Annotated in this window: 50 protein-coding genes (1 of these 50 running past the window's edge); 40 read left to right on the forward strand and 10 right to left on the reverse strand. The window is 55.2% G+C overall.

Features of this window, described 5'->3' with window-relative positions:
- The 3 genes from B3M32_RS02800 to B3M32_RS02810 all read right to left on the reverse strand — a co-directional run.
- The coding region (locus tag B3M32_RS02800) for an anthranilate synthase component I family protein (protein ID WP_290743455.1) at positions 1-1193 on the reverse strand (1193 nt) is incomplete at its 3' end.
- A 286-nt stretch (positions 1194-1479) separates the two neighbouring features.
- Positions 1480-2898: an SO_0444 family Cu/Zn efflux transporter gene (locus B3M32_RS02805; protein WP_290743456.1), complete on the reverse strand. Its 1419-nt coding sequence runs from the start codon at positions 2896-2898 to the stop codon at positions 1480-1482.
- Position 2899: 1 nt separating this feature from the next.
- On the reverse strand, positions 2900-3229 hold the full coding sequence (locus tag B3M32_RS02810) for an ArsR/SmtB family transcription factor (protein ID WP_290743457.1): 330 nt from the start codon (positions 3227-3229) through the stop codon (positions 2900-2902).
- 201 nt (positions 3230-3430) lie between these two features.
- On the opposite strand from B3M32_RS02810, the gene B3M32_RS02815 reads away from it, so the two are divergent.
- From B3M32_RS02815 to B3M32_RS02875, 13 genes are read left to right on the forward strand one after another with little or no spacing between them, the layout of a single operon-like run.
- Positions 3431-4735 (forward strand): adenylosuccinate synthase, encoded by a 1305-nt coding sequence (locus tag B3M32_RS02815; RefSeq protein ID WP_290743458.1) that lies wholly within the window; start codon positions 3431-3433, stop codon positions 4733-4735.
- Positions 4736-4761: 26 nt separating this feature from the next.
- Positions 4762-5472 carry a Crp/Fnr family transcriptional regulator gene (locus B3M32_RS02820; protein WP_290743459.1) on the forward strand — a complete coding sequence of 237 codons (711 nt, stop codon included), beginning with the start codon at positions 4762-4764 and terminating at the stop codon, positions 5470-5472.
- A 17-nt stretch (positions 5473-5489) separates the two neighbouring features.
- Complete coding sequence (locus B3M32_RS02825; RefSeq protein WP_290743460.1) at positions 5490-6263, forward strand: PASTA domain-containing protein; 774 nt, start codon at positions 5490-5492, stop codon at positions 6261-6263.
- A gap of 7 nt (positions 6264-6270) precedes the next feature.
- A complete protein-coding gene (locus B3M32_RS02830) occupies positions 6271-8184 on the forward strand; it encodes a tetratricopeptide repeat protein (RefSeq protein WP_290743461.1) in 1914 nt (637 codons plus the stop codon).
- 6 nt (positions 8185-8190) lie between these two features.
- The gene (locus B3M32_RS02835; RefSeq protein ID WP_290743462.1) at positions 8191-8952 is read left to right on the forward strand and encodes a hypothetical protein; all 762 of its coding nucleotides are present in this window, start codon (positions 8191-8193) and stop codon (positions 8950-8952) included.
- Between the two features lie 38 nt (positions 8953-8990).
- A complete protein-coding gene (locus tag B3M32_RS02840; protein ID WP_290743463.1) occupies positions 8991-12374 on the forward strand; it encodes an FG-GAP repeat domain-containing protein in 3384 nt (1127 codons plus the stop codon).
- Positions 12375-12407: 33 nt separating this feature from the next.
- Positions 12408-13337: a formylglycine-generating enzyme family protein gene (locus tag B3M32_RS02845; RefSeq protein WP_290743464.1), complete on the forward strand. Its 930-nt coding sequence runs from the start codon at positions 12408-12410 to the stop codon at positions 13335-13337.
- Between the two features lie 45 nt (positions 13338-13382).
- Positions 13383-13850, forward strand: a complete 468-nt coding sequence (locus B3M32_RS02850) for a copper resistance protein NlpE N-terminal domain-containing protein (protein ID WP_290743466.1) — start codon at positions 13383-13385, stop codon at positions 13848-13850.
- The gene (locus tag B3M32_RS02855; RefSeq protein WP_290743467.1) at positions 13850-14620 is read left to right on the forward strand and encodes a LytR/AlgR family response regulator transcription factor; all 771 of its coding nucleotides are present in this window, start codon (positions 13850-13852) and stop codon (positions 14618-14620) included. Before B3M32_RS02850 ends, B3M32_RS02855 begins: the two co-directional genes overlap by 1 nt.
- Positions 14621-14632: 12 nt before the next feature.
- Positions 14633-16021, forward strand: coding sequence for a signal peptidase I (gene lepB / locus B3M32_RS02860; RefSeq protein ID WP_290743468.1), 1389 nt, complete (start codon positions 14633-14635; stop codon positions 16019-16021).
- Complete coding sequence (locus tag B3M32_RS02865; RefSeq protein WP_290743469.1) at positions 16021-17808, forward strand: Ig-like domain-containing domain; 1788 nt, start codon at positions 16021-16023, stop codon at positions 17806-17808. Before lepB ends, B3M32_RS02865 begins: the two co-directional genes overlap by 1 nt.
- Before the next feature lie 18 nt (positions 17809-17826).
- Entirely contained in the window at positions 17827-20553 is a 2727-nt protein-coding gene (locus tag B3M32_RS02870) for a helicase C-terminal domain-containing protein (RefSeq protein ID WP_290743470.1), read from the forward strand.
- 50 nt (positions 20554-20603) lie between these two features.
- On the forward strand, positions 20604-22499 hold the full coding sequence (locus tag B3M32_RS02875) for a hypothetical protein (RefSeq protein WP_290743471.1): 1896 nt from the start codon (positions 20604-20606) through the stop codon (positions 22497-22499).
- A gap of 3 nt (positions 22500-22502) precedes the next feature.
- On the opposite strand, the gene B3M32_RS02880 is transcribed toward B3M32_RS02875, so the two are convergent.
- Positions 22503-22970: a c-type cytochrome gene (locus B3M32_RS02880; RefSeq protein WP_290743472.1), complete on the reverse strand. Its 468-nt coding sequence runs from the start codon at positions 22968-22970 to the stop codon at positions 22503-22505.
- A gap of 26 nt (positions 22971-22996) precedes the next feature.
- Between B3M32_RS02880 and B3M32_RS02885 the strand changes: the two genes are divergently transcribed.
- The 10 genes from B3M32_RS02885 (at position 22997) to B3M32_RS02930 (ending at position 34299) form a co-directional block, all read left to right on the forward strand.
- Positions 22997-24067 (forward strand): GDSL-type esterase/lipase family protein, encoded by a 1071-nt coding sequence (locus tag B3M32_RS02885; RefSeq protein WP_290743473.1) that lies wholly within the window; start codon positions 22997-22999, stop codon positions 24065-24067.
- A 43-nt stretch (positions 24068-24110) separates the two neighbouring features.
- Positions 24111-25436, forward strand: a complete 1326-nt coding sequence (locus B3M32_RS02890; protein ID WP_290743474.1) for a GGDEF domain-containing protein — start codon at positions 24111-24113, stop codon at positions 25434-25436.
- A 23-nt stretch (positions 25437-25459) separates the two neighbouring features.
- Positions 25460-25843 (forward strand): hypothetical protein, encoded by a 384-nt coding sequence (locus B3M32_RS02895; RefSeq protein WP_290743475.1) that lies wholly within the window; start codon positions 25460-25462, stop codon positions 25841-25843.
- 91 nt (positions 25844-25934) lie between these two features.
- Positions 25935-26771: a TIGR02147 family protein gene (locus B3M32_RS02900; protein ID WP_290743476.1), complete on the forward strand. Its 837-nt coding sequence runs from the start codon at positions 25935-25937 to the stop codon at positions 26769-26771.
- Positions 26768-28408, forward strand: a complete 1641-nt coding sequence (locus B3M32_RS02905) for a carboxypeptidase-like regulatory domain-containing protein (protein ID WP_290743477.1) — start codon at positions 26768-26770, stop codon at positions 28406-28408. Before B3M32_RS02900 ends, B3M32_RS02905 begins: the two co-directional genes overlap by 4 nt.
- A gap of 150 nt (positions 28409-28558) precedes the next feature.
- The gene (locus tag B3M32_RS02910; RefSeq protein ID WP_290743478.1) at positions 28559-29446 is read left to right on the forward strand and encodes a polyprenyl synthetase family protein; all 888 of its coding nucleotides are present in this window, start codon (positions 28559-28561) and stop codon (positions 29444-29446) included.
- On the forward strand, positions 29446-31314 hold the full coding sequence (dxs, locus tag B3M32_RS02915; protein WP_290743479.1) for a 1-deoxy-D-xylulose-5-phosphate synthase: 1869 nt from the start codon (positions 29446-29448) through the stop codon (positions 31312-31314). Before B3M32_RS02910 ends, dxs begins: the two co-directional genes overlap by 1 nt.
- Positions 31311-32528 (forward strand): TrmH family RNA methyltransferase, encoded by a 1218-nt coding sequence (locus tag B3M32_RS02920; RefSeq protein WP_290743480.1) that lies wholly within the window; start codon positions 31311-31313, stop codon positions 32526-32528. Before dxs ends, B3M32_RS02920 begins: the two co-directional genes overlap by 4 nt.
- A complete protein-coding gene (gene pyrF / locus B3M32_RS02925; RefSeq protein ID WP_290743481.1) occupies positions 32528-33415 on the forward strand; it encodes an orotidine-5'-phosphate decarboxylase in 888 nt (295 codons plus the stop codon). Before B3M32_RS02920 ends, pyrF begins: the two co-directional genes overlap by 1 nt.
- Before the next feature lie 11 nt (positions 33416-33426).
- On the forward strand, positions 33427-34299 hold the full coding sequence (locus tag B3M32_RS02930; protein ID WP_290743483.1) for a hypothetical protein: 873 nt from the start codon (positions 33427-33429) through the stop codon (positions 34297-34299).
- 3 nt (positions 34300-34302) lie between these two features.
- On the opposite strand, the gene B3M32_RS02935 is transcribed toward B3M32_RS02930, so the two are convergent.
- Both B3M32_RS02935 and B3M32_RS02940 read right to left on the reverse strand, forming a co-directional pair.
- Positions 34303-35073, reverse strand: coding sequence for a hypothetical protein (locus B3M32_RS02935; protein ID WP_290743484.1), 771 nt, complete (start codon positions 35071-35073; stop codon positions 34303-34305).
- Entirely contained in the window at positions 35067-36074 is a 1008-nt protein-coding gene (locus tag B3M32_RS02940) for an MlaD family protein (RefSeq protein WP_290743485.1), read from the reverse strand. The genes B3M32_RS02935 and B3M32_RS02940 overlap by 7 nt, the downstream gene beginning before the upstream one ends.
- Before the next feature lie 82 nt (positions 36075-36156).
- Between B3M32_RS02940 and B3M32_RS02945 the strand changes: the two genes are divergently transcribed.
- The 17 genes from B3M32_RS02945 (at position 36157) to B3M32_RS03025 (ending at position 54145) form a co-directional block, all read left to right on the forward strand.
- Positions 36157-37359 (forward strand): M18 family aminopeptidase, encoded by a 1203-nt coding sequence (locus B3M32_RS02945; RefSeq protein WP_290743486.1) that lies wholly within the window; start codon positions 36157-36159, stop codon positions 37357-37359.
- A 12-nt stretch (positions 37360-37371) separates the two neighbouring features.
- The gene (locus B3M32_RS02950) at positions 37372-37818 is read left to right on the forward strand and encodes a GtrA family protein (protein ID WP_290743487.1); all 447 of its coding nucleotides are present in this window, start codon (positions 37372-37374) and stop codon (positions 37816-37818) included.
- A gap of 1 nt (position 37819) precedes the next feature.
- Entirely contained in the window at positions 37820-39469 is a 1650-nt protein-coding gene (locus B3M32_RS02955) for an NAD(P)/FAD-dependent oxidoreductase (protein ID WP_290743489.1), read from the forward strand.
- Entirely contained in the window at positions 39466-41205 is a 1740-nt protein-coding gene (locus tag B3M32_RS02960) for a hypothetical protein (protein WP_414655168.1), read from the forward strand. The genes B3M32_RS02955 and B3M32_RS02960 overlap by 4 nt, the downstream gene beginning before the upstream one ends.
- 28 nt (positions 41206-41233) lie before the next feature.
- Positions 41234-42949, forward strand: a complete 1716-nt coding sequence (locus B3M32_RS02965) for an NPCBM/NEW2 domain-containing protein (RefSeq protein ID WP_290743490.1) — start codon at positions 41234-41236, stop codon at positions 42947-42949.
- Positions 42950-43043: 94 nt separating this feature from the next.
- Positions 43044-43781 (forward strand): tetratricopeptide repeat protein, encoded by a 738-nt coding sequence (locus tag B3M32_RS02970; RefSeq protein WP_290743491.1) that lies wholly within the window; start codon positions 43044-43046, stop codon positions 43779-43781.
- A gap of 125 nt (positions 43782-43906) precedes the next feature.
- Positions 43907-44539, forward strand: a complete 633-nt coding sequence (locus tag B3M32_RS02975) for a hypothetical protein (protein WP_290743492.1) — start codon at positions 43907-43909, stop codon at positions 44537-44539.
- Positions 44540-44772: 233 nt separating this feature from the next.
- On the forward strand, positions 44773-45858 hold the full coding sequence (locus B3M32_RS02980; protein ID WP_290743493.1) for a hypothetical protein: 1086 nt from the start codon (positions 44773-44775) through the stop codon (positions 45856-45858).
- A 14-nt stretch (positions 45859-45872) separates the two neighbouring features.
- Entirely contained in the window at positions 45873-47261 is a 1389-nt protein-coding gene (locus tag B3M32_RS02985) for a DNA methylase (RefSeq protein ID WP_290743494.1), read from the forward strand.
- Between the two features lie 24 nt (positions 47262-47285).
- A complete protein-coding gene (locus B3M32_RS02990; RefSeq protein WP_290743496.1) occupies positions 47286-47507 on the forward strand; it encodes a hypothetical protein in 222 nt (73 codons plus the stop codon).
- A gap of 140 nt (positions 47508-47647) precedes the next feature.
- On the forward strand, positions 47648-48844 hold the full coding sequence (locus tag B3M32_RS02995) for a cytosine permease (RefSeq protein WP_290743497.1): 1197 nt from the start codon (positions 47648-47650) through the stop codon (positions 48842-48844).
- 69 nt (positions 48845-48913) lie between these two features.
- Positions 48914-49744 (forward strand): pyridoxamine kinase, encoded by an 831-nt coding sequence (locus B3M32_RS03000; protein WP_290743498.1) that lies wholly within the window; start codon positions 48914-48916, stop codon positions 49742-49744.
- A 9-nt stretch (positions 49745-49753) separates the two neighbouring features.
- Positions 49754-50413 carry a TatD family nuclease-associated radical SAM protein gene (locus B3M32_RS03005; RefSeq protein WP_290743499.1) on the forward strand — a complete coding sequence of 220 codons (660 nt, stop codon included), beginning with the start codon at positions 49754-49756 and terminating at the stop codon, positions 50411-50413.
- Positions 50414-50426: 13 nt separating this feature from the next.
- Complete coding sequence (locus B3M32_RS03010; protein WP_290743500.1) at positions 50427-51086, forward strand: fibrobacter succinogenes major paralogous domain-containing protein; 660 nt, start codon at positions 50427-50429, stop codon at positions 51084-51086.
- A 67-nt stretch (positions 51087-51153) separates the two neighbouring features.
- Positions 51154-51501: a hypothetical protein gene (locus B3M32_RS03015; protein WP_290743501.1), complete on the forward strand. Its 348-nt coding sequence runs from the start codon at positions 51154-51156 to the stop codon at positions 51499-51501.
- A 5-nt stretch (positions 51502-51506) separates the two neighbouring features.
- Positions 51507-53483 carry a GTP-binding protein gene (locus B3M32_RS03020; protein ID WP_290743503.1) on the forward strand — a complete coding sequence of 659 codons (1977 nt, stop codon included), beginning with the start codon at positions 51507-51509 and terminating at the stop codon, positions 53481-53483.
- A gap of 14 nt (positions 53484-53497) precedes the next feature.
- Positions 53498-54145: a CatB-related O-acetyltransferase gene (locus B3M32_RS03025; protein WP_290743504.1), complete on the forward strand. Its 648-nt coding sequence runs from the start codon at positions 53498-53500 to the stop codon at positions 54143-54145.
- Positions 54146-54177: 32 nt separating this feature from the next.
- On the opposite strand, the gene B3M32_RS03030 is transcribed toward B3M32_RS03025, so the two are convergent.
- The 4 genes from B3M32_RS03030 to B3M32_RS03045 form a co-directional block, all read right to left on the reverse strand.
- A complete protein-coding gene (locus B3M32_RS03030; RefSeq protein WP_290743505.1) occupies positions 54178-55068 on the reverse strand; it encodes a DUF58 domain-containing protein in 891 nt (296 codons plus the stop codon).
- A 192-nt stretch (positions 55069-55260) separates the two neighbouring features.
- Positions 55261-55641, reverse strand: coding sequence for an Hsp20/alpha crystallin family protein (locus tag B3M32_RS03035; RefSeq protein WP_072809417.1), 381 nt, complete (start codon positions 55639-55641; stop codon positions 55261-55263).
- Positions 55642-55916: 275 nt separating this feature from the next.
- Complete coding sequence (locus B3M32_RS03040) at positions 55917-57422, reverse strand: carboxypeptidase regulatory-like domain-containing protein (RefSeq protein WP_290743506.1); 1506 nt, start codon at positions 57420-57422, stop codon at positions 55917-55919.
- Positions 57423-57609: 187 nt separating this feature from the next.
- A protein-coding gene (locus tag B3M32_RS03045) for a TolC family protein (protein ID WP_290743507.1) crosses the window boundary here: on the reverse strand, positions 57610-57671 show its 3' end. The gene runs 1234 nt beyond the window's last position; only the last 62 of its 1296 coding nucleotides appear in the window; its start codon lies off the right edge, out of view; its stop codon occupies positions 57610-57612.

Below are 57671 nucleotides of genomic sequence, written 5' to 3' on the forward strand. Positions count from 1 at the left end.
GCCGGGAAGCTGGAGCGCAGCACTTCAATCGCCTTCTTGGTCTTGGAAACCTTACCCTGCACGTCAGAGACCAGGTGAATCACGTGGCTGAACTTTTCGCATTCCATGTACTTGGTCGTTTCCACCGTACCGGCTTCGCAGACGCGGCCCAGGTCGTTACGGGCCAGGTCCACGAGCATCAGGTGTTCGGCGCGTTCCTTCGGGTCGCCCTTCAGGTTCTTCATCAAGGCTTCATCTTCGGCATCATCCTTGCCGCGGCGGCGGGTACCAGCAATTGGGTGAATCGTCGCAATGCCTTCACGCACGCGTACCAAGCTCTCCGGCGAGGCGCCGATAAACTGGTGCGTACCGTAATCCAGGAAGAACATGTACGGAGACGGGTTCACTGTGCGGAGCCTGCGGTAAATGTCGAGCGCCGCGATGTCGCTTGCAAACTGGATGCGGCGAGAAGGTACCGCCTGCACAATGTTGCCAGCAATGATATGCTTCTGCAATGCTTCGACCTTTTCCACGTATTCCTTGCGGGACTGTTCCAGGTCGGTCATCGTAATGCCCTTGCCGTACTGCTGTTCGGGAGCGAGGTAACTGAAGTCGAGGTCGGCGAGGCGGGCCTTCACCTTTTCGATGGCGGCCTTCAAATCAATCTGGTGTTCTTCGTAGTTCAGGGCGAACAGGTGAAGTTTTTCGGTAAAGTGGTCGAACACGATGTAGATGTGGCCCACCAGGAATTCCGCTTCGGGAATGTTGAGTTCATCGACCTGCGGGGCGAGGCGGATGGTATCGCAGCGGGCACAGAATTCGTAGCCTAGGTAGCCCACGCCCGAAGAGGGAATAGGAATCTGGTTAGGCGGCACCGTGTTTTCGGCAGAAATCAGCGTGAGGGCGTCGAGAATGTCGCCTTCGCCTTCCTTGAGGAAGGTGCTTTCCTTGCCGTCGATGATGATACTCACGTCCTTCTCGTTCTGACGCAGACGGAAACCCTCGTCCACCATCAAGGTAGAGTAGCGGCTTCGGCCGTGCGAGAAACTCGCGGATTCAAAGATGGCCTTCGCACCGAGCTTCTTGCCGAGCGAAAACGGGGTGTAACGTTCGCCCGGGAGCGCCACGTAGATGCTGTCGGTACGCGGCTCGTAGCCAGGCTGTTGGGTGATGTGGTTGGCCGGTTTGTTCGGCGACTTTGATGTGTTGGTCATTTTATCCTCTGGTTTAAAATCCTTTTCCTAGTGTTTTTGTGGACAAAGGCTTTGGTCCCGGAGGATTTCAATGATTTTGGTAAAAGAGAAAGGCCTCCGTGAGTCCGGAAGCCTTTGCTTAAAATCTTGGGTGATTTGCGACAAATACCGGGCTCTATGTCAGAGTCCGCGCCACCAACGACGGTTGAGAGTTGCACTTGTTGCGTAAATCATCATGACCCAAAAATATCAATCAGATAATCGGTTGGCAAGAGGTCGTTCAAAAAAAATCGCTTTTTTTTGAAAACTATACCTTGTCCGCGCGGCCTCCAAATTCAAAGCCGGCCTCTTCAATTGCCTTTTTTAGAATAGAATCGTCAACTTCGCCCGTTATGACGACTCTCTTTTGGGCAACATCCGCCTCTGCGGCAATAACGCCGTCCAGGACCATGGCGGCCTTCTCGACGCAGGACTTGCAGTGGCTGCAGCTCATGCCATATATATTATATACAGTTCTCGGATGGGAGTCGTCATGGTCGTGGTCGTCTTCGTGGAGGCCGCAACCGCATTCGTCGCAGCCGCACTCACCGCAGCCGCATTCGCCACAGCCGCAGTGACCTCCCTTGTGCGAGATCCTTGCGTAAACCATCAGGAGGGCGAGCAACGCCGCGCAGGCATAGTCGAATATTCCGAGAGCGCCGTGCCCGTGGCATTCGGCGGAACCGTGCGGGAGCATGGTGCCGAGGAACGTGTCCATCATGAAGGCGTCGATGATGAATCCGAAAACGAGTGCCCCGAGCGCTATGGAGGAGAGGTAGGCGAACAGCGTTCTCTTGCCGAAGGCCTTGCCGACGACGAGCATGCTGGCGATACTTGTGGCAGGACCCGCCATCAGCAGGACGAGGGCCGCTCCCGGGGTAATTCCCTTTTCCACGAGGGCGAGCGCAAGCGGGATGGAGCCTGTCGCGCAGGTGTACATGGGCATGGCAAGTACAAGAACGACGATCATGCAGAGCAACGGGTATTCATGCAGGAAAAGGAAAAAGTCGTCGGGAACAAATGCCGCTATGAGCGCCCCGAGCAGGAGCCCGATGCAAAGCCACTTGCTGACATTGCCCACCATGTCGACAAAGCCGTAATCCAGGGTCTCGCGGACCTTTTGGCCGAAGGTCTCGGCTCCGTGCCCGTGCTCGTCGTGGTCGCAGTCGCAATGGTCGTGTCCGCAGTCTCCGTGATGTTCGTGTTTTTCGTGGTCGTGGCGGTCGTGTTTGACGGCGACGGCGATGCCCGTGTCCTTTTCCTTGCGGGTAACCAGGTTGGTAAGCACTCCTCCGAACAGGGCTGTCACGAAGGCCGCGATGGGACGCAGCAGCGCGAAAGGCCCGCCCAGCAGGGAATAGGTTGCCAAGATGGAATCGACTCCTGTCGCGGGCGTGGAAATCAGGAAGCTGACGCTGGCACCCTTGCTTGCACCTTCACGCCGGAGCGCGATGGACGTGGGGATCACTCCGCAGCTGCATATCGGGAGCGGAACTCCGAAGAGGGCTGCCCACAGGGTCGACTTGAAATTCGGCTTTGCAATCTTGGGGATGTACAGGTGGTTGGGAATCCACACGTGGAGAATTCCCGCAAGCAGGAATCCAAGGAGCAGGAACGGGGCCATTTCGGAAAACAGCGTGACGAACTGCAAGAGGAACTTTTCGAGAATTTCAAAAAAAGACTGCATTTTACTTGCCCTTCTTCTTGTGGAGGATGTGGGTGAGCCCCGTATTGAAAATCATCCCGATGTGGTCGTCGTCCAGCGAGTAGAACATCTTCCGTCCGTCGCGTCGCGGCTTCACCAGGTTCGCGGTCCTGAGGATGCGCAACTGGTGGCTGACGACGGACTGTTCCAGGCTCAGTTTCTCGGCAATCTCGTTGACCGAGTTTTCGCCCGAAAGCAGGATCTGGATGATGCGGATTCGCGTGGTGTCGCCGAAAAACTTGAAGAATTCCGACAGTTCGAACAGTGTCTCGGTGGAGACGTCTTGGTCTGCGATGTATGAACAAGTATTCATGTTTTCATATATAGCAAAAGGAGGAAATCTTGTCAAGAGGGGCTTTTTGCGGTCCTTTTTCCGGCTTTTTTCAATAACCACTACCCGCTATCTTACTATTTTTATGGCGAAAAAGGGCTCCGGGAAACTCCCTGGGCAGCTTGTTTTCGTGTTTAACTTGTAATCGGCCTGCGTAGTCGGGTCGCAAAAAATGAAGGAAATATGGCAAATCGTGTTGTAATCGGTTCCCAGTGGGGTGATGAAGGTAAGGCCAAGATTGTGGATTTCTTGACGCTCGATGCGGACATTATTGTCCGTTTCCAGGGCGGGGCGAATGCCGGCCATACCGTCGAGGTGGGCGACCAGAAGTTCGTTTTCCACCTGATTCCCTCGGGCATCATGCATCCGGACAAGATTTGCGTGATTGGTAATGGCGTGGTGCTGGACCCGATTCAGACTCTCGCCGAAATTGCCGACCTGCACACCAAGGGTATCAATCCGGAAGGCCGCCTGTTCATCGCAAACAACGCCCACGTGGTGCTCCCGTACCATTCTACGCTCGACAAGGCCAAGGAAAAGAAGGCGGGCAAGGCTGCCATCGGCACGACTGGCCGCGGTATCGGCCCCTGCTACAGCGACAAGGTGAACCGCATCGGCGTGCGCGTGGGCGACCTGATGGACGAACGTGAACTGCGCCCGCGTGTCGAGGCCATGGCGAAGGTCCACAACGAAGAATTCAAGGTCATGTACGATGTTCCCGAAATCGACCCCGAAGAGGTCATCAAGGATTACCTGGAACTTGGCCAGAAGATCAAGCCGTTCGTAATCGACGTGAGCGAGTTCCTCTACAAGTCCGTCAAGGCGGGCAAGCGTCTGGTGTTCGAAGGTGCCCAGGGCACTATCCTCGACGTGGACCAGGGAACCTACCCGTTCGTGACCTCCAGCAATACGGTTTCGGGTTACGCCAGCTGCGGTGCCGGTATCGGTCCCACCGCCTTGGACGAAGTTTGGGGCGTGGTCAAGGCTTATACGACCCGCGTGGGTAATGGCCCCTTCCCGACAGAACTTTTGGACGAAACGGGCGACACGCTTCGCAAGATCGGTAATGAATACGGTGCCACGACAGGCCGTAACCGCCGCTGTGGCTGGTTCGACGCCCCGGTGGTCCGCAAGGCTGCCGTCGTGAACGGCCTGACGCACCTCGCCATCACCAAGCTCGACGTGCTCGACACGTTCGACACGATCAAAATTTGCACGCACTACGAGTGCGATGGCGAGAAGCTAGACTTTATCCCGAACCAGCTTTCCAAGGTCGGACGTTGCACGCCGGTCTACGAAGAAATGCCTGGTTGGAAGCAAGATACTACCAAGTGCCGCAGCTATGACGAACTTCCGGAGAATGCAAAGAAGTATTTGCAGCGGATGGCCGAACTTGTTGACGTGAAAATTGGTATGATTTCTATTGGCGCCAAGCGAGACCAGAGCATCGTCATCGACGCGGGCCTCGCCAAAGGGTTGAAACTCTAAAAAAAATAAAAGGAAGGAATGAGAATATGGACGCTAACATCGTAGGACTGCTGAAGGGCGTTGAGCTCTTTTCGGAGCTGAACGAAGAACAGCTGGGGATGCTTGCCGACTTGGTGGTGGCCCAGAATTTCAATCGTGACGAAACCGTGGTGCTGGAAGGGGACGACTCGGTTCAGGCATTGTATCTTATTGCCTCCGGATCAGTCCAGGTCTACATGACGGGAGTCGATGGACGCGAAACTATTCTCAGTTTCCTGGAACGCGGGGACTTCTTCGGCGAAATGTCCCTGATCGATGGCGAACCGAGGTCTGCTTCGGTGCGTACCGTCACCGATGCCCAGCTCCTGATTATCCACCGTGAATCTTTCTTGCGCCTTATTCGCCAGTCCCCGGAAATCGCCATGGGACTCCTGAGCGAGATGAGCAAGCGTCTCCGCAAGGCCAACCGCCAAATCGGTTCCCTTTCGACCATGTCTGTAAGCGGCCGTGTGGCCGGTACCCTCCTCAATCTGATGGAAGAACGCGGTATCCGCATTCATACGGACGGCGGCAAGATGGTGACGGTCATCCACAATCGTCCCACGCAGCAGCAGTTGGCGGACATGTCGGGTACGACCCGCGAGACGGTCAGCCGTATCTGCTCACTCCTGGTCCGTACCGGGGCCATTGCGATGACCGGCAAGGATATCGTCATCTTTGACGAGGGCGCCTTGCAGGAACGCGCGACGAAGGGATAGGACTCAATAACTATATCATGAATAAACTGAAGAATCTTCTGAACAAGCTCCTGGCGTGGGGTAAGACTTCGCCGGTAGTTAAGGCAGCCTGCATTTGGCTGGTGGCGCTGGTTTTCTTTGTCTTTTTCGTAGACAAGCTTTTGATGCCGATTTTCGCCGGAGAGTTTTCCAGTACGGGGCCGGTCCCGAACCTGGAAGGCATGACCCAGGAAGCGGCGGAATCTGCATTGACCGAGGCTGGGTTCAAGTTTGAATGGGTCGAAGAAGGCCGTTACAGTTCCCAGGTTCCTGCCGGGATGGTGCTTGTCCAGATGCCGGCCGCAGGCCGGACCGCGAAACTGGGTAGGACCGTCAAGCTGACCAAGAGTCTTGGACTCCGCGAAGTGAAGATTCCCGACTTGCGTGGCAAGAGCCAGAAACAGGCCGAAATTTCTCTTTCCCGTGCGGGCCTTGTCCGTGGCGAAATCGTGAAGGGCGCGCACCAGAGCATTCCGCGTGGCGTGGTCATCCGCACCATTCCGCTGGCCGGAAAAATGGCGCGTATCGGCGACACGGTGAAGGTCGTCATCTCTGCGGGCGTTACGACAGGAAAGGTCCTGCTTCCCGATTTTTCGGGACAGGTCATAGACAATGTGTATCCGAGATTGGAAAAGCTCGGATTCAAGGTGGGTGACATTAAACGAGTCAAGGGTGAAAACGGCGAACCTCCCGGCACGGTGCTTGAAACGGCTCCCCGCTATGGCGACTACCTGCCGCAAGATACAGAAATTGATTTTGTCATAGCGGACTAGGATTGTTATGACGCGGTTTATGGGATTCCTCTACCTGGTGCTTGTACCGGTGCTGTGCCTTGTGGCTTGCAGCTCGGCTCCCCATAAACAGGAAAATGCATCTTCCGCCCAACTGACTGCGGTGGATTCTGCCGTTATCAAGGCCGTCATCGAAAAGCAGGATTCCCTGCACAACGTGGACGTTGCGCACGAATCGTTTATCCGCGCCCAGGAAATGGAACTCCGCGGGGAAAAGCAACTGGCCGAAGTCTTTTGGCAGCGAGCCTACGATGCCGATCCCGGAAGCCGTTATCTGGCCTTTGCCGTGGCGAGCCGCCTGTTTGCCCACGGGAACGATTCTGCGGCGCTTGCCATTGCCAGGAAGGCCGTCAACTATAAGGGCCGTGTGCTGTCGAACCAGCTGGAATTGCTGGCGAAACTCTACGTGAGGGAAGGTGTCGCGGATTCCGCCCGCAAGTATTTTAAGGCGGCGCTGGATTCTTCGCACAACCAGGACATGACCTTGCTGTACGATTACAGCCTTTTCCTGGAAGCCGTGCAGGACAAGAAGGAACTGGTGACCGTTTACGACGCCCTGCTCCCGCAGACCAATTACATCCAGTCGCTGTTTGCCAGGCAGCTGAACCTCCTCCTGGAACTGGGACGTGATTCGGCAATCGTGGATCTTTTTGCGAAGGCCTATGACGCTCTTGGCGACAAGGAACTTCTTTCGAAGATGGTGCAGGGGCTCGCCATGCAGAAACGCAACAAGGAAGTCCGCGCCATCGCCGATACGGTTACCGGTTCTACGGAACAGGACGAGACGATTGTCAATACGGCCTTGCTCACGTACAACGAAAAGGAACGCGAAGCCGCCTTGGCTTTTTTGAAGAAAAAAGTCCATGTAGACAATATGCGCACGCCGGTGATGCTCTATTACCTGGGCAGTTACGAATTCGCCATGGGAGAAAAGGATAGCGCGAAGGTCCACCTGGGCGAAGTCTACCTCAAACTCGAAAAGACTCCCGCTTATGCGGCGCAGGCCTGCCGTGCGCTTTCGGGGATTGCCTTTGCCGAAAACAAGAAGTCCGAGGGGCTGCGCTATGCTGAACTTGCCGATTCCCTGCAACTTGGCGGTGACAAGGATTTCTTGGCCATGGCCTATGGCTATGCGGGCGTCTACGAAAAGGCATACGAACTTCTGGATTCGATGATGGGTGTGTGGAGCCGCTGGAGCCCGATGGCGGGTGTCGCCGACTCGGCGACGGTGGCGATGATGCGCAAGAAGGCGGCGCGCGCCCACAGGCAGTTGCAACATTCCTATGCGCAAATCCTGGTGATGGAAGCGCGCGGCATTGAAGCAGATGGCAAGGCTGATTCCGTGAGGCTTCTCCGGGCGAAGGATGCCCGTACCCGAGCGGAGCTTTTCTGGGAAAGCATGCTGATTGCGGATTCTACCGACATGTTTGTCCGCTACATGATGGCGATGAACCTGGAACGTCTTGAGCGCTACGACGAATCTTTCCAGATGTTCGAACTGCTGTTGCGCAATGCTCCGCGGGCGATTCTCGACTGGTCCGAAGTCATGAACTACTATGGCTATTCGCTTATCGATTTGAACCGTTCTCCCGAAGATGTGGAGAAGGGCCTGATGCTTGTGACGAAGGCTCTCGAACTGGATGGCGGAGACCCGCCTAACGATGCCTACCTCGATTCCAAGGCCTGGGGACTCTATCGCAAGGGGCTCTACGAAGAAGCCCTCGCCACGCTCCGGCTTATCAAGGATAAGCATCTGGAAGGGGATTATGTTTATTGGGAACATCTCGCCGCAATCCAGGCTGCGCTAGGCAATAGGTCCGAAGCGCTCAAGGCCTACAAGAAGGTCTTGAGGTTGCGCCCCAACCATGCTGCCGCCAGGGAATTCCTGCGCAAGAAAAAGTAGGCGCCGATGATGGTCTCGTTTCGTCTTGTAAAGTTGCTGGCCTTGCTTGTTTTTGTCGGCATGCTGCTTTCCGGCTGTGCCGGCAAGAAAGCTCCGGTGGATGTCTCCGCCGCATCTCAAGATTCGCCGGCCGCCGTCCGCGACAGCCTCCGCGCAAAATTCGTGATGACGATTGTCGACAGCCTGGGCAAGGAACAGGAACTGGACGCGGTCCTTTTCTCGGTGCCTGGCCAGCGTTATCGCATGGAACTCACCGGACCCATGGGAATTGGGGTCGCTTCGCTTTTATGGACAACTGAAAAATGGGACGTGGTGTTCCCGACCGAAAAGATATATGTCGAGGGAGTCGGCTATATGGTCGGCCTGATTGGCGACAATACCATCCCGATGGTGCCGATCCACCAGGTGGCGGATTTGTTCGACGGGATCTTGATTCCGCAAAACGGGACGGTGATGTCCGAATCCGATTCTGCCGGGTTCCATGTCGTTCGCGAAAAGTCTTCGACGGGAATGGTCTATGCCTACGGCAAGAAAGACGGGAATGTCGAGTGGTTTATGCGCGGCGGTCGTGACGGCAAGCCCGAAGTGTTGCGGTTCTCCGGATTCAAGGAATTCGAAGGTGTCCGGACGCCCGAAACCATCGTGTTCGAGCGTGACGGGAAGATGTTCCTGAAGATTCGGATAAAAAAAGTGGCCCGCAACAAGACGTTCAGCCCCGGAACCTGGCACTTGAATATCCCCAAAAGCTATAAGCGCATCGGAGCCTAGTGCGTTCTCGGAGCCTTTTTTTGTAGATTGAGAAGAGTATGAAACGTTTTGAACTGGCTTTTCTGATTTTTGCGCTGGCCGCTTTTTTTGCCCCGTCCGCCTTCGCGGTCGATTCGCTAGAAGTGTTCGTGTTGCGCGTGCAGTTTGCCGAAGAAAAGACCGACAACTCCCTTACGACAGGAAAGGGTACTTTCGGTACGGTTCCCGACAAGAACTACGGCTTGGATCCGACAAAGCATGGCGGCTCGGTGTCCTACTGGGAAAAGCATTTGCAGTTTGCCGACGCCTACTATCGCGCCGCCAGTGGTGGAAAACTCGCTATCAAGGCCAGGGTGTTCCCGATATACACGCTCAAGAAGCAGATTATCGATTACAACAGGACGACCAAGATGGATGGCGAGAAGACCGCGGAGTTCGACGAAGCCCGTAGCCGCGATTACTTGACTTTCGTTTACGATGCCATTGCCGCCGCGGCCTCTGCCGATACGTCGAAGGACTCCCCGTTCCGTATTCCGCTTTCGAAAAATCCGAACGTGAAGCGCACCTATATGATTGTGCATGCCGGCGCGAGCCGCCTTGTAGACGGCGGCAGCATGGGTACGGATAACGCCGATACTCCGGGCGATTTTATGGATGTCTATATTTCACGGGACGCCTGGGAATACCTGATGCCCGATTCTGCCAAGAATAGCGCCGTGAAACCGGCTTTCGGCGTGAACGAAATGGGAAAATCCGTGGTGAACGGTCTCCTGATTCCGGGCTCCGTGTTGGATACGCTCCGCTCCGTGATGGTGGTGAGCGAGACGGCCTCGCAGGACGGCCTCAACTGGGGTGTGAACGGGATCGTGGTGAACCAGATTGGCCGTGAACTGGGACTCCCGAATACTTATGACGTAGTGAAGGGCATTTCTCGCCTCGGATACTTTGACGGCATGGACTTTGCCGGTTACAATGCGGGGAATGGATTCATGCCTTCGCTCCCTGCCGCCTGGGGACGTGCCTACATGGGCTGGTCGCAGGTAAAGGAAGTCCGTCCCGTGGCCGGTAAGCCGGTGACGGTGGATATTGCCGCGGCGGGTAGCGGTCTCGGTACAGAAATCGTGAAGGTTCCCCTGAGCGCGAGCGAGTACTTGCTGATTGAAAACCGCCAGCGTAGCTGGAACAAGGACGGCAAGGTAAGCGTCGTTCTCGGTTCGGCCGACGAGGATCCGGATACGACGATGCGGACGGTCCCGGTAGATAGCCTGAGCAAGGTTTTCGAGGACAGTACCTGTAACGCCAAGGGAAAGTGCGAGTTGAACAAGAAGAAGGCGAAGGGCCTGATTCTTGGGGCCGATTCGTACGATGCCGGGCTCCCCTCGAGCGGTATTGCCGTATGGCGCGTAAATGAATGGTATCTGCGCGAGACTCTCGAATACGGGATTGCGAATTTCTGGGGCGGCGATACTTTGCGCGACCACCAGTTCGGCATTGCGATGGTTGAGGCCGACGGAGTCCTTTCTATCGGAAAAACGTTCCAGAATGCCCTGGGCCAGGATACGTACGATTACGGCTCGGGAACGGACTTGCTGCCGCATGTGCGCGTTCCCGTTGATGGAACCAAGCAGAAGTTCGATACGGTGAAGACGATCGCCCCGACGGGATATGCCAACACCAGGACGACGCAGGGCGGCTATACGGGAATCAAGATTTCAGTGGCCGTGCCTAAGGATGCCCGCAAGGAAAAGACTTCGAACGCGTTCATGGGCGACAGCGTGGTGAATTTTGCGTCTACGGTTATCAGCGTCACGATAAGCGTCGATGACGGTAGTATTGAAGGGAGCAAGTTCCCGCGCAACGTGGGCCTTGCCTCTGCCGTGCGCGGCGCAGTGTTTGTCGACGATTCCGAAAACGCGGGAGAAAAGCTCCTGGTCGTGGGTGCTGCAGATGGAACGCTGCAGGCGTTCAGCGCCCTTGGCGATACGGTCTTTGCTGCCGATACGGTCGTGAAGCAGAAAGTGCTTACGGCGAAAGAATCGCTACAAGAAGTGCCGCTCTACCGCGTGGGGGCGAGCTTTGGCCCGCTCCTTGGCATGGCTAGCGACGGGAAGAACGTGTTCACGCTGCACAAGAAAAAGTTTGTACGGACTTCTTTTGCAGGAGGCGTCCCCGTGCAAGAAGATACCGACGTGGATTCCGCTGTTGTCGGGCCCATGGTTATCGGCGAAGAAGTCTGGTTTGCCGAAAAGGACAAGTTGCGCCACGGCAACCTCTGGCAAAAGATGCCGGAAGGTTTTGTCGCCCAGGATATGGCCTATTGTGCCGGCAAGGATGACGGAAGCTTTGTCGCCTTGGTGGGCAAGGAAGGCCGTCTTGTACTGGTGCAAAACAGCTCGATATATAGCTACAGGTTCGGTGGAGAAGATCCTTACTTTAGGGTTGCCTGCACGGACCTGGACCGCGATGGCGTCGATGACGTCGTGATGTTGGGAAGTCGCGGCACCGCGATGGCGGTCAAGACATCCATAGTAAAGGAAAAGGGGCAGAAGCCCGTGTGGACCAAGACGTACAAGCGCGGTGCCGCGGGTACGAGCGGACTCAAGGACGAAACTTCTGGTATCGCGATAGGCGATGTCAATGGCGACGGCTATCCTGAAATCGTATTCCTGGGCGACAACCTGGTGTATGCCCTTGACCGTTTCGGTTTGCCGCTTGGCGGATTCCCGGTGATGATTTCCCGTGGCACCCCGATTTACGGATTCTTTAGCGACCCGGTTCTTGTCGATGTGACGGGTGACGATACTCCGGAGATTCTCGTACCGAGCAACGACGGGCTCGTTTACGCCTATACCGGCAAGGGCAAGCCTGTTTCTGGCGGGTTCCCGCTGGCGGCCGGCAGTTTTGAATACGTCGATTCCACAAAGGCGCTGCAGCCCATGAGCATCTTTGTGACCGATGCGGTTTCGGGCAAGAAATCGGCAGGGCCGGAACTTTACGCATTGCATCGCCAGAGTGTCGCAGCCTTCCGCCTGAACAAGGCTAGCGGCAATGCGGCGGAATCGCCTGCGGCTTGGACGCTCCCGGCCGGCGGTAACGAACGTACCGGCTATTTCGATGCTTCCAAACTTAGCGAAGTCAAGAAATCCGCCGCCAAGGACGAAATCACGGAATTCTTCATGTTCCCGAATCCGGTGCGCGGCGGCAATGCGAAGGCGCGTTTCGAAATCGGTGCCCAGGCGCAATACGCCATGCTCGAGATATACGACATTACGGGTCTGTGCGTATTCCGTGCCAAGTTGGAAAAGCCTGTGGCCGGCCGCAACCAGTTTGAACATCTCGACCTGAAAAAGCTCGGTAGCGATGTCTACACGGCCCGTCTCAAGGTGAAGTTCGATAGCGGCAAGACAAAGCAGAAGATGTACCGCATTGGCGTGGTGAGATAAATACGGCGCTTGGAACTAGGAATTTGGAACGGTATGGATAGACTTGCGTACAAATTAGCCATCTTGACCATGGGATTAGCCCTCTTTTTTGCGTTTTCCGCCTGTACCGCTAGCGGGGAGCAAGAGGACATTTCGCCCACGGCTCCGGATTCGGCTTCTGGCGGCAGGGGAGGGAACTCCAGCGCTGTCGAAAATTCAAGCGCCAACGACGATCCGGGCAGTTCCAGCAGCCAAAAAGAAATGGACGCTGTAGACAGTGCCATTGCGGCTGTCATTTTTTATAACGTTCCTGCGACGACGATCAAGAAGGGCGGGGTTTCGTATTCCGTAGACAAATTCCTGGTGTCGACAACGGAAGTTACCCAGGGACTCTACTCGAAATTGATGGGGAATATGCCTACCCAGAGCAATAATGGCGACGATTTTCCGATTGAAAATGTCAACTGGTTCCAGGCGGCGCTTTTCTGCAATGAATTTTCCAAGAGAGCGGGCTATGACACGGCCTATGTCTATACGTCTGTTGGCGAAAATAGTTCCCTTGCGAATCTCACGATAGATTATTCTGTAGCGGCGATGAGACTCCCGACCGAAATGGAATGGGAAATTGCGGCACATGCCGGAACTTCGACAACGTATTATTGGGGAACTGCCGAAGCTTCTAAATACGCTTATTACGGACAAAGTAAAGGTCCTACCAGGGTGGCGCAGTTTGTTCCGAATGATTACAATCTCTACGATATGGCAGGCAATGTGGCCGAATGGGTCGACGACTGGTATGCGAACTATGCATCAACGTCCATGTCGAATCCGACCGGTCCGGAAAACGGCAGTTACCGTGTCGTTCGCGGTGGCGGCTGGAGCGACCCCATCAAGGATTGCGCTCCGGATACCCGGGATAAGAAGGACCCTAAGTACAAGTCCTCTACAGTAGGTTTCCGCATCGTCTATTCTGAAGGATTCTAGGAATCCTTTCCCCGTAAGCCCGTTTCGTTTTTTTACATTTGTAGCATGAAGAAGATTTTCTTGATTGCAGTGTCTTGCTGCGTTTTTTTTGTAGGTTGTTCCAAGGAAGAATCGAAGCCGCTTCCGCCTCTGGAGAAGGTGGCTCTTCCCGAAAGTGTCATTGGTATGTATTCCGGAAAACTCCCGTGCGATAATTGCAAGGCGCGAATGGTGCGCCTGGTGCTTGCCGAAGACAGCAGTGTTACGGCGGTACAGACCGTTGTCACGGATTCCATGAAGACGGATACGCTGCGGGGATCGTTCTCCATGAACGGGGATGTCCTTACCCTTTCGCTTTCGGAAGGCTCTGTGAACATGAAGTTCAAGCGGGATTCCCTGGGTAACATGGCCTTGCTGACTGGCGCCGGTACCGTGTACGAAGATGCCGACGGCATGAAGTTCGATATGATTCGCATCCTTGTTCCCATGAAAAAGCCGGCTCAGCCCGCAACCGATTCTGCAGAGGGAAAATAATGCCTTGCAAAGTCCTTGTCGTAGATGATGAACCGCTGGCCCGCATGCGCATCAAGTCGCTGCTGGAACCCTATGCTTCGGAGTTCGAGGTCGTGGGCGAGGCGGGCTCGGGTGCCCAGGCTCTGGAAAAAATCCGCGAGCTTGATCCGGATGTTGTTTTCCTCGATATCCAGATGCCGGACATGGATGCCTTCGAAGTGCTCAAGAATGTGGGCGAAGACGACATGCCCCTGATCGTGTTTACGACGGCCTACGAGAACTTTGCGCTGCGTGCCTACGAGGAGAATACGGTCGATTACCTGCTCAAGCCGGTCGACCCGGAGCGTCTGGAAAATACCATCGAGAAGCTTCGCCGCAACCTTTCGAACTTCTCGGCGCAGCAGCAGATTCCCGAGGACTTCTCGTGGGAACGTTTCCGCGAAATGATCAGTGCGCGCGGTTCGTACCTGCAGCGCATCCAGGTGAAAATCGGTGACCGCATCCTGCTGATAAATGTGGACGAAATCATCCGCTTCCAGAGCGAAGAGAAATATACGACTGTCTATACGCTGACCGGACAGCATCTTATCGATACCCCGCTTGTGGACCTGGAAAAGAAACTGGATCCGCGCCAGTTCGTGCGCATCCACCGGGCCCACCTGGTGGCCATTGACTATATCGCCGAAATACGCAAGTCCGACATGAGTCGCCTGATGGTGGTGCTTCGCGACAAGAATCGAACCCAGTTGCTGGTGAGCAGAAACTTTGTCAAGACGGTCCGCAGTCTTTAGTTACGGTTTTTTATGAATCAGTCTACGAAAACATTTTCGGTAAAGAAGTTTTTGAAATCCCTTGCCCGGGAAATCATCGTGCCTATCGCACTTGCCTTGGTGGTGATTCAGTACGTAATCCAGGCTTTCCAGATTCCCAGCGGTTCCATGGAAGATTCCCTCTTGACGGGAGACTTTTTGCTGGGCCTTAAGTTTACTTATGGTTCGCCGATTCCGTTCAGCAACCAGAAGTTCCCCGGCTACGCTTACCCCGTGCCGGGCGATGTCGTGATTTTCCGCTATCCCGGTGAACCCGAATATCCGGACAACAACCCGCAGCGCTATACGCACCTGTTCAATGCGTTGATGTTCGGTAATTTCTACTGGGACCATGAACCCGAAGACGGCCAGCCGCATCTGGTGCACTATCCGGACGGCCCGAAGGACTATATCAAGCGCTGTGTCGCCGCGAGCGGCGATACGATTGCTGTCCATGGTGGCCGCCTCTACGTGAACGGGACGCGCCTCGATACGGTTCCCGGACTGGGCAAGTGGACGGCCTCAATGCGCACGAATTCTCCGCGCGACGAACTCGAGACATTTGTCCTCCCGTCTGTCGGCGATACGCTGTATGTAGACTCCCTGTCGCTTTCTCGTCTCTGGTGGCTCCGTTCCATTGTCGCGCAAGAGAATCCGGATTCCCATGTGGAGCTGAACTTGAACCTCCTGCAGGATGGCGTCGAGAACAATGGGTACGATTTCGAAGATTTCCGCATGCCTGTCGAAAATGACCGCGGCATGGCCCTCAACGCACTTTTCACGAGAAACCGCATGGTAATCCAGAAGGCGCTTACGCAGGGCGATACCGTTTCGGGCGCGATGAATTTCGGATACTTCAAGCAGCTGTCGTCCATCGGATTCTTGCCGCTGATCGATCCTCACGAAAAAGGCGGCTTGACCCGCAAGGTGAGTTACGTGAGTTTCGAGGCGTCCCTGCTGCAGGATTTGGAAGGCAATGTCGCGCGCTTGAATGCCGAGGCTGCAGAACCTGTTGTTGCGGACAGCTCCTTAGAAAACGCTACGGATAGCACGGCGGTCTCTGTCGACAGCTCGAGCGTCGCGGAATCCCGGCCGAAGTTCGAAATCCGCCGGACACTGTTGCTCGATGGCAAGCCGATAGACTATTACGTGGTCAAGTCCCCGCAGTTCTTCATGATGGGCGACAACCGCGACAATTCCGCCGATAGCCGCTACTGGGGAACGGTGACATTGCGCAACATCCGTGCCAAGGCTTTCGTGATATATTTCTCCTTCGAAAACGAAGACCAAAAATTTTCTATGGGGAATCCCTTCACCTGGTGGAGAATTCCCTTCCGTATCCGTTGGACTCGCATAGGCAAGATTATTCCCTTGATTGATTGATGAAGAATCGTTCTTTGGCATTTTTGACGCTCGGTTGCCTGCTGCTTGCATGTGCGGTATTCTTTGCGTGTGCGACCCAGGTGGCGCCCGGTGGCGGTCCCGAAGACAAGTTGCCTCCGCGCGTGGCGGCGGTTTACCCGGCGCCCATGACCACGAACCATCCGAACGAACTGTTCGTGAAACTGGAATTCGACGAGTGGATTAACGCGAGCATCCCGCGCAGTGCCGTTTCGATTTCTCCTCCGATAGAGAAGAAGATGAAGTTCGAAGTCAGCGGCAGGACCCTGGAGCTGACGTCCCGTGCGGTACTCGACGAAAATACGACCTACACGATTACGTTTGCTGGCGGTATCAAGGACTTGCACGGAAACGCGCTGGCGACGCCCTTTACCATCGTGTTCTCCACGGGCGCAGAAATAGACTCCCTCACGCTGAACGGGCGCATCTTGGTAAACGACACCATGATCCGCAAGTCGCTTTTCCCGAGCATTGGCCTGTACCTGATGGGCGCAGAACGCGAAGGCAGGAAATATCTTGAAAAGTTCCGCGATTCGGTGACGAAAGCCCTGGATTCCCTGCCGATGCTCGCGAAGGAACCTCCGCTGTTCATTACGCGTGCCGACAGCGTTGGCAATTTCAAACTGACTGGACTTAAACCCGGCCGCTACCGCGTTGTCGCCTTTGTCGATGCGAACGGCAACCAGCGCCTGGAACCTTCGCTGGAACTGGCGGGCGTGTGGACGCAGGATCTTGTCCTGGATTCCACGACGAAGGATACCATCTGGGTGCCGCTGGCTGACCACGATACGAGCCACTTGGAACTGGAATCGGTTTCGCAGCCCTATGCGAACGTCCTGGAAGCCTCTTTCACGCGCCGCGTCTATTTTGATTCCGCCTTTGCCGATACCAGTAACTGCAGCCTCACTTCGCCGGAAGGCAAGGTCATGCATCCGCAATATGTCTACCTGGGTGCGACTACCGACAAGCCGCAGTTCTATTTCAAGACCGCTCCCAAGAAAGAGACACTTTACAAGTTCTCTTGCAAGTCGGCCAAGGATTCCCTGTTCCGTACCCTGGATACGCTTCGCAACGAGGTGGAATGGGAATGGGCAGAAAGAAAGGCCGATACGCTGGATCCCGAAATCGCGAGTACGAAAGTCGTTTCCCGTTCGAAGGCTGTTTTCCCGAACGATTCCGTCTTTATCGCCTACAACAAGCCGGCTCTCGATTCTCTCAAGGAAACGTTCTATGTGGTGACGAACAAGGATACGGCCAAGGTGCAGGTGGTTCGTGTGGACCCGATCCGCTTTGCCGTCCAGAACGAAACGCCTTGGCCGACCGATGCGAAAATCAAGGTGCTGATGGGATACATGGATACGACGCTTGCCCGTGCCGACAGCAACGGGGTGCGCGATACGGTGGTGGAACTGAAGTACAAGCAGCTGCTGCAATTCGAAACGGTGGCCAAGCTCAAGTTGGCTAGCCTGGCCGGAAAGATTCCCGGCGCGAACGAAAAGGCCTATGTGCGTCTGAAGTCCCTGGAAACGTCGTCTTATTACTACGCGACTTGCAAGAACGACGGCAGCTTTACTTTTGAAAACTTGGTAGAAGGCAACTACTTCGTGGATTACTACTATCCTGAAGAGGGCCGTAAAGAACCTGACGCAGGAAGCTTGGAACCGTTCCGGTTTGGCTCTTCCTGGCGTGCTCCGAACGATACGGTGAAGATTGCGAACGGGGCGAACGATCTTGAAAAATTGGTGCAGAATCTACCTGCGCTGAAATAGGAATGGGAGGATGATGCTATGGTGAAAGTCCCTGACTTCGTTGCGATTGACCTGGAAACGACTGGTCTTGATTTTGAAAAGGACGAAATTATTGAAGTGGCCCTGGTGCGTTTTGCCGGCGGCAAGGCTACGGAATCTGTCGACTTCTTGGTGAAGCCGGCCGCTGCGGAACTGCGCCCGTTTATCGAATCCCTTACCGGAATCAGCAAGGCGGATTTGGAAGGCTGCGAAGACTTCGCCTCCGTGGCCGGGAAGATTTGTTCCTTCATCGGGGATTCCCCGCTGGTGGCGCACAATGCGAATGTCGATTCCAAGTTCCTCAAGCAGTCGCTGGGCAAGGTGGGCATTGCCTATGACGATCATGTGTTCTGGGATTCGCTGACGCTGTCCCGAATCGCATACCAGGATGTTCCCAATCACCGCCTGGATACTCTTGTGCAGACTCTCGGTATTGAACGTAGCCGTGCGCACCGCGCCCTGCCCGATGCCGAAGCTTGTGGCAGCCTCTTCGTGATGGCGCTTGAAAAGATTGGGCAGATGGATTCTTGGCTTGCCGACGCCTTGGTTCGCGTTTCTGCCGGAACGGACATGGAATCCCTTTTCGGCCACGCCAATTCGGAAAAGCCTTTTGAATCGCCCAAGTATGCGCTTCCCGAAGTGAGTCCGGATGTCGGCCCGCTTTCTAGCATGGCCGTGCCGCGCGTGAGCGAGTTCTTCAAGGAAGGCGGGTTCCTTTCGATGTGCATGGAAGATTTCAAGCCACGCGAGGGCCAGACGGAATTCGCCTCGGTCGTGGAACGCAACATGCACAAGGGCGGGCTGTGCGTTATGGAAGCGCCGACAGGCTCCGGAAAGACTCTGGCCTACCTGGTTTCTGCGGCGAACAAGGCCGTTTCCGGTGAACGTGTCGTCATCAGTACGGCGACGCGCGCCCTCCAGGAACAGCTCTGGAACCGCGATATCCCGCTCCTTGCCAAGGTGTTCAACGGATTCCTGAAGCCGGCGGTTCTCAAGGGCCGCGACAACTATATCTGTCTCCGCAAGTTCGAACAGATTTTGCAGTCGCATTCCAATCTGCTTTTGCCCGAAGAAGTGGATTCGTTCATGGCTCTTGTTCCCTGGATTCTCCGTACAGAGACGGGCGATATCAATGAATGCAGTGCGTTCAACCATACCAGGAACAGGGTGCTTTGGTCCAAGCTTTCGAGCAATGCCTCCTCATGTCAGGGGGAATTCTGCCCGCACTATGCGAACTGCCCGGCACTGTGCGCCAAGCGCCGCGCGATGGCGTCGAATCTCGTCTTGGTGAACCATTCGCTTTTCCTTGCCGACCTTTCTTTGGACTTTGCGCTGCTCCCCGCTTACGAACACATCGTGTTCGACGAAGCGCACCGACTGCCCGAAATCAGCAGCCAGGCTTTCGGCCGTACGATTTCGTTCTTCAGTTTCCGCAACGTGGCGAAGACCTTGGTGCCGAGCAAGGGCAAGCGTGACGGCCTGATTGCCGAAATGCAGTCTCACTTGGCGGCAGACGATGCCGCCCACAGGGAAGAATGCGAACAGCTGATCTTTGACCTGGCCGAAACGGAAAAAGCCTTGCACCGCTTCTTCATGAAGATAGGGAAGAAGACGGTGAAGAACAAGAACGGCAAGAGCGGTCTTACGTATGTAAACGGAATTCTTGCGGAATACGACGTGGACCCGAAGGGCGTCTTCGAACAGTTCGAAATCATGAAGACCCGTGCCGAGAAGCTCTTTGGCGCCCTTGCCTGCTACGAGCAGATCCGCGGGCTGCTGAAGGACGCCTACGGCTGTATCGAGGAACTCAACCGCTTTATCCAGGACTTTGAATTCCTGGTCAAGGCGGGCCGCAAGGACTGGGTGTTCTTCCTGGAAGAACCCTTCAACCCGCATACCCTCAAGATGCACGCCTACCCGCTCCACTGCGGCAGCACCTGGAGGACCAAGTTCTATCCGTGGATTAAGTCTGCGACGTTTACATCGGCGACACTTGCCGTGCAGGGCGACTTGTCTTATTTCGTGAAGAAGATGAGCATGAACACCCTTGTCGGCGGCAAGCGTCCGTTCTTGCGCGTCTTCGCCGAAAGCGAAACGCAGGAGCCCCGCCGCAAGATCATGATTTCCCGTTATCTGCCGAAGCCGTCGGATCCCGAATACGGCTCGGCGCTGAACGACTGCCTCATGAAGGTGCTTCCCGAGGTGGAAGAAAATACGCTCGTGCTCTTTACGAGCATCGCGCAGATGATGAAGACGCAGCTTGCGCTTGCTCCGGTCTTTGCAGAAAAGGGAAAGCTGCTCCTGTGCCAGCATGTGGACGGCGCCCTGGACGGTCTCGTGTCCATGTTCCGCTCGTCGAGAGGCGCTTGCCTTCTCGGTTGCCAGAGCCTGTGGGAAGGAGTCGATTTCCCGGGAGATGCATTGAAGCTGCTCGTGATAACGAAGCTCCCGTTCCCGAATCCGTCCGATCCGCTTGTGGCTGGAGTTTCTGCGGAGATGAAGGAACGTGGCGAAAACACGTTCAAGGATTTCTTTGTGCCCGAAGCATACATGGAAATGCGTCAGGGTCTTGGCAGGCTCTTGCGTAGCGAAGAAGATTCCGGCAAGGTGTTGATTCTCGATAACCGCATCGTGAAGGAACCCTATGGCAAGTCGTTTGCGCGGATATGGAACTTCAAACACCGCCAGGCGAATTCCGTAGCGGACATCCTGGGCTTTGTAAAGTAGACGCCTGCGAAAATAATTACTAAATTTGCGCCTCTAATTGAGGGTGTCTGATGTTAGAATTGCGCGAATTTTTTGAAGGCATGTCCAAGTCGATGTTGCGCGACGTGCATGCCCACGCTTATGGTAAGAAAGGTTTGTTGAACAATGCCCTTATCCAGGCAGAAGTTCAGGAATATTTTAGTGACAGCAACCGCGTTCAGCTGATTTTTGCCCAGATGGAACCCTGGCAGCGCCGTTGCCTCAACTTGATTTATCGCAGTAGCGGCCGTGGTCTTTCGTTCAATGAACTTCGCTTGACGATTCCCGTCAGCAAGAGCAACGACCTCCAGACTTTTTTGCTTTCGATGTGCCGTGAATACGTGCTGTGGCGTTCCTATGTTTCCGGTACGGCCATCTATTTCGGTTTCAGGAATTTTGTGGGATGCTTCGAGATTCCTTCGGAAGAAATCGTCGATTTGACCAAGCCTTCCGACGGCTACGGGAACAGGCTGGACTTCCATGTGTGCATGATCCTGGCTCTTGCCAAGAAGGGCGATCTCAAGATCAATGCCAACGGCACCCTGCATCGTCGCAGTCGCCAGATTTGCATGGAAGCGATAGCCTCTTCGTCTAGCGTGTCCGAAAAGTCGATGGAAAACGAGATTGTCCTGATATTCAGCTTCCTTACGCAGAACGGCTGGCTGGAACAGGACGATTCCACCCTGATTCCTTCAGAGAAGGCTTTGGACTTCTTGCGCAAGAACGGTTTCCGCTTGCACCAGGACATTCTCAACTGGTGGATCAACGTGCGCTTCCACGGGGACTGCTCCCATTGCAAGCTGTTGCTCAAGACGCTGACAGATGGCCTTTCTGTTTCGGAGTCGGCGTTCCTTTTCTGGGTGATGGATCCTTCTTACCGCATCCTGGACCGCAACAAGCAACTCGCGTGGGAATACCTGCCGCGTCCGCTCCGTGAACTGTGGCTCCTGGGACTCGTGAATTTCCAGATGGTGGGCGAGAAAAAACAGGAGAAGGTGGGGGCCGTGGTCCTCTCCGACATGGGCAGGGAATGGCTTGCCACCGGAGTGGTCCCGCAAGTCGAGTCCAACGTCTCCGCGCTCCCGAACTTCGACCTGATCGCGACGACGGGAACCTCGCCGAGAGTCCTCTTTGTGCTGGCCTGCCTTGCCACCGTCAGGAACGACGACACGTATCTCTGCTTCAACCTGAGCAAGGAATCTTACCTGGCAGGTCTCAAGAGCGGTTTCCCGGAATCCGAGATAGAGAATTTCCGTTCGTGGATCAATCCTCCGCCGAACGTCTCCGCGACCCTGGAAGAATGGAACGCGACGTTCTACGGTGCCCGCGTGCGCACGGTACGCCTGCTCAAGATAACCGACAAGAAAATCTTGAAGGAGCTTTCCCAGTTCTCGTATTTCATGGATTGCACGGAAGAGTATATCCAGGATTACGGGTTCATCCTCAAGACGGAATGCGAAAAGAGGGCGTTCGAAATCCTGGAAAGCTTCGGCTACAATCCTTACGTGTCGGAATCGTCCGAACTGCATGACCCGGCGCCTGTCGACGAATGGCGCAAGGAATTCTGCATTGCCTGGCAGAACGCCGGCTCCGTGGACTACGACCTCAAGGAAGAAGTCGACGAGACCTCTATCCAGAAGACCCTGAACGCGACCAAGTACGGCAGCATGTACCAGAAGCTCGATACGTTCGACCTGGTGAAGGTGCTGCGTTATGTCAAGACTACCGGCACGCTCCTCTCGGCGCAGATCAAGAATCCGCTCAAGCGTGCCGAGAAGGTCCGCGAGATAACGTTCTTCGTGCATTCGCTGCACTTGAGCAGGACTCCGTTCAATGTCGAGATCCAGGAGTTCGGTTCAGAAGAAAAGTATCCGCTTTCGCTGAATTTTATTCAGGAAGTCAAACTGCTGCACAAGAAGAGCCTCTAGGGCTCAGGGAAGCGTCTGCGCATAGGCGGCGATGTCCCGCATTTCGTCGACGGCGATTTCGTCGATGTACGCTTCCATGTTGCGGTCTTCGTCACCGAAGTTCATTTGGTACCAGAACGTGGGCAGGTCGTCGCGCGCCTTGTTGCCGATGAATTCGGGACCCCGTCCCTGATTGAAGATGATGCGCCTTCCGTCTTCGCCGTGACAGGGTCTGCAGTTCTGGTAGAACAGCTTGGCGCCGCGCTTGATGTCGGCTCCGATAATCTTCCCGTCCTTGTCTAACAACTTGTATACCAGGTATGCCATGCGTGCGTCTTCGCGCGTGAGCGTGTCGCCGGGGGATCCCGGGGCAGGCTTTTCCTGAACGTCCTTGGATGGCGCGGCCGAAGGCCCCGCGGTGCAAATCGAGGCACCCAGGGCGAGCCCGTATAGCGTTAGGGCGATTATTGTCTTGCTGGAAGAAATCCGCATGGTTCAGAATATATATATTGTGAGGCATGAAGTTGGATGTGCTTGTTGCGACTGCGCTTGCTTTCGCGGTCGGTTCTTTTGCTGGAGATACTATGAATCCTTCGGTTATGGAAAATTTGAAGTTTCTGGGACGCTGGGATCATAGGACTTCGGGGTCTTGTGCCAGTGCACCTAATGCCCTGGTCAGTTTTAATGCGGTGACAAAGTCGGTGACTTTCGATTTGGAAGGATATTCCCGTTGGCGATTCGATGCCGACGGCAAACCGCTGATGTATTTCCAGACGTCTGGCCGCACGACGAAGAAACTGGGTGCCGCAGGTGACGGCAAGGTGCATTCCTACAGGTTGATCAAGATCAGTGAAAGCAACCCCGGCGAAGTCTGTGTCCGCAATATCGCTCTGGACCCCTCGGGCAAGTTCGCCCCGAAACCCGCCCCTTCGAACCGCCGCATTGAATTTATCGGGGATTCCTTCACGGTCGGTTTCGGCGACGAAGGCACGAACATGGATCCACCGGAAATGGAATTTGACAAGACGGACGCTTCCAAGAGCTACGCGTTCTTGGTTGCCGATGGGTACAAGGCGGATTTCCAGGTCAACGCCGTGAGCGGCCGCGGCCTTGTCCGCAACTATGCGAATATCGCTCCGGGCTGGAATCTTTCAAAACTGTACGATTATACGGTTGCCGGCTCTGCCTCTATCGAAGCGAACCCGGCCGTGTGGGATTTGAACAAATTCCATCCACAGGTCATAGTCTTGTTTATGGGGATAAACGATTTCCAGGGAGATCCCCCCTATGCGGACAGACGAATTTTCAAGATGGCCTATGCCAAGTTTATGAATAAACTTCGTGAAGCGCATCCTGGAGTGAAATTCCTCCTGCTTTCGACCAAAATATGGCCTAATGACGATTTGACCCCGACAATTCAGGAAATTTACGACGAAGAAATTGCCCAGGGACACAGGGATCTGGAATTTAAGGTTCTCCAGACTGAAAATGTGGGCCTTCTTGGGCACCCCGATGTGAGGGCTCAGCAAGAAATGGCCAACATAATTAGGCCCATTGTAGGCCGTCTCGCAGGGTGGCTCTCACGATAAAGTTCCTTTTTTGTATATTTTTCTGCAAAGCTAGGATATCACCATGTCTCAGATAATGGAAAAAATCTACGCCCTGTTCAGGATGAACATCCTAATCTTTGTGTTGCTGGCCGCAACGGTTATAGCCCTTTTTGCGTACCAGAACGGTCTAGACGATATCGAGTTCCTGAACCTTTCCGATTACCCGTACGTGATAGCCGAGTCCGATTCTGTTGACGGGGGTACTTCCGCCATTGCTCTGGAACGTACGGATTCTTCGATTATCGTGGATTACGAATTGCGCGAAGGCTATGCTTACCCGTATGCCGGCGTCAAGATTTTCTTGGGAGATGGCAAGGTCCGCGGCAAGGACCTTTCCCATTACGACAGTATTTTTGTGTGGGTGAAGCCGAGAGGCGAGGGAACCGTCCGCCTGTACATGCGCGGTTATGATTCCTCTTTCTACCGCCAGGACGACGAAACTTCGCTGAAGTTTAACGAAGTGGAATTCTTCCCGCTCGAAGAAACCTATCCGGCAGTGTTTGTTCCGCAGGAATTCCGCGTGGCTTCCTGGTGGGTCGCCCAGAACGAGATCAACGTGCACAAGGCGCGTGTCGATCTTTCCAACATCCCGCTTATCGAAATCCAGACGGGTACGAACGCCCCGTTGGGCTATGGCACCTTGGAAATTAGGGGACTCTGCTTCAAGGGCAAGAAAATCGCGAAGGTGGACCTCGTTACGATTCTCGTCTCGGTCTGGTTCGTGACATTCCTTATCATCCTGGTCATCCGCTTCTTTGACTACAGCCGCGAACGCGTGGCCAACAAGCGCAAGCAGGAAGAACTCGAGAAGAACCTCGCCGCCCTGCAGATCGAGAAGAGCGAATACGAGAAGTCCAGCAAGGAAGACCCGCTTACCGGCTGCCTCAACCGCGCCGGCTTCAGCAGCATCCTGCTGCGCGAACAGGAAAACTTGAGCAAGAACGGTTGCCCGGTTTCGTTCGTGATGCTCGATATCGACCATTTCAAGGAAGTGAACGACACGTACGGACACAGCGTCGGCGACGAAGTCCTCGTGAACCTCACCAGGCTTATTCGTGACAAGATTCGTAACACCGATGCGCTCGTGCGCTGGGGTGGCGAAGAGTTCGTGATTCTCTGCGGCGACACGCCGATTCAGAATGCGCAGTTCCTCGCCGAAAAGCTCCGCGTGGCGATCGAGGGTGCAACGCTTATCAAGCAGCAGCAGGTGACCTGCTCCTTCGGTATAGCCGAAATGATTCCGGGCGAAGACCCGAAGAAACTGTTCGAACGCGCAGACAAGGCCCTCTACTCCGCCAAGGAAGGTGGACGTAACCGCGTGGTCAGCGCGATGTTTAAGCGCCGTTAAGTCCTATGAATATTCGTGGCTGTGTGAAATTCCTTTGCGCGGCATTGGCTTGCTTGGCCCTTGTCTCTTGCGCGAACAAGCCCGAACCTGAACCGGAAGAATCCCTGGAACTCGATTTCCGGCCGCTCGTTTTCCGCTGGAAGGCGATGACCCCGGAAGCCGAAGAAATCCCGTTCAAGGACGCCTGTGTGATTCGAATCACGTCCCAGCTCATGCGCGAGCCGGTCCTGGTGAAGTCGAAGGGCGGCGAACTGGAATACGTGGTCAGCTACGACATAAATGGCGAAATTTTGAAATTTGACGGGTTTGCGACGGATTCTGTACTGTCCAAGAAGCCCGAATTCCGCTGGACCGCCACCTGCGGTAGGGACGAAAAAGTCGTTGTAAATTTCCACAACGGACAGTAATCAAAAAGTTACTTTTTCGGACCGTAAGGTTCTATCTTTATAGAGGATAAGGAGATGGGCAAAACTATCTTTTGTTTTTGAGGTCTTTAAAGTGGAACCGATATACGAATACACCGACTACAGAGAATGGCTTAGGGATGCGTTTGACGATTTCAAGAAACGCAAGTCCGTCATCTCGTGGCGCTATATGGCGATGAAGCTCGGGGCTGACCCGGGCAACTTGCTGCGTGTATCCCAGGGCAAGATCCACTTGACCCTTTCGCTTGTCGGCCCCATGGCCGAGTTCTTCGAGCTGAACGAGAAGGAAACCGCCTACTGGACGGAACTCGTCTATTTTGGCCGTGCCAAGACCGATGCCGAGGCGCTGAACCACTACGAGAAGATGCAGATGCTCAAGGGAATCCCCCTGAAGCGCCTGGCCAAGAAGGAACTGGAATTCTACCGGCACTGGTATTGCAATGCCATCCGCTCCATAATCGGCATTTGCAAGTTCAAGGACGACTATGAAGGTCTTGCGGAGAGCTGTACGCCCCCTATTTCTGTAGAAGAGGCGAAGAGTGCCGTAAAACTTTTGTATGATTTAAACATGATCTCGCGGGATAGGGAAGGATTTTGGAAGGTCAATGACACCTTCGTGAGTACCGGTGGAAACTGGCGTTCCGAAGCCGTGCGCACCTTCCAGAAAGAAACTGTACGCTTGGCCGGGGAATCCCTGGAACGCCATGCTCCGCCCCTCCGCGACATCAGCACTGTGACCATGACTTTCAACATGGACGATATCGCCTTGATTAGAGAGAAAATCAAGGAATTCCGTAGCGAACTCTTGCGCATGTCGCAGGAAGGCTCCGGTGACGATACCGTGTTCCAGTTGAACGTGCAGCTGTTCCCGATCGGCTTTGCCAAGAAATTACAAGGAGGGGCGAAATGAAGAAGCTTTCCCTCCTGCTTGGTTCGCTTGTCCTCTGGAGCTGCTCCACGGGCACGAACAACGAAGTTGCCGGCGGCCCCGGTAGCGAGACGACCAACGGCATTGTCGCCATGGTCAATGGCAGTCCGGCGTCCTTCGCCGGTGTCGCCATGCGCAAGGTGGACTTCGTTGTCGACGAGTTCTCTCCCGAAAACGCCTTGGTGCAGCCGGACGCCTATGCGAATGAAAACGGCAACTTTGTTATCGACTCCGAAACAAAGGATCCGTTCCGCCTGACTGTGGTCCATGGCGGGTCTGCCTATACGAAGGTCATTTCTCCCGAAGAAATTGCCGATATGGATACCGTGGTCCTGCAGCCGACAGGCGCCGTTAACGGCGTCATCGATGTCGAGAAGGGCTCGGAATTTGTATGGGTCGGCGTTGTCGGAATGGACGTGATGGTGCGCTCCGATGCAAACGGCGAATTCTCCTTGCCGCAACTCCCGTCTACCGATTCTTTGGAGCTTTATTTTGTTCAAAATGCCGAATCGAAGATTTCCAGCACGGCCGAAGTGATGCCTGTCGCCTTCCAGTCGCAGTTCATTAACCTGACGAATCCGGATACGGCCGAGGATGTCAGGGGCTTCGTGGCCACCATAGACGGCAAGCCTGCCGTGTATGCCATGGCGGCTCTCCGCCCGGTTGATTTCCAGGTGACAACGGCCGAAGTGGAAAATTCGGCAATTGTTCCGGATTACTATTCGGATTCGTCCGGAAGGTTCTCCTTTGACTTGCCCGATTCCGGAAAGTACCGCCTTACGGTTGTGAAAGACGGCTTCTCTTTCTCCAAGGAGTATAGCGCCCAGGAACTTGCGGATATTGATACGCTCCGCTTGAATGCTACGGCATCGGTTTCGAGTAAAGTAACGCTCCGCTCTAGTGATTCGCTTATGTGGGTAGGCGTCTACGGACTTGACTTGTTGGTGAAAACAAATGATGTGGGAGCCTATGTACTTCCGAATGTTCCTGCGAACGATACGCTAGGCATTTATTTCGTGACGGCGGATAGCTCTCATAAGCTCTATACCGAATGGAATGCTTCCGCTACATCCAGCAGTACGGAATTTCTAAGTCCGGTGAAGGTGTTGCAGAATTTTGAAGGCAAACTTGACGGCTGGTATGTGAATACGGATGCACTTTACAAGGGCACGACGCTTACGCCGGCAAAGAATGTGGCAGATGGCGTTGAATACGATTCCACCCGTAAATCCAAGGTATTCCACGGCAAGTACAAGCTCGCCGATGACGATTACGCCTGGGTGCTTGTCGGGACGATGTTTGAACACGAGATGAATTTCTCCGCCATCGATTCCGTGGTGTTCTACGCCAAGGGCGACGGAAATATTCGCCTTTCGCTTGAAAACTACATTAACGATACCCAGAGCCTAAAGGCAGCTACGGAATGGTTGCCTCTCTCTAAGAACTGGAAACGCATCAGCGTGAATCCGGCGGAACTCTGTGTAGGAAATGCCAAGACGGAAACCTGCTTTACCTCTTGGAGCGGAGTGAAGAAAGTGGTCAAACAGCTCCACATTTTCTCGCAAGACGGCTCCGAATTCTACATAGACGATATTACGCTTTACGGCGCGCTGTTCTAGGCCGCCACAATCCGTTGAATGTGAAAAAAAACAGGCGACCATGACTGTCGCCTGTTTTTCTTCTATCCGAGGAATAAAGCGGCTGTTCCGGCTCTTTTTCGGGATGTATCGGCTTGTTAACATAGGCGAAATTAAGTATCTTTGGTGTGTATGCAGTCTATTAAAGAAGAATCAGCTTTTGCCCGGGATTATCTAGCCCAGGTCGCTAAAGAAGCGGAAGCTAAATTTGATGAACATCTTCCTCCTGTGACGGACCGTCCGTGCCGCCTGCACGAGGCCATGCGTTATTCCATGTTTGCGGGCGGAAAGCGCCTGCGCCCCGCTCTGGTCAAGGCGACCTTTGACATGTTCGGTGGCAAGGGCGACAAGGTGTGGCTCGCGACATCTGCACTCGAGATGCTCCACACGTTCAGTCTTATCCACGACGACCTCCCTTGCATTGATAACGACGACTACCGCCGTGGCAAGCTTACGAACCACAAGAAGTTTGGCGAGGCGACTGCGGTGATGGCGGGTGACGCCCTCTGCGTTTTGGCTTTTGAACTGATGGGCAAGACGGGTAATGCGAAGGCTATCGAAGCGCTTGCGCACCTGCTCAGTACTTACGGCCTTATCGGTGGCGAGATGACCGATATCGAGTGCGAAGGCAAGAAGGTGGACCTTGATACGGTGGATTACATCCATTACCACAAGACTGCGGCCCTGATCGAGGCCGCGCTCCAGGTGGGTGCGATGCTTGCCGGTGCCGATGACAAGTCCATCGAGGCTATCCGCAACTACGGGCGCTCCATCGGGCTTGCGTTCCAGATTGTCGACGACATCCTGGACATTGTCTCCACGACCGAGGAACTGGGCAAGGACGCCGGTTCCGACATCGAGAAGGGCAAGGCGACTTACCCCTCTATCGTCGGGCTCGAAAATTCACGCGCGAAGGCGAAGGAACTCTACGACGAATCCCTGAAGGCTTTGGACAGCCTCAAGTGCGATACGTCTATCCTGCGCTCCATTGCCGCCTTTATCATTACCCGGGTTAATTAATGAACTTAAAAGACGTAAAGTCTCCCAAGGACATCAAGCACTGTTCTGTGCAGGAACTGAACCAGCTTGCCTCGCAGGTGCGCGAGACAATCATTGGCCAGGTTTCCAAGCACGGTGGGCACTTGGCGTCTAGCCTCGGTGTCGTGGAACTCACGCTCGCGCTCCATTACGTGTTCAACGCTCCCGAAGACAAGATCGTGTGGGACGTTGGGCACCAGGCTTATGTGCACAAGCTTTTGACCGGACGTTACGACCGGTTTGAGACGCTCCGCCAGCAGGGCGGTATTTCCGGGTTCCTCAAGAGGAACGAAAGCGAATATGACTGCTTTGGCGCAGGCCATGCGACTACATCCATATCTGCGGCTCTCGGCTTTGCCGTGGCGCGCAACCACTTTAACCGCAAGAACAACGTGGTGGCCGTCATCGGTGACGGTTCCATGACCGGCGGTATGGCATTCGAGGCCCTGAACAACGCGGGCATCTCGAAGCAGAACATGACCATCATCCTGAACGACAACAGGATGAGTATCGCCCCGAACGTGGGCGGGTTCAGCAAGTACCTGAACCGCGTGATTTCGGACCCGGTCTACAACAAGATGCGTTCTGACCTGGACCGCCTGATGAAACGTGTGCCCGGTATTCTCGGTCGCCGTTTCCGTGACCTCTTCTTGCAGGTGGAATCTGCCGCGAAGAACGCGGTGAAGCCCGGCGCCTTCTTCGAGGACCTGGGTATACGCTATTTTGGCCCCATCGACGGTCACGACATCAACGAGCTTATCATGATTCTCGAACGCGTGAAGTCGCAGCCCGGCCCGTGCATTGTGCACGTGCTTACCGAGAAGGGCCGCGGTCTCGATGCCGCCGAGAAGAACCCGACCAAGTTCCACGGTACGGGACCGTTCGACCCCGAGAGCGGGCTCCCGCTTGCTCCGGGCAAGCCGAACCCCTCGCTCACGAGCGTGTTTGGGAAGACCCTGCTGGAACTGGCGAAAAAAGACGACCGTATTATGGGAATCACGGCCGCCATGCCCACGGGCTGCGGTCTCGATATTGTCGCGAAGGAACTGCCCGACCGCGTGATAGACGTGGGCATCGCGGAAGAACACGCGGTGACGTTTGCCGCGGGCCTTGCCTGCGATGGCGTGGTGCCCGTGGTCGCTATTTACTCGAGCTTTATGCAGCGCGCCTACGACCAGATTATGCACGATATCGCACTCCAGAACCTGCATGTGGTGCTGGTGCTCGACCGTGCTGGCCTCGTGGGCGCCGACGGCCCTACGCACCACGGCGCGTACGACCTTTCGTTCCTGCGTACGGTGCCGGGGCTTACGCTCATGGCGCCCAGCAACGAGAACGAACTCAGGGATATGATAACCGCCTCCATCGACATGGAAGGCCCTGTCGCTATCCGCTATCCCCGCGGGACGGCTCTTGCCGAAACGCTCCTCCCGCCTGCTGGCCCCTTCGATGCGAAATTGCCGAAGGTGCTCGAACAGGGCAAGGATATCCTGCTCCTCGGGGCAGGCTTCATGACAAACGAACTCAAGAAGACTGCGAAGGTCCTTAAAGAAAACGGCTACAATCCCACGCTTGTGGACGCGCGAATCATCAAGCCGCTCGATACGGAAGCCTACCGCAGCCTGTTCGAAACCCACAAGGTCATTGTCACTCTGGAAGACAATACCCTTATCGGCGGATATGGTTCCGCCGTCATGGAACTCATGGCCGATCTCGGAATTACGGACAAGAAGTTGTTCCGCTTCGGGTTGCCTGACCGTTTTGTGGAACAGGGCGAAATTCCGAATTTGTATAAACTCTTGAAAATAGACGGTGAATCCGTCGCCAGACAGTTGATGGAAAAACTATGAGCGAAGAAAACAAACGCACAGTGAAAATGACTTTGAACCGCAAGTTCGGAGTGAGCGAAAGAAAGGATGAACGCCGCCCCCGTCGTGATGATGGCGCTCGCGAAGAAAGGAACGCGACGGAACGTCCGTTCCGTGGGGAACGTCCCCGCGGTGCCCGTGGCCTCCGTGAAGACGGTAGCCGCCGCGAAGGCGAAGGCCGCTTTGACAGGGAACGCCGTCCGCGTCGTTTTGGCGACAAGCCTTTTGGAAGCCGTGGTGGCCGTTTTGGCCGTGACCGCCGTGACGGTGAGCGCATGTTCCGCGGTGACCGCCAGGAACAGGTCCCCGTATACCGTCAGCGCCCCGAACAGAAGGCGGAGATTGTCGACGAGAATCTCGACGAGACGACGCTCGAAGCGCGCGCCGCCCAGGTGGAACAGAGTGCCGACTCTGTAGCCAATCCGCCTTGGTTCCGCAAGCTTCTCGCCCTCACTACCGAGAAGGGCCGTGAACGCGAAGGCAAGTTCCTTGGCGAAGGCGTGCACGTTGTCGACGAACTCGTGTCGAACCATCGTGAAATCGTGATTTCTGTCTACATGGTGGAAGGCTTCGAAAACGAGACCCTCGTCGAGAAGATTAACGATGCCGAAATTACGATCCATGTCTTGACCATGGAACAGATGAAGCAGCTTTCTTCTACGGTCACGACGCAGGGCATTATCGCCTATTGCCGTATTGCAAATACCAAGCCGGTCTACGAAACCAGCCGCAGCGTCCTCACCCTTGTGGACGCCGTGCAGGACCCGGGTAATCTCGGGACGCTTTTCCGTACGAGCCTGGGATTCGGTTCCGACGGCATGGTGCTTGGTCGCGGTACGGTGAGCCCGTTCAACCCGAAGGTCGTCCGCGGTTCTTCGGGAACGTTCTTGCGTGTGCCTTTCGAATTCGACATTGACCTGGTGGACCATATCAACTTCTTGCGCAGCAAGGGCTATACCATCATCGCCACGGATTTGCATGCCAGGCAGAGCCTGAAGGAAATCCCGAAGCACAAACTTCGCAAGATGGCTTTCCTCGTGGGTAACGAAGGTGCCGGCACGAATCAGTACCTGATTGAGCTTGCCGACGAGACGGTGAAGATCCCGATGAGCAGCGAACTGGAATCGCTCAACGTTTCCGTGGCGCACGGCATCCTCAGCTACGAGGCCGCCCAAATCCAGGAGGAACTGAAGTAATGGCGAATTTCCACGAACGTCTCGAACAGAGAATTGCCAAGTGCGGAAACCCGGTATGCCTCGGCATGGATCCGGTCTTGAAACTCATTCCGCTCGAAGGCAGCGCCGAAGAAAAGATCAAGCGCTTCTACCTCGATATTCTGGAATGCGCGCTCAAGCGCAACGTGACGCCCGCCGTGGTAAAACCGAATAGCGCCTATTACGAATGCGTGAGCGTCCAGGCGATGCTCGTGTTGCAGGAACTCATTGCCGCCTACAGGAGCGCGGGCATTCCCGTGGTTCTCGATGCCAAGCGTGGCGATATCGGCAAGTCGAGTGCCGCCTATGCGACAGCCGCCTACGACGTCTACAAGGCCGATGCGGTAACGGTCAGCCCGTGGATGGGTTCCGATTCCGTCGGCCCGTTCATCCGTGAAAATTCCGAAAATGGCGCCTACGTGCTGCTCCGTACGAGCAACAAGGGCGCCCATGATTTCCAGGACATGCAGGTGGTTCGCGGAGAAGATCCGCGTGATATCGCGAGCGCCTTCTACTCCGTGGCGGACAAAATTTTTGAATGGGACGGAACTCTTGGTTATTTGGGCGCTGTTGTCGGTGCGACGCACCCCGAAGAACTCGAACAGATTACCGCCTACACGGTGGCGAAAAAGCACGAAATCCCGTTCCTGATTCCTGGCGTTTCCATTCCGGGCGTGCCCGGCGGCCAGGGTGGCGATGCGAAGACGGTCCTTACCGCAATTGCGAACGGTGGCGGCAAGCGCAAGTTCCACGTGCTCAACAGCAGCAGCGGCCTGAATTTTGCCTGGCAGCGCAACAACACTCCGGCGAATTTTGCGAACGACTGTATCGATGCCCTAGAACGTCTGGCCGAGGCTTGCGCGGGGTAGGGTAGGGCGCCATGCGGTTCATTGCCTGCATAGTCCTTTCTGTCGCGGTGATTGCGCTCGCGTTCCATTTCGCGAAGCCGCTTCCCGGTACCAATTTCGACGAATCCTTCTTGCCGAAGGCTTCGTCGGTAAAGTACGTTGCCGCCGGCCACGATGCGACCGTTGCAGGCTTGTTCTGGATAAAGGGCCTTACCGAGTTGGGCGAAAGCTACCTGACCGGCAAGGAATATGCCTACCTGAGCCATGTGGCGAACCTGTGTACCGAACTCGATTCGCTGTTCTTCACTCCGTATTATTTTGTAGGCAGCATTACCCCGACAGATACGCAGGATACTACGGATTTCGTGGTGATGCGCCGGGCGGTCCGCCTGTTCCCCGAAGAGTGGAGGCTTGCAGTCGGCTTTGCCCTCCGCCTTTCGAAGGGGCCTTATCCTGACAAGCGTGCCGCAGCCGATGTCATGCGCCCGTATTTCGATTATCCCGATACGACAATCCCCGAACACATCCGCCTGATGTACCGTTCGTTTGAACTGGATGCGGAACAGACGGAAATGGCGCTCGAGATGGTTTTGAACGACGTAATCCAGCCCAAGTTCAAGAAGTTCCGCGGCAGTTTCTACAACAAGGCTTTCCGCGTTCTCGGCTACAGGGGCGTGGGCGTGACTACGGGCAAGGATTCTACGACCTATAAAGAGGTCAAGAAGACTATCGACGCTTTTGCCGAAGGAAAGATTCCTCCGCAATATGCATACACGCATCTGCTTTCGCTGAAGAAGGTGGAAGAAAAGAAGCCGGAAGAGCCGCCCGCCGAAGCGGTCGATGCCGCCGAGACACCGGCAGACAGCACTGCTAGTGCCGCGAATAAGGATAACGCTGTAAATTAAGGCTTATTGCCCGCAACGCTTGGAGTTGTTCGGGAGTCCCATCAGTTCGAACGCGTTCTTGCAACGGAGTTTCAAGTCTTCCGCTTCGTCCTTGGGCGTATTCTTTAGCTGGGATCGCATGTAGAGAATTGTCGCCGTCATGTACGGCTTGTTCCCTTCGATAGACTTGGCTTCGGCAACGCGGTAAAGGGAGTCGGCTTCGCTGGCGTTGCCGGTGAGGTCGGCGATACGGGCTGCCGTATAGGCGTAGAAGCCCCCCTTCTTGCTGGAAAACTTGCCTACCATCTTGAGGGATTCTTCCGCATTGTCGCTACGGTGCGCTCCGGCATAGCTGATGGCGCATTCCGCATGGAATGTCGCTGCCGTGCTCTTGTCGGATTTCTTCACGGAGTCCGCGTCGGCCTTGCCGCAAAGCTTGGCTCCGTCGCTAAAGTTTTCGCGGGCGTTGGCCAGGGCGACTTTCGTGAGGGTCAGGCTGGTCGTGGTTGTCCTGTCCAGGACTTCGGGACGCACGACGGAAATGAGGGAATCGGCGAAGTCGAAATCGAGGCTCTGCGTGCGGATTTGGGCCATGGCGAGCAGGACGCGCCCTTCCGACAGGAGGTCGGACTCCTTGCGGCTAGCAAGGAGAGCACGTTCGAGCTGGTTGTAGGCCTTGGCGTATTTTCCGGCGTTGATCGAACGTGCGGCGCGTGATGCGAGCACTCCGGATTCCGAAGCGCTGGAGTAGGCGAAGGCCCCGAGCAGGGCTAGCATGGCGAACTTTTTTACCATAGCGTCTCCACCATGAAGGGCACGGAATCCTTGCTAGGCATGTTCCTGCGGACAATCCAGATGTTCGAGATGCCTTCCATCAGGTCGTCGGCGTTCTGCAACGTGCCTTCCGTCGTTTCCATGAAGTCCGAAATGTTCGAGGTCATGAGCCCCATTTTCTCGACAATGCCGTCTACGCGGCCCATAGTCGTATCTACGGACTTCACGAGGCCGCCCACGCTACCCATGAGTTCGTCCACCTTGCCCGGGAAGGGTTTCATGTCGTTGACGATTCCGGAGAGGTCCGTGGTCATGTTGTCGATCTTGTTGACCATCGGCGGGATGTTTTCGCTAAGCGTGTCGAGCAGCTTGCTCGTCTTGACAAGCGCGTTCTTGCCGGCGTAGGTAATGTCGTCGAGGCGGTTCAGCTGGCGGTTCAGGTTGTCGTAGAGGATTCGGGAACCGAACAGGGCGCCGATGGTGGTGCCGGTATCCATGGCCATACCGACCAGGGTGTCGGCGGCGTCAATGAGCTCGTTCACGCGTCCCAGCAGTTCGTTTGTCGTCTCGAGGACTGTTTCGATATCCTGAGCCTTGCCCGCCCGTATGAAGTCGCCTTCGTGCAGTACGTTGCCTTTGCCGCGGCGGACGTCGATATTGATGACTCGGGCCGAAATCAGGTTCTGGTCGCGGATGGCGAATACTTCGGCGCTGTCGGTAATCCAGTTCTGGAATTCCTTGCGGATGGTGAATTCCATGTACACGCCGTCATTCTGGATTTTCATCTCTGAAATCTGGCCGACATCCACGCCGCTAATCTGTACGCGGGTTCCCGGACGGAGTCCCATCGCCTTCTCGAAGATACTATGGATTTTGTACTCTTCGACGCCAATCATGCCGCTGGTAAAAAGTTTGGTATAGAGAACCAGGCCGAAGAGGGTCACGGCAACGGTGAAGAAAATTCCGACCAGAAGGCCGGATAATTCCATCCAGTTTACCTGTTTCATTGGCTTGAATCTCATATTCCGAAATATATAAATATTTGTTTTCAATGTGAAAAATTGATTCTATCTTTTTTATTTTGCAGGGAAAAGAGAGGATTTTATGGAATTCCTGGAATTTTTGAATGCGTCGGTGACTCCTTACCACACTGTCGAGGGGGTGAAATCCCTCTTGGCGCAGTCCAAGATTGAAAATTTGAAGGTTTGGGAACGCGGCGGGGCTCTCGTTGCGGTTCGCATGCCGAAAAATCCATGTACGGACCCCAAGTTCAGGATTTCGCTTGCCCATACCGATTTCCCGGCGCTCAAGATTTCGCCGAACCCGGATGGCCGATCGGCGGGCGTTCAGACGCTCCATCCCGAAATCTACGGCAGCCCGATATATACGAGCTGGCTCGATCGCGACCTGGGATACGCCGGAATCCTGGCTTACGAGGTTAACGAAAAAATCGGGACTAAACTGTTCCGTTCGGACAAGTTTGTCCGGATTCCTCAACTGGCGGTCCACCTGAATCGCGGCGTGAACCAGGACGGTTTGAAGGTGAATCCGCAGACGGACCTGAACGCATTGTGGACCTCGAGCGAGGGCGCGAGGTTTGCAGACTCCCTGCAGAAGGAATTGCCCGAAGGGGCGAAGTTGCTCGATTTTGACGTGCAGCTTTTCGATGCGCAGCCGGCGCAGCTGGGAGGCCTTGACTGCGAATGGATTTATTCCGGGCGTCTCGACAACCTTTCGAGTTGCCATGCGGTCGCGACGGCGATGGTGAACGCTCCCGTGCCCGAGAACGACATCCTGGTCGCCGCCTTTTTCAACAACGAGGAGGTGGGCTCCGAGACCCGCGAAGGGGCCGCCGGGAACTTCCTCAGGAGCGTCCTGGAAGAAATCGCGCAGGAATGCGGCATACCGTCTCTGGCTTCTAGCCTTTCGTCCAGCCTTGCGCTTTCTATCGACATGGCGCATGCCTGCCATCCGAACTTCGTGCAGAAACACGACCAGAATCACGCCCCTGTCTTGGGTGAAGGAATCGTATTGAAGACAAATTCACAAAAGCGCTACGCGAGCGACGTTCTTTCGAATGCCCGGTTCAAGATGCTCTGCAAGCAGGTGGATGTTCCGTACCAGACGTTCGTGACGCGAAACGACATGCCGTGCGGCTCTACCGTGGGCCCGACCGTCTCGGCGATGCTCGGGATTCCTACCGTCGACATTGGCGAACCCATCCTGAGCATGCACAGCATACGCGAAATGATGGCGATTAAGGACCACGAAAGCATGATCCGCCTCGTTTCCGCATTCTTTTGTTAAATTTATCGAAGAATGTTTGCTGGCATCGTAAAGAAACTGCGCAGCCGGTTTCCCCGCAAGTCGCTGATGGGGCAGTTCCTCCGTTACATGGTGACGGGGGGTGTTGCCTTCGTGGCCGATTTCGGGCTGTTCGCGCTGTGCCTTTACGGTTTCGGTTGGCACTACCTGCTGGCGAACCTCGTGGGCCTGGTAGCAGGCCTCGTCCTCAATTACCTGATGAGCATCCTGTGGGTGTTTACCGCCTGCAAGCGCATCCTCGAGAAACGGAAACTTGCCGAGTTCACGCTCTTTGCCCTGGTGGGCATCGCGGGCGTCGGCATAAACCAGGTGCTCATGTACCTGATGGTCGATGGCCTTGGTCTCAACGAGATGCTGTCGAAGATGGTCGCCGCGGTGCTCGTGCTGATGTGGAATTTTGGGGCGCGGAAGCTGATCCTTTTTAAGAAGAGAGAAAAATAAGATGGCTGCAGAAAAAGAATTCAAGAAGGTTGCCGTAATCGCGGGCGCAGGCCCTGCAGGATTGACGGCGGCGCTGGAACTGTTGCGCACTACCGACGTGAAGCCGGTTATTTACGAAGCCGAGGACGTTGTCGGCGGTATTTCCCGCACCGCGCGCTACAAGGGCAACCGCATGGACATCGGCGGCCACCGCTTCTTTAGCAAGAGCGATACCGTGATGGACTGGTGGCAGGGAATTCTCCCGCTCCAGGGTGCCGCCAGCAAGGACGACATCGCCATTGGCCGCAGCGTTCCGCTGACGGAAGGCGGCCCCGACCCGGAGAAGACGGACTACGTGATGCTCTGTCGCAGCCGCCTCTCGCGCATCCTCTTCTTGCGCAAGCTTTTTGATTATCCGGTGAGCCTGAATGGCGACACCATCCGCAATCTCGGTCTCTGGCGCATGTTCAAGATTGGCATGAGCTACCTCAAGGTGCAGCTGTTGCCCGCCCGCAAGGAGAAGAGCCTCGAAGATTTCATGATCAACCGCTTTGGCGTGGAACTCTACCGCACGTTCTTCCGCGACTACACCGAGAAGGTGTGGGGCGTGCCGTGCAGCAAGATTAGCCCCGACTGGGGTGGCCAGCGCATCAAGGGCCTTTCCATCACCAAGACGGTAATCCATGCGCTCAAGCAGATTTTTGCAGGCAAGAAGAAGGCCGAGGCCGGTGCCGCAAGCGGTGCGGACATCCGCCAGAAAGATACCGAGACGAGCCTCATCGGCCAGTTCCTGTACCCGAAATTCGGCCCCGGCCAGCTCTGGGAAACGGTCGCCGAGAAAGTGAAGGAAATGGGCGGCGAAATAAACATGTACACGAAGGTCGTGGGCGTGAACCGCGACGCGAGCGGCAAGCGCGTCGAGAGCGTCGTCGTCGAGAGCATGGACAATACGGGCGTCTTTATGCACGAAACTATTCCGTGCGATTACTTCCTCAGCACCATGCCGGTCAAGGAACTCGTTGCCGCGATGGACGGCGAGAAGAATCCCGTGCCCGCCGAAGTCAAGCGTATCGCCGATGGCCTCGTGTACCGCGACTTCATTACCGTGGGGCTCTTGCTCGACAAACTGCTCATCAAGAATCCGGCAAAGCCGGGAACGCCCGAAAGCAAGCTCAAGTTCGTTGCCGACAACTGGATTTACGTACAGGAATCCGACGTGAAGCTCGGCCGCATCCAGATATTCAACAACTGGAGCCCCTACCTGGTAGCCGACCCCGAGAAGGTGTGGATAGGCCTCGAATACTTTGCGACCGAGGGCGACGAGATGTGGCGCATGCCCGACAAGGACTTTATCCAGTTCGCCATCGACGAACTCGACAAGATTGACGTGGCAAGGCCCGAAGACGTGCGCGACTCCGTGGTGTTCCACATCAAGAAGGCGTACCCCGCCTACTTCGGTACCTACGGCGAGTTCGACAAGATCCGCGAATACGTGGACCCGGTGGAGAACCTCTTCCTCATGGGCCGTAACGGCATGCACAGGTACAACAACATGGACCACAGCATGCTCGCCGCCATGGAAGTCGTGAAGTGCATCCGCGAGAATTCTACCGACAAGACTGCTCTCTGGAACGTGAACAGCGAAGAAGAATACCACGAAGGCAAAAAGTGATGCGCAGCATTCTGAAACGGGAAGTGCCTTTGCTCGTCGGGATGCTCCTGACGGCAATCCTTTCTTACGTGATGACGCCCAAGATAGACAATGTCCTGTTGACGCGACAGGGGATGGAATCAAGGGCGGACATGCCGCTCAGCGTTCCCATGGGGGAAGGCGAGAACTTCTCGGTGACGATGGACGTGTTCACGGGCGGCGCCGGGGATTTCTTCTTGGATATCCATCCCGACGATTGCGTTACGGATTTAAAAGTGAACGGGGTCGAACTCCCGTTCAGGAGGTATCCGGGTTTTTGTAGCTGGAATACCGGGTTCATTTTGGGCAAGAAGGAAATCCAGAAATATGTCGGTTCGGACCTTTCGAGGATGCGTATCGACATGTCCCTGCGCAACAATGGCGGCCTGGGTGGCATCACGGCAGTGGTGAAGGGAAGCGGCTTCTTGCTGAGTGCCGTTTCCGTGCTGTTTTTCCTGTTGCTCGGCGGCCTGATTTTCTCTGTCGGATCCCGTTTCAAAATTGACTATCGTTTGTTGCTGGTGTTCTTTGTCGGTCTCCTGTTGCGCGTGGGCTACACGCAGGCTACGTTCTACGACGAACGCGGGCACGATACGGGCGGCCATGTCCACTACATCCAGATTATAGCGAAAGACCACCATATCCCCGCATCGAACGAATGCTGGACTTGTTACCACCCGCCCGTGTACTACGTCGCCAGCGCCGGTATCTGGAATCTTTTCGACTGGTTCGGCTGTTCGCCCCAGAACGCGGTCAAGTGGTTCGATTTCTTCATTTCGCTGTTGGCGCTGGCCTTTGGCCTGGCATGTATCGGCAATGTCCTCTGGGGGCAGCCGCGCTACATTGCCGCGTTGCTGTGGAGCGTGTGGCCAAGCTTTATACTGGCTTCGCCGCGGCTCGGTAACGACATCCTGTTCTATGCGATGCACGCCGTGGCGCTGTGGGGCTGTCTCCGCTACATCAAGACGAGCGCGGGCAAGTATTTCTTGACGGCCGTTTTGTCGGCTGCCGTTGCCTACTGGACAAAGTCTACCGCCGTCGTGACGTTCGGCATAGTCGGCGTTACCGTGCTTGTCCATACGCTCCCGAGAGTGTTGCGTGGCCTTGGCCGCATGGAATGGGCTTCCGTGGCTGTGCTTGTCGTGGTGGGCGCGATTGTCGTGATTCGCGTTCTCGGCGGAGACGTTGTCGCCAATGCCGGCGGTAACGACAACACTGTCCTGATCCAGAACCATCCGGGCAATTTCCTCTTCTTCGATATCCGTGCGTTCCTCGTGAATCCGTATATCGACCCGTGGCACGATGAGCTGGGCCGCCAGTTCTTCTGGAATTACCTAGCCAAGACATCCCTGTTCGGCGAATTCAAGCTCCTGGAAACGCTTGCGGGGCGCTGGCTGGCCTCTATCGTCAGCGCATGCTTCCTTGTCTTGCTTGCCTTCGGCATCCGTGGCTTCTGGAAGTCCCGTTGGACAAAGCTGAAGGTAATCCTTGCGGCACAGGCGCTGTTCTTCTTCTCTGCCATGATTGCGCTCCGCCTCAACTATCCGTTCTCCTGCAGCAACGATTTTCGCTATATCGTCCCCGTGCTGTTGAGCTGCCTGCCTTGGGTGGCCGAAGGTATTGCCGGTGACGGATCCACGAAGGGGCTCAAGGCGATCGGATTTTCGGTGACGGCCGTTTTCGTGGTGTGTTCGTCTATTCTAATGTTGAGCCTCTAAAATGTTGATATTCCGGTACGAAAAAAATTTGAAGCTGTTCCTTTTCTGGGCGTTCGCCTGCATCCTGGTCAATTTCTTTTGCACTTTCGGTGAATCTTACGATGGTGACCAGAGCTTTTGGGTGGGGTGGGTGCAGCAGCTGATAGATGGCGGCTTCGGCAACTTCAAGGGCAATTACCCGCCGCTGTACGTGTTCTGGCTTTGGGTTGTCGCACAAATCCATTCCATATTCGGCATTGCCGTCGGCAAGACGTTCTTCTTGAAGTTCATCTGCCTTTGGCCGGTCTACTTTGCGCACCTGTTCCTTGTGGATTGGCTTTGCCGTATCGTCGGGAAGTTCGGGGCCCCGCGCTGGAAACAGCATTTGATGATTGGCTTTGTGGCGCTGAATCCGGCGATACTCTTGAACGGCCCTATATGGGGCCAGGTGGACTTGGTCCCGGTAGTCTTGGCGATGCTTTCGATTTACTGCATCTCTCGCCAGGGGCTCATCAAGTGGGCGTCCATGTTCTTTGTCCTGTCGGTGTTGACCAAGTTCCAGATGATTATGTTCTTGCCCGTGTTTGGCGGGCTGTTCCTCCGTCACTGGCGCGTTTCGTGGAAAGGGCTTCCCTTTGCCGCCCTGTCCGTCGTGATTGTCCTGCTTCCGTTCTTTATCGGCGGCAATCTTGTCGAGATGCTTGGCAGGGCGTATGTGCAGACTTCTAGCCAGTATCCCTATGCCACGTTCAATGCGGCGAACTTGTGGATGCTGCTTGCCGGGAACGTGGCTCCGGACAACGTCCCCATCTGGGGAATCAAGGAGGCCGGCCTGGGATTCCTGCTGAAACCGAGTGTCCTTGGCCGCGTACTGTTTGTCGCCGTCTCGATTTTTGTTCTGGTCAAGAGCCTGCTATGCAAGAATATCCGTACGGCATATGCCCTATGCACCTTGAACGCGGTCGCGTTTTTTGTCGTGTTGCCCGGCATGCATGAACGTTACCTGATGTATGCGATTCCGGCAGCGCTATGCTGGAGCATCTGGGATATGAAACGTGGCGGTGTCGCATGCGTTTTTGTTTCCCTGGTGGCGTCGCTGAACGTGAATATCATCAATACCTACAAGGGGTACGATGTCTGGATGATAACCTCGGCGCTGGGCGCCGTCGTGCTGGTTGCGATCCTGTTGGTTGTCGCGTTCCCCGGGTTGCCGAAAAAAACAGTCGGCGTTGTATCCAGGTTGTCCTTGCCATCGTTTGTCCCGTATGTCGTCTTGTCGGTAATCTTGCTGGTGGAATGCTCGGTACTCATGTTCCAGTTGCGCCCGGTAGTTGTCCCTGCGAACGAAAAGAACGTGCTGGTGACGGACTTGCCGGTATTGCGCGCGGATCAGAGTTACAAGAAACCCATGGTGAACGAATCCGTGGAAGGACGTTTCTTGACATCGGGTGATCGCCTGTACAAGAACGGTCTCGGCACGCATGCGCCTTCGCACATGACATATGAACTTCCCGAAAATGCCGATTCGCTGTTTATCGGTGCGGGTATTGACGACGAGGTCTATGACCACGGCAGTGCCGTCTTCATGATCCACCTGGACGGCGTAAATGTGTGGACAAGCCGAGTCCTGCAAGGCCGTGACAGGCCGACCTTTGTGGCGATTCCTGTAAACGGGGCGAGAAAACTGGAACTCATTACCGACCCGGATGGCGACAACAATAGCGACCATACGGACTGGCTGAATGCCTATGTAAGGGTGCGTTAGGGGCATTAGTTTTTCCGTTTCGTTTTTTGTATATTCTTGCCATGTAAGGATTGAAAGGAGTGCCCGAAATCCTGTTCAGAGGTTAGTGATTAAAATGCGATTGTTTGTTTTACTTGTATGCTTGCTGTCGGTGGCGCTTTTTGCGCGGCCCATAAACGACGGCAACAAGCTGTTCAAGAACGGCGACTATGCCGGAGCCTTGGAAAAGTACATGAAGGCCCGCGAGACCGAACCCGCGAACCCGCTCCTGTTCTACAACATCGGTACGTGCCAGTACAGGCTTGGCAACTACGAAGAGGCCAAGAAGGAACTCGAGAGTGCCGTGCGCATGCCGGACAAGAAGATGGCTGCGAAGGCGGCGTACAACCTCGCGAACACGCATTTCCGCATGGGTGAGAAGGCCGCCGAGGGCAGCGAACGCATTGCCGCCTGGCGCGAATCCGTTGCTTACCTCAAGAAGGCGATTGACCTCGATAACAATTTCGAGAACGCGAAGAAGAACGTGGAAATTGTCCAGCGCAAGCTGAAGGAAGAACTCGACAAGCAGAAAGAGAACAAGGACCAGAATCAGGACCAGAACAACGACCAGAAACAGCCGCCGCTTTCCGACAAGGCGAAGGAAGTCCTGGCGCGCGCACTCCAGCTCTGCAAAGACGGCAAGTACGCCGAGGCGAAGGAAATGCTCGAGAACCTGATTGCCGAGGACGAGACTGCGGGCCAGCTGAGCGGCCACGTGCAGCGCATCGACGATGTCATCGAAATCAAGGCGGGCCGCAAGCCCAAGGCGAAGATTGACGCGAGCAACACCGACAACGACCTGGAGGTGATCTGATGCGTTTGAGAGTTAATAGTTCTGAGTTACTAGTTACTAGAGATAACACTGGTTGTCATTGCGAGGCGACGCCGAAGCAATCTCTTTCGTCTTTCGTCTTTCGTCTTTCGTCTATAGTTTTGCTGTTGTCCGCAGCGGCCTTTGCCGCCCCGAAGTCGGCGAGCGCCTACTACAGCGATGCGGCCTTCCAGTACATCGAAAACCGCCTGCCTTCTGCCGAAATCACCTGCAACGAGGGCCTGCAATACTATCCGAACGACCAGAAGTTGCAAATGCTCCTTGACCGCATCAAGGAAGCCAAGGACGAGCAGAAGAACGAGAACAAGAAGAACGACAAGAACCAGGATAACAACCAGGACCAGAATCAGGATCAGAACCAAGATCAGAATCAGGACCAGAATAAGGACCAGCAGAACCAGGACCAGAACGGCGATGGCAATTCCAGCGGGTCCGAGAGTTCTTCGAGCCAGGGCGATGACCAAAACCAGAATCAGAATGGCGGTGGCCAGTCCAGCAGCAGCCAGGGCAGTGAAAGTTCCGACAGCAATGGCGGGCAGCAGCCCGAGCCGCAACCCGAACAACCGCAGGAAAATTCCAGCGACAGCCAGGGCGAGGATCCCCAGGAACAGCCCGCGCAAATGGGCGAGATGACTCCTGAGGAAGCCGCGCAGCTCCTGAAGGATTTCGACGAGCAGAACGGCGAACGCAAGCCCTGGAAACCTATCCGCGGGCAGGCTAGGCCGGCCAAAGACTGGTAAGGCGAGCGCCGCAGAAAAATGCTTGCATTTTTCTATGGCTGAGCCGCTAAGTCTTGCGCGAAGCGCAACGACTGGTAAGGGTATCAAGCGGGAGTCCACTGGTGGGCTCACATTTGATGCCCGCAAGGTCTTGCGCTCGAAGAGCGCAATGATTGGTAAGCCGAGCGTCGCGCGAAATCGACCTCAGTATGTCATCCCCGACCTGGTCGGGGATCTTTTTTATATTGTATTACATGAGACTTCATGTACTTGTTTTTTTATGTGCGCTTTTGACTGCTGCTCTCGTCGCCTGCGGTGGCGATTCCAGTTCCGGTACGGATGCCTCAGTTACGGAAAGTTCTTCGGAGCAGGCTCTGTCGAGTTCCGCGCAGTCGCCTGAACGTTCGTCTTCGAGTGTCGCGCCGGTATCGAGTTCAGCCGAAGAAAAATTGAGTTCGAGTTCCGCCGAGGTCGAGTCGTCGAGTTCGGAGACGCCGGCTTCTTCGGCAACCCCCGGCTCGTCCGAAAACATCGTAAGCTCTTCCAGCAGCGAAACGGTGCCCGCCTCCAGCAGTAGTGAATCCGTTCCGGCATCCTCCGACGACGGCGATGATGGCAAGTGCACCGACTGCGATAGCTATACGGCAGCCGACCCGGAACTCACCGAGAAGGGCGGCAAGGGTTCCGTGACTACCTACGGGAGCATCACCGCTAAAGAGACTAGCTTGGGTGGCGCCTGCAACTATGGACAAACTAACATCCAGTATTACGCGGCGATTCACGTGAATGTTTCTCCGGGTGATGACAAAGGCCCGTGGGATGGCGGCGCGGCCTGCGGCGGCTGCGTGCATGTGAGGGCAAGGACGCCCGAAGGCTGGAAAGAGGTGACGGTTCGCATTACCGACCGCTGCCCCGACGCCAACTGTGGTGTGGACCTGGGCGGTGCGCCTGCGGCCGACATCATGGGCAATCGTGTGGGCCGTTATTCGGGCGAATGGGAATTCGTGAGCTGCGAGGGCGTAGACGGCGTGTGGGGCGATTCCACGTCGATCTGGGTCAAAGAAGGCGCGAGTACTTTCTGGAGTATTATCCAGGTGCGTAACCCGAAGGACATGGTCAAGACCATCACGATTCTTGGCGAGGGTGACGAGTCCCATGAGCTCGAGATGGTCGTGGGCACCGAGAACTTCTGGACGGTCCCGCCCGAAATATTGCAGAGCGATAACCGTTACCGCGTCGTGGTAAAATACCGCACCGGCACCGATGACGTGTGGAAAATAAAGGGCTCGGACCTTGCCGTGCCCGAGGCGAACCTGTACCTGCACGAACATAGGGAATAGTTATATTTTCGTTTGTGTCCTCTCGCACCTACGCTGCCATAGATCTCAAGTCGTTCTTCGCTTCGGTGGAATGTATCCTCCGGGGTATTGACCCGCTCAAGGCTAAGCTCGTGGTGGCCGACGAGAGCCGCACCGAGAAGACGATTTGCCTTGCGGTGACGCCTGCGCTCAAGGCCTACGGAATTCCGGGGCGTGCCCGCCTTTTCGAGGTGAACCAGAAGGTGCGCGAGGTGAAACAGAGGACGGGTGAGACCATCGAGTTCATTATCGCGAAACCGCAGATGGCCAAATACGTGGAGTATTCCACGAAGGTCTACAATGTTTACCTCAAATACGTGAGCGCCGAAGATATTCACGCCTATTCCATCGACGAATGCTTCTTGGATTTGACACGTTACCTTAAGTTGTACAAAAAAACGGCAAAGGAACTGGTGAAGACGATTATCCAGGACGTTTTCACGACAACAGGGATTACGGCCACGGGCGGCATCGGCACGAACCTGTACCTTTGCAAGATTGCGATGGATATCATGGCGAAGCACGTGGATGCTGATGCAGATGGCGTGCGCATCGCGGAACTTGACGAGATGAGCTACCGCAGGCAACTGTGGTCGCACCAGCCGATAACGAGCTTTTGGCAGGTGGGGCGCGGGATTGCGGCGCGCCTGGAAAAGTGCTACCTGAATGCTGGTCGAGGAATCCGCACGATGGGAGACCTTGCGCGCGCAAGCGTCAAGAATCCCGATGCGCTGTACAAGATGTTCGGCGTGAATGCGGAAATCCTGATTGACCATGCCTGGGGTTACGAGCCCTGCACGATTGCCGACATCAAGAAGGCGAAACCGCGAAGCCGCAGTACCGGCGAGGGCCAGGTGTTGCAGGATCCGTACAGTTTCGAGAAGGCGCGGCTCGTGGTACGCGAGATGGTCGATACTGTCTCGATGTCGCTGGTCGAGCATAATTTGGTCGCGAAGGGCATGGTGCTTACGGTGGGTTACGACCGCGAGAACGTGGACAAGGGCATTTACCATGGCGAAACCGTTGTGGATTTTTACGGGCGCACGATTCCGAAGCCTGCCCACGGTACGGCTACCCTCGGGCATTATTCCAGTTCGCAGTCTGCATTTGCCGATGTGGTGATGAAGCTCTTTGACCGCATCGTGAACCCGGAACTGACGGTGCGCCGTTTGAACCTGGTGGCAATCGACGTGGTAGACGAAGGCAACGAAGGTTTTGACCTGTTCACCGACGTGAAGAAGCAGGAACGCGAGAAAAAGCGCCTGAAGGCGGAACTCATGATAAAGAAGCGGTTCGGCAAGAACGCCATCGTGAAGGGCATGGACTTGCAGGAAGGCGCTACGACCGTGGAACGCAATGGCCAAATCGGCGGGCACAGAGCCTAATTGATAATTGATAATGGATAATGGATGATTGACGACTATAAAGACATAATCGATTTGCCGTACCCGCGGAACGACTGGAACTTCCTCATGAAGCACCCGCGCATGAGCGTGACGGACCGTGCGAAGATTTTCCACCCGTTCGCGGCTCTCCGCGGGCATTCCGAGGCGCTGGACGCTACGGCGGAACGCAAGCAGGATGCGGTGGAAAATGAATTTACGCTGGACGACCAGGACTTTGGAGCATGATTTTATGAATAGTGGAAATGTTTCTTGTTATAGCCTAAATCTATAACTTAGTATAAGAAAGTAGTATTGTTGCGGACCTTGTAATGCGGGGGCCGCATTTCTATTTTTGCGCCGTCTTTTGAGCCTTGCGGAGGTGTATCATGGAAAAACGTACAGGTCTGTTTTCGAATGGAATTATCTGGTTCGGTGTCGCCATCTCGGTTTCCGAAATCGAGGCGGGTATCGAAATCGGCGCTGCGTCGGCGCCAGGTTCTCTTTGGCTCCCGCTAATCCTCGGGCATGTGCTGGGCGGCATCCTGCTCTTTTTCGTGGGCCTTATCGGTGCCCGCGTGCGCCTGAACGCGATGGAGACTACGGCTTCTTCGTTTGGCAAGTACGGCTCCAAGTTCTTTGCCGCCTTGAACGTTTTCCAGTTGCTCGCCTGGGTGGCGGTGCTGAATGCGCAGGGCGCGTCTGCCTTGGCGGGCCTCAACTTGCCCATTTCTTTCCCGCTCACTTGCGTTATCCTTGCGGTGCTTATTGCCATCTGGGTTTTCGTGGGCCTCAAGCGTTCTGCGAACGTGACGACGGTCGTGATGGCGGCGCTTGCCATTCTGCTCGCTGTGCTGACGGTTAAGTTGTTCGGTGTCGGTGCATCTGGCGCGCTTACTGCAGGGGCTGCAACTTCTGCCGCATTGCTCGGCTTCTGGAACATCTTCGAGATTTCGATTGCGATGCCTATCTCCTGGCTCCCTGTGATTTCGGACTACACGAAGGACGTTGAATATCCGGTGAAGGCGACTGCGGTTTCTGCGGCGGCCTACACGTTCGCGAGCCTCTGGATGTACATTCTCGGTATCGAGATTGCTGGCATCGGCGCCGGCAACAACATCGCGCAGGCCATCCTCCTTGCAGGCCTCGGGATTCCGGGCATTATCATCGTGGTGCTCTCTACGGTCACGACGAATTTCCTTGCGGCAAATTCTGCAGGCGAATCCTCGAAGGCGATTTACGGCAAAATCAACCCGAAGGTTGCTGGCGTCGTCGTAGCCCTTTTGAGTGCGGCGCTTGCCATTTCGGGAATTATGGAACACTACATCAGTTTCCTGTACTTGATTGCCTCGGTGTTCGCGCCCATGGCTGCCGTACTGCTCGTCTCGTTCTACTTCGGGAAGGGTGATGCGGATACACGCGGCGGATCTCTCGGATTCTGGCTCTGGAACCTTTTCGCATGGCTTGCAGGTTTCATTGTCTACCAGGTCGCCGCGCACCAGGAATCCGTTTTCTTCGGGCCCACGCTCCTTGCCGTTATCGTTTCGGCTGCTCTTGCTTACGCCCGCGTACTTGTGAAGCGGTAGATTCTATCCCCCGGCTCGTAGGCCGGGGCTAAAGGCTACATCATTTAAATTTCTAAATTATAACTCGCTATGCCACAGAAGAAGATTGCGCTTATCAACGACATTACCGGATTCGGCCGCTGCTCGGTCGCCGTCATGGCGCCCGTCATTTCGGCCATGAAAATCCAGGCGGTCGCGGTACCTACGGCAATACTTTCTACGCATACGCAGTTCCCCAAGTATTTCTTTGACGATTATACCTCCAAGATGCGCGACTACATCCAGACGTACAAGGATCTGGATATGAGCTTCGACGCCATCGCGACGGGGTTCCTCGGCTCCGAGGAACAGGTGGATATCGTCATCGACTTCATCAGGACTTTCAAGAAAAATGGCGTGTTCACGCTGGTCGACCCGGTGATGGGCGACTACGGCCGGCTTTATACCACCTATACGCCGGAACTTTGCGAAAAGATGCGCGCGCTCGTGCATTACGCTGACCTCTTGACGCCGAACCTCACCGAACTCTGCTCGCTCACAGGTTGCGACTACCGCGACGGGAACCTCACCCTCTCCGAAATCGAGAACATGTGCAAGACGCTTGCCGAACAGGGGCCCAAGCACATTGTGGTTACGGGAATCCATTACAGCAGCAAGCAGATTATGAACTACGTGTACAGCAAGGGCGAAGAGGCTAAAATCGTGATGGCCGACCGTATCGGCGGCGACCGCAGCGGAACGGGCGACGTGATAAGCGCGGTAATCGCCGGCATGTACCTGAACGGCCACGACTTCTACGAGTCGGTAAAGAAGGCCGCCGAATTCGCATCCAAGTGCATCCGCTACTGCGAAGACAACAACGTTCCCGATCACTGGGGCCTGAGCGTCGAAATGTACCTTCGCGACCTCATCGAAGACTAAGGGGGCCTAATGATAGTTTATACTGTAACTGGGACCGTCGGGCAGGCGGGCTATTTGGATATCGCCAACAGTGGCGACATTACCGGCAAGAACATCTACGTGAACATGACGAACCGTTGCCCGTGCAGCTGCGTGTTCTGCCTGCGTCAAACGAAGAAGATGATGGAAGGCAATACGCTCTGGCTCAAGGAAGGTGAACCGAGCGTTGAACGCGTGATGGAAATTTTCGATGCGTACGACCTTAACGTTATCAACGAACTGATTTTCTGCGGATACGGTGAACCGCTCGAACGCCTTTACGATGTTTGCAAGGTGATTGACAAACTCAAGGCGAAGTATCCGAACTTGAAGGTGCGCCTCAACACGAACGGCCTTGCGAACTTGATTCACGGCAAGGACATCACGCCCGAACTCGAGGGGCGCTTCGACACCGTCTCGATTTCGCTGAACGCCCCGGATGCCGAGGAATTCCTGGCGCTCACGCGTTCCAAGTTCGGCATCAAGTCTTATGACGCCCTCAAGGAATTCGCCGTGCTCGCGAAGGCCCACGTGAAGAACGTGGTCATGACGGTTGTCGAGAAGGTGATGCCCGAAGAAAAAATCGAAATCTGTCGCAAGCTGTGCGAAGAACTCGGAGTCACGCTCCGTGTAAGGCCGTTTGAAAGTTAAGGTGGTCGGAAAGATGTTGCGTCGGTTTGTCGTTCTCGCCTTGATGGTCGCGCTTGCCTCTTCCGGCGCGTTCGCCGCGAAAGCCAAGTCCGGCGCAAAATCTAAAGCTGCAAAAACTAAACCGGCAAAATCCAAGAGCTTTGAGTTCAAGGATTCACGCGATGGGCAAAAGTACCGTCTCGTAAAAATTGCGGACAGGGAATGGTTCGGCGACAATCTGAATTTCAAGTCCGAAGGCGGCTACTGCCTGGACGACGATGACAACAACTGCATGGCCTACGGCCGCCTGTATACATGGGATGCAGCGCAGAAGGCTTGCCCTGCGGGCTTCCGCCTGCCTGCCCAGGCCGATTTCGAGAGCCTTTGGACCGCTGCCGGTGCCGACTTTAACGCAGGCTACCTGATCAAGGCGGATTACGGCTGGAAGGGCGAGACGAACGGGAACGATTCGCTCAAGTTCTCCGCGATGCCTGCGGGCAACCGCTTTGACGATGCGACTTACGGCAACCTCGCCAAGTTCGCTTTTTTCTGGAGTGCAGACGATTCCCTGGAAGGAATTGAACCGGGCAATGCCCGTGTATGGTACCTGACGAACAAGTCGATGGCTTTCGGCTATACCTCGAAGGCGAAAAAATTCGGATTCTCGGTGCGTTGCGTGCGGAACGCCAAGTAATGCGGCTTCTCCGGTTCGCCGGCTTTTGCTAAATTAAAACGGAAGGTCCCTTTTTCCCGAGGTGATTATGAATCTTGATGAAGAACGTATCCGTGAACTCCAGCGCAAGGACAAGGAACACGATGCCCGCCTGGATATGCAGAAGGAAAAGGACTACGAACACGATGTCCGCATAGACGCCCTTTATTCCAAGGGCCGTGAACAGGATTTCAAGATCAAGGCGCAGGCCGCCAAGGATGCGGAACACGACTTCCGCTTGAATTCCGTGGACTCCGTAAACGAACTGCAGGACGACGAACTGCACCGCCAGTCCGAAAAGGACCGTGAACATGACGCTCGCCTTGCGAAGCTGGAACAGCTATGTGCCGACCTGGCTGCCCGCGTAGAAGCCCTGGAATCTCAATTGAAGAAGTAGGCGCGATGTCGCAGGCTATTCGCAACATAGCGATTCTCGCACACGTTGATGCCGGAAAGACGACTCTTTCCGAACGCATATTGTTTGCGGCAGGCGAAGTGCGTAGGCCGGGCAAGGTTGAAGAAGGCCTTGCCACCATGGACTACATGCCCGAAGAAAAGGAACGCGGCATTACGATCGAAAGTGGTGTTGCCCATTTTGAATGGAAGGACACGTGGTTCAATTTTATCGATACGCCGGGGCATGTGGACTTTGGTGCCGAGGTGGATATGGCGCTCACGGCCGTGGAAGGAGCCGTTCTCGTGGTGAGTGCCGCGAGTGGCGTGGAAACCCAGACGGTCGCCGCGTTCCGCAAGTTGCGCGAAGCGGGAGTTCCTACGATCCTGTTCGTGAACAAGCTTGACAATCCAGATTACGTTCTCGACGATACGCTCATCAATATCGAGGAACAGCTCGGCGTGCGCCCGGTGCTCATGACGCTCCCGCAGTTCGAGGGCGGCAAGATGTCGGCGGTGCTCGACGTATTGAGCCAGAGCCGTCTTGTCCATTCCGAATCGGGCGAGGAAACCGTTGACGAAGACTGGAATGTTGAAGACGGTTGGGACGGTTCCCGTGAACTCAAGAAGCACTATGCCGAGGCGTGCGAATTTGCCAGCAACTTTGACGACGAAATCTTGAAAAACGCGATGGACGGAAAACCGGTCGCGCCCAAGATTCTGCTGCGCGGATTAAGGAAGCTCGTGAAGAGCGACGAGTACGCGCTTTGCTATGCGGGTTCCGCGCTCGAAGGGTTCGGCGTGCGCAGCCTCATCACCGCGCTTTCGTTCTTCTTGCCCGAGGTTCCCAGGTTCGGCATCAACGAGCTTGGCCAGGTGATTCGCTTGCGGCACTTCAAGGGCGTTGGCGAGATTTCCCTTTTCCGCAGCCATACCGACATGGAACGCAAGGAATGGCCCGCGGGTTTCGAGTTCTCGCGACTCAAGGCAAACCTGCTTTTGCCGGTAGACGAGATTCGCGCTGGTGATATTTACGCGATGCGCACTCCGTTCGAGACAGAACTTGGACAGATTATTTATTTAGATGGACGGTGTCATCCTGAGCGAAGCGTAGCGGAGTCGAAGGATCCAGACCCGCTGCACCCTGACACCTCCATCCGAGACAACTACCATCCTCTTCTCCAGACGCGTGTGGAATGCCTTGGTTCCGACGACTACCACCATGTCGAAAAGAGCCTCGCGACGCTTAGCCGTATGGACCCGAGTTTCCGCGTGCAGAAGGACGATGGCGGTTTCTGGTACTTGCATACCGTGGGCGAGGTTCAGCTAGAAGTCCTGCTTGCCCGCTTAAAGCGCGAATTCGGTTGCGAAGTGAAGGCCGGCAGTCCGGAAGTGCGCTGGCAGGAACGCCTCTGCCGCAATGTGGGCCCGGTCGAAAATACATTCCAGCTCGGGCCGCACAAGATTTCGATAAAGCTTTCGGCGATGCCGCTCGAAGGTGACGCGCATGACATCCGCTTGTCCGCGGAATTTCTGGAAACCGCTCCCCGCGAGATTCTGGCAGGCGTGCGTTCGGCTCTCCTGGAATCAACCGAAGTGGGAATTTTGGGTAAGGGCCCGCTTGTGGGTGTGTGCTTTGAAGTCCGCGAGTTCACATGGACCGAAGGCGCTCTGCCGCCGATGATCAAGAAGGCGTGCGCCGATGCCGTGACCAAGCTGATTAAGCCCGCCGATGTACAACTCTACGAGCCCATCATGGAACTTTCTCTGGAATGTCCGGTGAATTTTGCAGGGCTCGTGACTGGCGACATTCAGGCCCGCGACGGCAAGGTGAAGGAAATTGGCGGTGACGGCAAGACGCACTTTTTGAAGGCAGACATCCCGCTCCGCAAAATTTTTGGTTACGCCACAGGCGTGCGTAGCATCAGCAAAGGCACTGCGCTTTATAGTATGAAGCTGCTCGGCTACCGCCACGCGACAGTTTGATATATATTTAAACCATGAACGGAAAAATCCCTAATCCAAATACAGTCCACCCGATTGCAGGCTACGACAAGGAAATCTACGTCAAGCCGACTATCAAGAATCCGAACATCATCGTCGGGGATTTTACCTACATCGCTGACTCGGAATTCGAAAGCCATGTGACGCACCATTACGACTTTATCGGCGACAAGCTCATCATCGGGAAGTTCTGCCAAATTGCAGCTGGCGTGGAATTTGTGATGAATGGCGCGAACCACCAGATGAATGCCGTTTCGACTTTCCCGTTCTATACGCTTGAAGGCTGGGACATGAAGCCACCTGCTGCAAGCGATATGCCGTTCAAGGGCGATACCGTTATCGGGAACGATGTGTGGATTGGGCAGAATGCGACAATCTTGTCTGGCGTGCATATTGGTGACGGCGCGATTATCGGCGCGAACAGCGTTGTCGCTAGCGACGTGGAACCTTATTCGATTGTCGTCGGGAACCCGGTCAAGTTGATCCGCTACCGCTTTGACGAGGAACTGACTTCGCTGCTGCTGAAGTTTAAGTGGTGGGACAAGCCCGTCGAAGAAATTAACGCGCTAATTCCCGTGCTCACGAATAGCGATTTGGAATTCGTAAAAAACAAAATTCGAGAATTAACAGAAAAGGTGGTTTAAAACCACCTTTTTAATTTGCAATCTTTGGCGCGTTACATTCTTGCGGCGCGGGCTCTTCGCCTAAAGTGCTCGATAAGCGGAGCGACCGTTTCCTTGAAGTCGTCGTGCGTCTCGATGCGTACGAAGTCGATGGACATGCGCTGGAACAGCTCCTTGGTCGCCTTGCCCTGACGCTTTGCCTCGCGGGCGAACGCTTCGCGGAAGGCCGCATCGCCTGTATCGATCAGGAGCGTCTCGCCGGTTTCGGGGTCTTCAAGTTCCACGAGGCCTGCGGGCGGGAGTTCCATTTCTCGCGGGTCCACCACGGAGACCGCAAGCACGTCGTGGCGCTTGCGGAGAATCTTGAAGGCGTTTTCGAAACCTTCGTCCAAGAAGTCGCTCATCACCACGACGACGGCACGACGATTCAGAATCTTGCCGGCGTACTCGAGCGCCACCTGCGTGTTCGTGCCGTGGTGCTGCGGCTTGAAGTAAAGGATTTCGCGGATAAGCCGCAGCACGTGCTTGCGGCCTTTTTCGGGCGGTATGAACAGCTCGACCTGGTCGGTGTAGATGAGCAGGCCCACCTTGTCGTTGTTCTTGATGGCGGCGAAGGCGAGCAGCGCGGTAAGCGTCGCCATGACCTCTCCCTTCATCTGCTTGCCGGAACCGAATTCCGAACTGCTGGACGCGTCGACCATCAAGAGCATGGTCATCTCGCGTTCTTCGATAAACTTCTTCACATACGGCGTGCCCGTTCGTGCGGTCACGTTCCAGTCGATGGTACGCACGTCGTCGCCCGGCATGTACTCGCGGACTTCGCTGAATTCCATACCGTTCCCCTTGAAGGAACTGTGGTAGGCGCCGGTCATCACGGTATCGAGCGTGCCGCGAACGCTGAGTTCGATGCGGCTGACGGTCTTTAGAACTTCTTTATCAAGCATCTTGGTATCTCTTTTCACCGAGAATATACAAAATTCGCGATGGAAAATCCAAGAGAATGCTAGATGGCGGCTCATGGGCCGCCATGACGATTGTCCTTGTGGGCCGCCATGACGATAAAAAAAGAACTCCCGGCGTAAACCGGGAGCCCTCTAAGGAGAACGATGATTGGAGTAACACTTAAGTCTTGCGGGTTAGCCGATGGTCAGCTTGCGTGCTGCGGCCTGGGCCTTCTTCGACAAGTCGAATTTCAAGATGCCGTTTTCAAGCGATACCTTGATGTTCTCGGTGTCGATGTCGTCGGCCAGGCGGAAGCTGCGCTCGAAGGTGAACTTTTCGTCTTTGCTGCGGACACGCGTCGCCTTGACGGTGATGATGTTCTTTTCGACCTGGATGTTCATGTCTTCTTTCTTCACGCCCGGGAGTTCGACTTCAAGTGCAAAACCGTTTTCGGTCTCGTAGTAGTCGGCCTTCGGCGTGTAGGTGCATTCGCCCTTGGCGGCTTCGGCGTTCAAGTTGTCAAGGAAGTTCTGGATACCATAGAATGCAGTCGGGAGAATCTGTGCGTTGATCATAATTTTACCTCTTTTGGTTGCGGGTTCGGCCTTCGCCGCCGCCCATTGTTTCTTGTTCACTCCCCTATAAGCGAACGCCGTGCCAAATGGCAAGAAAACGGTTTTTTTTGCGAAAAAAGCCGTTTTTTGATAAAAAAAGCCGAAAGTATTTCAAAAAGGAACGGACGCTGTTTCGCAGGGGAAACAACGGCGTTTTCAATCTGAAAAGCGGGGACAAATGGAAACGGCCCCTGTGGGGACAGGGACCGTTCTTGGGTTGGTTATGGAGGAATTCTTTAGAACTGTTCGAAGAACTTGTGAACTTCTTCAGGAACCCAGGTGTTCTGCCAGTTGCCGTTGTCGAATGCGGTCCACTGGTGCTGACCGTTCCAGCTACAGAACTTGACCGGGAAGCGTTCGTCAACCGTCGTGAAATCATAGCAGAGGTGTCCGCTGCCGCCGACTTCCTGCGGCTTTTCAGCGCTGGCATCGGTGAAGTTGCCATCTGCGTCGGCCTTACCGTTGTTCTTGAGGATGCGCTTGAGTGCGCTGTCACGAGCGCGGCTGTAGTTGCAGGTGCCGTCGTTCTTGCCGTGCACGGCCATCCAGGCGATAGGCAAGCCCTTGTTCTTCGGCAAGTAGATGTTGTAGTCGGCGGTTGCATAGACTGCGACTGCACGGAGGCGGTCCTGCATATCCTGGGCCATGGAGTTCGTGACCATGGCGCCGAAGCTGAAGCCCGTCATGAACACGCGGCTGGTGTCAATGCAGTAGTTTTCTTCGAGAGTCGTAAGCAACTGGTTGATGAACTTGTGGTCCTTGTCGCTGCTCGTGCTCCACGGCATGCCGTCGGTATCGCCACGCGGAGAAACGAAGATGTAGTCGCCATTCTTGTCCAGCTTCTGCTGGCCGTAGTACGGAGACGGATGGTCCTGGTCCGGATTGTGGTGGACGAAGTCTTCGGCGTTAGAGCCCATGCAGTGCATGGCGAAGAGCAACTTGTAAGGTTTCTTGTTGTCGTAGTTCTTCGGCAAGGTGATGAAGTATTCGCGGTTGTCGCTGCCCACTCTCATTTCGAAGCGGTCGCCATTTTCGACACTCTTGGTCTTTTGCAGCTTGGAAGTCGTGCCGCAGCCCTTACTCGGGGTCGGCTCGTTCTTCAAAGCGTAACCGAATTTGAATGTCGGTTCCGGGGGCGCGGTCTTCGTGAGCTTCACGTTGACGGTCGTATCGAGCGTGCCGAGGGGGATGGAGAGAGTGTCATACCCGTCGGCTACGATACGAAGCTTTTCACCCGGGGTTACGTCCTTTGCGAGGGCGTTACGGGAGGCGAAACTGGTGCCGGCCTTTCCGGAGGCGGTGAAACGAACCGTCTGTACGGCGCTGCCGACGGAAACCTTGGCCACGTAGTTGCCCTGGGCCCTGATGTTCTGACGCAAGTCGGCCTTGCCGGATCCGTAAAGGGTGGAAGAATACACCTGGTTTCCTACCATGTCAAAAATTTTGACGGAAACCGGAGAAGAGCTGCTCTGCTTGTACGAGAGCACTCCGTTATTGATGTTGACGTATCCAGGAATGGTCTGGCCGTGCAGGGCGTCAATAGACTCTTCTTCGTGAATGGAGAAATCACCGTTTGCATCGGTTTTTGTGTTCTTGTTTTCGTTGACGAGGGTGACGTCGGCGCCGTTGATGGCTGTACCCTGATCGTCGGTGACTTTTCCGCTAATCGTGTATGCGGATGCGGTTGTTCCCACGGTGGCAACCAGTGCCAATGCGAACAACGAAAGATTGGATTCTTTCATATAGGTTTGCTCCTTTTTTTTTCAACCCAAAGTTCATCCAAACAATCCTGTACCAGGTATACAATATAAAATGGAAGTCTTTTTATTGGGCGTAAAATAAAAATGCCATCATGGATAAATTGTCCATGACAGATGCAAAAAATGGCGAATTTAGCTCAAAAAAGGCGTTTTGTCGTGGATAAATCCGCTAGTCCAGCAGTCCCTGGTACAGGTCTAGGATCTTCCTGGCGAGGAGGCTCGTGTACTTCG

It is taken from the genome of Fibrobacter sp. UBA4309 (assembly GCF_002395745.1).
Taxonomy (GTDB): Bacteria; Fibrobacterota; Fibrobacteria; order Fibrobacterales; family Fibrobacteraceae; genus Fibrobacter.

Excerpts from the sequence above, each read along its gene's own strand:
- B3M32_RS02805 (WP_290743456.1), bottom strand. The coding sequence starts at position 2,898 with ATGCAGTCTTTTTTTGAAATTCTCGAAAAGTTCCTCTTGCAGTTCGTC.
- B3M32_RS02810 (WP_290743457.1), bottom strand. The coding sequence starts at position 3,229 with ATGAATACTTGTTCATACATCGCAGACCAAGACGTCTCCACCGAGACA.
- B3M32_RS02815 (WP_290743458.1), top strand. The coding sequence starts at position 3,431 with ATGGCAAATCGTGTTGTAATCGGTTCCCAGTGGGGTGATGAAGGTAAG.
- B3M32_RS02820 (WP_290743459.1), top strand. The coding sequence starts at position 4,762 with ATGGACGCTAACATCGTAGGACTGCTGAAGGGCGTTGAGCTCTTTTCG.
- B3M32_RS02825 (WP_290743460.1), top strand. The coding sequence starts at position 5,490 with ATGAATAAACTGAAGAATCTTCTGAACAAGCTCCTGGCGTGGGGTAAG.
- B3M32_RS02830 (WP_290743461.1), top strand. The coding sequence starts at position 6,271 with ATGACGCGGTTTATGGGATTCCTCTACCTGGTGCTTGTACCGGTGCTG.
- B3M32_RS02835 (WP_290743462.1), top strand. The coding sequence starts at position 8,191 with ATGATGGTCTCGTTTCGTCTTGTAAAGTTGCTGGCCTTGCTTGTTTTT.
- B3M32_RS02840 (WP_290743463.1), top strand. The coding sequence starts at position 8,991 with ATGAAACGTTTTGAACTGGCTTTTCTGATTTTTGCGCTGGCCGCTTTT.
- B3M32_RS02845 (WP_290743464.1), top strand. The coding sequence starts at position 12,408 with ATGGATAGACTTGCGTACAAATTAGCCATCTTGACCATGGGATTAGCC.
- B3M32_RS02850 (WP_290743466.1), top strand. The coding sequence starts at position 13,383 with ATGAAGAAGATTTTCTTGATTGCAGTGTCTTGCTGCGTTTTTTTTGTA.
- B3M32_RS02855 (WP_290743467.1), top strand. The coding sequence starts at position 13,850 with ATGCCTTGCAAAGTCCTTGTCGTAGATGATGAACCGCTGGCCCGCATG.
- lepB (WP_290743468.1), top strand. The coding sequence starts at position 14,633 with ATGAATCAGTCTACGAAAACATTTTCGGTAAAGAAGTTTTTGAAATCC.
- B3M32_RS02865 (WP_290743469.1), top strand. The coding sequence starts at position 16,021 with ATGAAGAATCGTTCTTTGGCATTTTTGACGCTCGGTTGCCTGCTGCTT.
- B3M32_RS02870 (WP_290743470.1), top strand. The coding sequence starts at position 17,827 with ATGGTGAAAGTCCCTGACTTCGTTGCGATTGACCTGGAAACGACTGGT.
- B3M32_RS02875 (WP_290743471.1), top strand. The coding sequence starts at position 20,604 with ATGTTAGAATTGCGCGAATTTTTTGAAGGCATGTCCAAGTCGATGTTG.
- B3M32_RS02880 (WP_290743472.1), bottom strand. The coding sequence starts at position 22,970 with ATGCGGATTTCTTCCAGCAAGACAATAATCGCCCTAACGCTATACGGG.
- B3M32_RS02885 (WP_290743473.1), top strand. The coding sequence starts at position 22,997 with ATGAAGTTGGATGTGCTTGTTGCGACTGCGCTTGCTTTCGCGGTCGGT.
- B3M32_RS02890 (WP_290743474.1), top strand. The coding sequence starts at position 24,111 with ATGTCTCAGATAATGGAAAAAATCTACGCCCTGTTCAGGATGAACATC.
- B3M32_RS02905 (WP_290743477.1), top strand. The coding sequence starts at position 26,768 with ATGAAGAAGCTTTCCCTCCTGCTTGGTTCGCTTGTCCTCTGGAGCTGC.
- B3M32_RS02910 (WP_290743478.1), top strand. The coding sequence starts at position 28,559 with ATGCAGTCTATTAAAGAAGAATCAGCTTTTGCCCGGGATTATCTAGCC.
- dxs (WP_290743479.1), top strand. The coding sequence starts at position 29,446 with ATGAACTTAAAAGACGTAAAGTCTCCCAAGGACATCAAGCACTGTTCT.
- B3M32_RS02920 (WP_290743480.1), top strand. The coding sequence starts at position 31,311 with ATGAGCGAAGAAAACAAACGCACAGTGAAAATGACTTTGAACCGCAAG.
- pyrF (WP_290743481.1), top strand. The coding sequence starts at position 32,528 with ATGGCGAATTTCCACGAACGTCTCGAACAGAGAATTGCCAAGTGCGGA.
- B3M32_RS02930 (WP_290743483.1), top strand. The coding sequence starts at position 33,427 with ATGCGGTTCATTGCCTGCATAGTCCTTTCTGTCGCGGTGATTGCGCTC.
- B3M32_RS02935 (WP_290743484.1), bottom strand. The coding sequence starts at position 35,073 with ATGGTAAAAAAGTTCGCCATGCTAGCCCTGCTCGGGGCCTTCGCCTAC.
- B3M32_RS02940 (WP_290743485.1), bottom strand. The coding sequence starts at position 36,074 with ATGAGATTCAAGCCAATGAAACAGGTAAACTGGATGGAATTATCCGGC.
- B3M32_RS02945 (WP_290743486.1), top strand. The coding sequence starts at position 36,157 with ATGGAATTCCTGGAATTTTTGAATGCGTCGGTGACTCCTTACCACACT.
- B3M32_RS02950 (WP_290743487.1), top strand. The coding sequence starts at position 37,372 with ATGTTTGCTGGCATCGTAAAGAAACTGCGCAGCCGGTTTCCCCGCAAG.
- B3M32_RS02955 (WP_290743489.1), top strand. The coding sequence starts at position 37,820 with ATGGCTGCAGAAAAAGAATTCAAGAAGGTTGCCGTAATCGCGGGCGCA.
- B3M32_RS02970 (WP_290743491.1), top strand. The coding sequence starts at position 43,044 with ATGCGATTGTTTGTTTTACTTGTATGCTTGCTGTCGGTGGCGCTTTTT.
- B3M32_RS02980 (WP_290743493.1), top strand. The coding sequence starts at position 44,773 with ATGAGACTTCATGTACTTGTTTTTTTATGTGCGCTTTTGACTGCTGCT.
- B3M32_RS02990 (WP_290743496.1), top strand. The coding sequence starts at position 47,286 with ATGATTGACGACTATAAAGACATAATCGATTTGCCGTACCCGCGGAAC.
- B3M32_RS02995 (WP_290743497.1), top strand. The coding sequence starts at position 47,648 with ATGGAAAAACGTACAGGTCTGTTTTCGAATGGAATTATCTGGTTCGGT.
- B3M32_RS03000 (WP_290743498.1), top strand. The coding sequence starts at position 48,914 with ATGCCACAGAAGAAGATTGCGCTTATCAACGACATTACCGGATTCGGC.
- B3M32_RS03005 (WP_290743499.1), top strand. The coding sequence starts at position 49,754 with ATGATAGTTTATACTGTAACTGGGACCGTCGGGCAGGCGGGCTATTTG.
- B3M32_RS03010 (WP_290743500.1), top strand. The coding sequence starts at position 50,427 with ATGTTGCGTCGGTTTGTCGTTCTCGCCTTGATGGTCGCGCTTGCCTCT.
- B3M32_RS03015 (WP_290743501.1), top strand. The coding sequence starts at position 51,154 with ATGAATCTTGATGAAGAACGTATCCGTGAACTCCAGCGCAAGGACAAG.
- B3M32_RS03020 (WP_290743503.1), top strand. The coding sequence starts at position 51,507 with ATGTCGCAGGCTATTCGCAACATAGCGATTCTCGCACACGTTGATGCC.
- B3M32_RS03025 (WP_290743504.1), top strand. The coding sequence starts at position 53,498 with ATGAACGGAAAAATCCCTAATCCAAATACAGTCCACCCGATTGCAGGC.
- B3M32_RS03030 (WP_290743505.1), bottom strand. The coding sequence starts at position 55,068 with ATGCTTGATAAAGAAGTTCTAAAGACCGTCAGCCGCATCGAACTCAGC.
- B3M32_RS03035 (WP_072809417.1), bottom strand. The coding sequence starts at position 55,641 with ATGATCAACGCACAGATTCTCCCGACTGCATTCTATGGTATCCAGAAC.
- B3M32_RS03040 (WP_290743506.1), bottom strand. The coding sequence starts at position 57,422 with ATGAAAGAATCCAATCTTTCGTTGTTCGCATTGGCACTGGTTGCCACC.